Source organism: Methylobacterium sp. CM6244, from assembly GCF_054817885.1.
The window spans coordinates 5,010,001-5,066,496 of sequence record NZ_CM139247.1 but is presented as its reverse complement, the minus strand read 5'-3'; the positions used below and the strand labels follow the sequence as shown (position 1 = coordinate 5,066,496).

The 56,496-nt window shown below is 67.3% G+C and carries 52 protein-coding genes and 1 other RNA gene (1 of these 53 only partly in view); 33 read left to right on the top strand and 20 right to left on the bottom strand.

Translation table 11 applies throughout. The annotated features are described in order from the left end of the window. Positions 1–351: 351 nt before the first annotated feature. The 6 genes from ACYQML_RS23990 (at position 352) to ACYQML_RS23965 (ending at position 5,523) form a co-directional block, all read left to right on the top strand. Positions 352–2,265: a sensor histidine kinase gene (locus ACYQML_RS23990; RefSeq protein ID WP_461234264.1), complete on the top strand. Its 1,914-nt coding sequence runs from the start codon at positions 352–354 to the stop codon at positions 2,263–2,265. Positions 2,266–2,426: 161 nt separating this feature from the next. Further along, a complete protein-coding gene (locus ACYQML_RS23985; protein WP_461234263.1) occupies positions 2,427–3,167 on the top strand; it encodes a peptidoglycan-binding domain-containing protein in 741 nt (246 codons plus the stop codon). Positions 3,168–3,568: 401 nt separating this feature from the next. Then, positions 3,569–4,030 carry a hypothetical protein gene (locus ACYQML_RS23980; RefSeq protein ID WP_056426073.1) on the top strand — a complete coding sequence of 154 codons (462 nt, stop codon included), beginning with the start codon at positions 3,569–3,571 and terminating at the stop codon, positions 4,028–4,030. A gap of 71 nt (positions 4,031–4,101) precedes the next feature. Then, on the top strand, positions 4,102–4,482 hold the full coding sequence (locus ACYQML_RS23975) for a glycosyl hydrolase (RefSeq protein ID WP_207411696.1): 381 nt from the start codon (positions 4,102–4,104) through the stop codon (positions 4,480–4,482). Between the two features lie 13 nt (positions 4,483–4,495). Further along, positions 4,496–4,933 carry a hypothetical protein gene (locus ACYQML_RS23970; protein ID WP_246747880.1) on the top strand — a complete coding sequence of 146 codons (438 nt, stop codon included), beginning with the start codon at positions 4,496–4,498 and terminating at the stop codon, positions 4,931–4,933. Between the two features lie 248 nt (positions 4,934–5,181). Next, positions 5,182–5,523: a DUF1491 family protein gene (locus ACYQML_RS23965; RefSeq protein WP_056426063.1), complete on the top strand. Its 342-nt coding sequence runs from the start codon at positions 5,182–5,184 to the stop codon at positions 5,521–5,523. Between the two features lie 24 nt (positions 5,524–5,547). On the opposite strand, the gene ACYQML_RS23960 is transcribed toward ACYQML_RS23965, so the two are convergent. From ACYQML_RS23960 to ACYQML_RS23945, 4 genes are all read right to left on the bottom strand, one after another. Then, complete coding sequence (locus ACYQML_RS23960) at positions 5,548–6,675, bottom strand: DUF2336 domain-containing protein (RefSeq protein ID WP_056426060.1); 1,128 nt, start codon at positions 6,673–6,675, stop codon at positions 5,548–5,550. A 107-nt stretch (positions 6,676–6,782) separates the two neighbouring features. Further along, positions 6,783–8,363 carry a heme biosynthesis HemY N-terminal domain-containing protein gene (locus ACYQML_RS23955; protein WP_461228214.1) on the bottom strand — a complete coding sequence of 527 codons (1,581 nt, stop codon included), beginning with the start codon at positions 8,361–8,363 and terminating at the stop codon, positions 6,783–6,785. 129 nt (positions 8,364–8,492) lie between these two features. Beyond that, a complete protein-coding gene (locus ACYQML_RS23950) occupies positions 8,493–10,745 on the bottom strand; it encodes a COG4223 family protein (RefSeq protein ID WP_461234262.1) in 2,253 nt (750 codons plus the stop codon). A gap of 136 nt (positions 10,746–10,881) precedes the next feature. Beyond that, a complete protein-coding gene (locus ACYQML_RS23945; protein ID WP_461228212.1) occupies positions 10,882–11,598 on the bottom strand; it encodes a uroporphyrinogen-III synthase in 717 nt (238 codons plus the stop codon). 157 nt (positions 11,599–11,755) lie between these two features. Here ACYQML_RS23945 and tsaD point away from each other — a divergent pair, with 157 nt between their 5' ends. The 5 genes from tsaD to ACYQML_RS23920 are packed head-to-tail and all read left to right on the top strand — an operon-like array spanning position 11,756 to position 15,645. Then, a complete protein-coding gene (gene tsaD / locus ACYQML_RS23940) occupies positions 11,756–12,799 on the top strand; it encodes a tRNA (adenosine(37)-N6)-threonylcarbamoyltransferase complex transferase subunit TsaD (RefSeq protein ID WP_461228211.1) in 1,044 nt (347 codons plus the stop codon). Between the two features lie 19 nt (positions 12,800–12,818). Beyond that, positions 12,819–13,733: a GNAT family N-acetyltransferase gene (locus ACYQML_RS23935; protein WP_461234261.1), complete on the top strand. Its 915-nt coding sequence runs from the start codon at positions 12,819–12,821 to the stop codon at positions 13,731–13,733. Continuing rightward, positions 13,730–14,719 (top strand): NAD(P)H-dependent glycerol-3-phosphate dehydrogenase, encoded by a 990-nt coding sequence (locus ACYQML_RS23930; protein WP_461234260.1) that lies wholly within the window; start codon positions 13,730–13,732, stop codon positions 14,717–14,719. The genes ACYQML_RS23935 and ACYQML_RS23930 overlap by 4 nt, the downstream gene beginning before the upstream one ends. Further along, positions 14,716–15,180: an opioid growth factor receptor-related protein gene (locus ACYQML_RS23925; RefSeq protein WP_461234259.1), complete on the top strand. Its 465-nt coding sequence runs from the start codon at positions 14,716–14,718 to the stop codon at positions 15,178–15,180. Before ACYQML_RS23930 ends, ACYQML_RS23925 begins: the two co-directional genes overlap by 4 nt. Before the next feature lie 48 nt (positions 15,181–15,228). Then, entirely contained in the window at positions 15,229–15,645 is a 417-nt protein-coding gene (locus tag ACYQML_RS23920) for an EVE domain-containing protein (protein WP_461234258.1), read from the top strand. Positions 15,646–15,673: 28 nt separating this feature from the next. On the opposite strand, the gene ACYQML_RS23915 is transcribed toward ACYQML_RS23920, so the two are convergent. Next, positions 15,674–16,636 carry an alpha/beta fold hydrolase gene (locus tag ACYQML_RS23915; RefSeq protein WP_461234257.1) on the bottom strand — a complete coding sequence of 321 codons (963 nt, stop codon included), beginning with the start codon at positions 16,634–16,636 and terminating at the stop codon, positions 15,674–15,676. Between the two features lie 83 nt (positions 16,637–16,719). On the opposite strand from ACYQML_RS23915, the gene ACYQML_RS23910 reads away from it, so the two are divergent. Then, complete coding sequence (locus tag ACYQML_RS23910; protein ID WP_461234256.1) at positions 16,720–17,622, top strand: LysR family transcriptional regulator; 903 nt, start codon at positions 16,720–16,722, stop codon at positions 17,620–17,622. 16 nt (positions 17,623–17,638) lie between these two features. On the opposite strand, the gene ACYQML_RS23905 is transcribed toward ACYQML_RS23910, so the two are convergent. After that, on the bottom strand, positions 17,639–18,301 hold the full coding sequence (locus ACYQML_RS23905) for a response regulator (protein ID WP_056426034.1): 663 nt from the start codon (positions 18,299–18,301) through the stop codon (positions 17,639–17,641). Beyond that, positions 18,298–19,764: an ATP-binding protein gene (locus ACYQML_RS23900; RefSeq protein ID WP_461234254.1), complete on the bottom strand. Its 1,467-nt coding sequence runs from the start codon at positions 19,762–19,764 to the stop codon at positions 18,298–18,300. The genes ACYQML_RS23905 and ACYQML_RS23900 overlap by 4 nt, the downstream gene beginning before the upstream one ends. 334 nt (positions 19,765–20,098) lie before the next feature. On the opposite strand from ACYQML_RS23900, the gene ACYQML_RS23895 reads away from it, so the two are divergent. Further along, complete coding sequence (locus ACYQML_RS23895; RefSeq protein WP_461234253.1) at positions 20,099–21,136, top strand: hypothetical protein; 1,038 nt, start codon at positions 20,099–20,101, stop codon at positions 21,134–21,136. A gap of 47 nt (positions 21,137–21,183) precedes the next feature. On the opposite strand, the gene ACYQML_RS23890 is transcribed toward ACYQML_RS23895, so the two are convergent. Then, positions 21,184–22,059, bottom strand: a complete 876-nt coding sequence (locus ACYQML_RS23890; protein ID WP_461234252.1) for an AraC family transcriptional regulator — start codon at positions 22,057–22,059, stop codon at positions 21,184–21,186. Between the two features lie 164 nt (positions 22,060–22,223). Here ACYQML_RS23890 and ACYQML_RS23885 point away from each other — a divergent pair, with 164 nt between their 5' ends. Genes ACYQML_RS23885 through ACYQML_RS23875 form a run of 3 tightly spaced genes read left to right on the top strand, consistent with a single transcriptional unit; the run spans position 22,224 to position 23,643 of the window. Further along, positions 22,224–22,787, top strand: a complete 564-nt coding sequence (locus tag ACYQML_RS23885; RefSeq protein WP_461234251.1) for a DUF308 domain-containing protein — start codon at positions 22,224–22,226, stop codon at positions 22,785–22,787. Positions 22,788–22,804: 17 nt separating this feature from the next. After that, a complete protein-coding gene (locus tag ACYQML_RS23880) occupies positions 22,805–22,939 on the top strand; it encodes a hypothetical protein (protein WP_461234250.1) in 135 nt (44 codons plus the stop codon). Beyond that, positions 22,936–23,643 carry a hypothetical protein gene (locus ACYQML_RS23875; protein WP_461234249.1) on the top strand — a complete coding sequence of 236 codons (708 nt, stop codon included), beginning with the start codon at positions 22,936–22,938 and terminating at the stop codon, positions 23,641–23,643. The genes ACYQML_RS23880 and ACYQML_RS23875 overlap by 4 nt, the downstream gene beginning before the upstream one ends. Positions 23,644–23,843: 200 nt before the next feature. Here ACYQML_RS23875 and ACYQML_RS23870 read toward each other — a convergent pair whose 3' ends face one another. After that, positions 23,844–25,559: a DEAD/DEAH box helicase gene (locus ACYQML_RS23870; RefSeq protein WP_056426018.1), complete on the bottom strand. Its 1,716-nt coding sequence runs from the start codon at positions 25,557–25,559 to the stop codon at positions 23,844–23,846. A 435-nt stretch (positions 25,560–25,994) separates the two neighbouring features. Further along, on the bottom strand, positions 25,995–28,010 hold the full coding sequence (locus ACYQML_RS23865; RefSeq protein ID WP_461234248.1) for a right-handed parallel beta-helix repeat-containing protein: 2,016 nt from the start codon (positions 28,008–28,010) through the stop codon (positions 25,995–25,997). A gap of 79 nt (positions 28,011–28,089) precedes the next feature. Here ACYQML_RS23865 and ACYQML_RS23860 point away from each other — a divergent pair, with 79 nt between their 5' ends. From ACYQML_RS23860 to ACYQML_RS23850, 3 genes are all read left to right on the top strand, one after another. Then, a complete protein-coding gene (locus tag ACYQML_RS23860; RefSeq protein WP_280136548.1) occupies positions 28,090–28,218 on the top strand; it encodes a hypothetical protein in 129 nt (42 codons plus the stop codon). A 458-nt stretch (positions 28,219–28,676) separates the two neighbouring features. Then, complete coding sequence (locus ACYQML_RS23855) at positions 28,677–30,014, top strand: acyltransferase family protein (protein ID WP_461234247.1); 1,338 nt, start codon at positions 28,677–28,679, stop codon at positions 30,012–30,014. 144 nt (positions 30,015–30,158) lie between these two features. Further along, positions 30,159–31,253, top strand: coding sequence for an NAD(P)/FAD-dependent oxidoreductase (locus ACYQML_RS23850; RefSeq protein ID WP_461234246.1), 1,095 nt, complete (start codon positions 30,159–30,161; stop codon positions 31,251–31,253). A gap of 570 nt (positions 31,254–31,823) precedes the next feature. Here the strand turns inward: ACYQML_RS23850 and ACYQML_RS23845 are convergent. The 5 genes from ACYQML_RS23845 to ACYQML_RS23825 form a co-directional block, all read right to left on the bottom strand. Next, positions 31,824–32,546 (bottom strand): FAD-binding oxidoreductase, encoded by a 723-nt coding sequence (locus ACYQML_RS23845; RefSeq protein WP_461235777.1) that lies wholly within the window; start codon positions 32,544–32,546, stop codon positions 31,824–31,826. Beyond that, on the bottom strand, positions 32,539–33,144 hold the full coding sequence (locus tag ACYQML_RS23840) for a sulfite oxidase-like oxidoreductase (RefSeq protein ID WP_461234245.1): 606 nt from the start codon (positions 33,142–33,144) through the stop codon (positions 32,539–32,541). Before ACYQML_RS23840 ends, ACYQML_RS23845 begins: the two co-directional genes overlap by 8 nt. A gap of 58 nt (positions 33,145–33,202) precedes the next feature. Then, positions 33,203–34,696 carry an HWE histidine kinase domain-containing protein gene (locus tag ACYQML_RS23835; RefSeq protein ID WP_461234244.1) on the bottom strand — a complete coding sequence of 498 codons (1,494 nt, stop codon included), beginning with the start codon at positions 34,694–34,696 and terminating at the stop codon, positions 33,203–33,205. Between the two features lie 336 nt (positions 34,697–35,032). Further along, on the bottom strand, positions 35,033–35,332 hold the full coding sequence (locus ACYQML_RS23830) for a hypothetical protein (RefSeq protein WP_419951164.1): 300 nt from the start codon (positions 35,330–35,332) through the stop codon (positions 35,033–35,035). A gap of 220 nt (positions 35,333–35,552) precedes the next feature. Then, the gene (locus tag ACYQML_RS23825) at positions 35,553–36,455 is read right to left on the bottom strand and encodes a LysR substrate-binding domain-containing protein (protein WP_461234243.1); all 903 of its coding nucleotides are present in this window, start codon (positions 36,453–36,455) and stop codon (positions 35,553–35,555) included. Positions 36,456–36,570: 115 nt separating this feature from the next. Between ACYQML_RS23825 and ACYQML_RS23820 the strand changes: the two genes are divergently transcribed. The 4 genes from ACYQML_RS23820 (at position 36,571) to ACYQML_RS23805 (ending at position 40,457) form a co-directional block, all read left to right on the top strand. Next, entirely contained in the window at positions 36,571–36,957 is a 387-nt protein-coding gene (locus ACYQML_RS23820; protein ID WP_461234242.1) for a tautomerase family protein, read from the top strand. 209 nt (positions 36,958–37,166) lie between these two features. Beyond that, positions 37,167–38,276 carry a glycosyltransferase gene (locus tag ACYQML_RS23815; RefSeq protein WP_207411723.1) on the top strand — a complete coding sequence of 370 codons (1,110 nt, stop codon included), beginning with the start codon at positions 37,167–37,169 and terminating at the stop codon, positions 38,274–38,276. Further along, entirely contained in the window at positions 38,269–39,384 is a 1,116-nt protein-coding gene (locus ACYQML_RS23810) for a glycosyltransferase family 2 protein (RefSeq protein WP_461234241.1), read from the top strand. Before ACYQML_RS23815 ends, ACYQML_RS23810 begins: the two co-directional genes overlap by 8 nt. Next, entirely contained in the window at positions 39,381–40,457 is a 1,077-nt protein-coding gene (locus tag ACYQML_RS23805) for a glycosyltransferase (protein ID WP_461234240.1), read from the top strand. The genes ACYQML_RS23810 and ACYQML_RS23805 overlap by 4 nt, the downstream gene beginning before the upstream one ends. 208 nt (positions 40,458–40,665) lie before the next feature. Here the strand turns inward: ACYQML_RS23805 and ACYQML_RS23800 are convergent, their stop codons facing one another. The 3 genes from ACYQML_RS23800 to ACYQML_RS23790 form a co-directional block, all read right to left on the bottom strand. Beyond that, positions 40,666–41,514 (bottom strand): glycosyltransferase family 2 protein, encoded by an 849-nt coding sequence (locus tag ACYQML_RS23800; RefSeq protein WP_461234239.1) that lies wholly within the window; start codon positions 41,512–41,514, stop codon positions 40,666–40,668. Then, the gene (locus ACYQML_RS23795; protein WP_461234238.1) at positions 41,511–42,257 is read right to left on the bottom strand and encodes a PIG-L deacetylase family protein; all 747 of its coding nucleotides are present in this window, start codon (positions 42,255–42,257) and stop codon (positions 41,511–41,513) included. The genes ACYQML_RS23800 and ACYQML_RS23795 overlap by 4 nt, the downstream gene beginning before the upstream one ends. A gap of 248 nt (positions 42,258–42,505) precedes the next feature. After that, a complete protein-coding gene (locus ACYQML_RS23790) occupies positions 42,506–43,408 on the bottom strand; it encodes a LysR family transcriptional regulator (protein WP_419951172.1) in 903 nt (300 codons plus the stop codon). Between the two features lie 405 nt (positions 43,409–43,813). Here ACYQML_RS23790 and ACYQML_RS23785 point away from each other — a divergent pair, with 405 nt between their 5' ends. The 4 genes from ACYQML_RS23785 to ACYQML_RS23770 are packed head-to-tail and all read left to right on the top strand — an operon-like array spanning position 43,814 to position 47,220. Further along, positions 43,814–44,761 (top strand): ABC transporter substrate-binding protein, encoded by a 948-nt coding sequence (locus ACYQML_RS23785; protein WP_207411729.1) that lies wholly within the window; start codon positions 43,814–43,816, stop codon positions 44,759–44,761. Further along, complete coding sequence (locus tag ACYQML_RS23780) at positions 44,758–45,603, top strand: ABC transporter permease (protein ID WP_461234237.1); 846 nt, start codon at positions 44,758–44,760, stop codon at positions 45,601–45,603. Before ACYQML_RS23785 ends, ACYQML_RS23780 begins: the two co-directional genes overlap by 4 nt. Then, positions 45,596–46,375, top strand: coding sequence for an ABC transporter ATP-binding protein (locus tag ACYQML_RS23775; RefSeq protein ID WP_461234236.1), 780 nt, complete (start codon positions 45,596–45,598; stop codon positions 46,373–46,375). The genes ACYQML_RS23780 and ACYQML_RS23775 overlap by 8 nt, the downstream gene beginning before the upstream one ends. Beyond that, entirely contained in the window at positions 46,372–47,220 is an 849-nt protein-coding gene (locus ACYQML_RS23770; protein ID WP_461234235.1) for an alpha/beta hydrolase, read from the top strand. Before ACYQML_RS23775 ends, ACYQML_RS23770 begins: the two co-directional genes overlap by 4 nt. Before the next feature lie 30 nt (positions 47,221–47,250). Here ACYQML_RS23770 and ACYQML_RS23765 read toward each other — a convergent pair whose 3' ends face one another. Beyond that, positions 47,251–48,114, bottom strand: a complete 864-nt coding sequence (locus ACYQML_RS23765) for a DUF6925 family protein (protein ID WP_461235776.1) — start codon at positions 48,112–48,114, stop codon at positions 47,251–47,253. A 233-nt stretch (positions 48,115–48,347) separates the two neighbouring features. Between ACYQML_RS23765 and ACYQML_RS23760 the strand changes: the two genes are divergently transcribed. Then, a complete protein-coding gene (locus tag ACYQML_RS23760) occupies positions 48,348–49,175 on the top strand; it encodes an FAD binding domain-containing protein (RefSeq protein WP_461234234.1) in 828 nt (275 codons plus the stop codon). Then, on the top strand, positions 49,172–51,931 hold the full coding sequence (locus ACYQML_RS23755; protein WP_461234233.1) for a molybdopterin-dependent oxidoreductase: 2,760 nt from the start codon (positions 49,172–49,174) through the stop codon (positions 51,929–51,931). Before ACYQML_RS23760 ends, ACYQML_RS23755 begins: the two co-directional genes overlap by 4 nt. Before the next feature lie 133 nt (positions 51,932–52,064). Here the strand turns inward: ACYQML_RS23755 and ACYQML_RS23750 are convergent, their stop codons facing one another. Further along, entirely contained in the window at positions 52,065–52,634 is a 570-nt protein-coding gene (locus ACYQML_RS23750; protein WP_056425959.1) for a ClpP family protease, read from the bottom strand. A 153-nt stretch (positions 52,635–52,787) separates the two neighbouring features. On the opposite strand from ACYQML_RS23750, the gene ssrA reads away from it, so the two are divergent. From ssrA to paoC, 4 genes are all read left to right on the top strand, one after another. Then, positions 52,788–53,115, top strand: a transfer-messenger RNA (tmRNA) gene (ssrA, locus tag ACYQML_RS23745). 369 nt (positions 53,116–53,484) lie between these two features. Continuing rightward, positions 53,485–54,120: an aldehyde dehydrogenase iron-sulfur subunit PaoA gene (gene paoA, locus ACYQML_RS23740; protein WP_461234232.1), complete on the top strand. Its 636-nt coding sequence runs from the start codon at positions 53,485–53,487 to the stop codon at positions 54,118–54,120. Further along, positions 54,117–55,067 carry an FAD binding domain-containing protein gene (locus ACYQML_RS23735; protein ID WP_461234231.1) on the top strand — a complete coding sequence of 317 codons (951 nt, stop codon included), beginning with the start codon at positions 54,117–54,119 and terminating at the stop codon, positions 55,065–55,067. Before paoA ends, ACYQML_RS23735 begins: the two co-directional genes overlap by 4 nt. A 3-nt stretch (positions 55,068–55,070) precedes the next feature. Further along, positions 55,071–56,496, top strand: partial view of an aldehyde oxidoreductase molybdenum-binding subunit PaoC gene (gene paoC, locus ACYQML_RS23730; RefSeq protein ID WP_461234230.1) — the 5' portion only. Its footprint extends 782 nt past the window's final position; only the first 1,426 of its 2,208 coding nucleotides appear in the window; it begins with the start codon at positions 55,071–55,073; the stop codon falls past the right edge of the window.

The following is a 56,496-nucleotide window of genomic DNA, read 5'->3' as shown; positions in this document are numbered from 1 at the left end:
TGTCGGCCGTGAGCGGGCCCGTGCGACCGAGCCTCCGCGCAGAACGTAAAGCCCACATCACGCACGCCCTGAAATCCAGAACCATGGTGAACATGGCTTTGCCAGCACCCTTCAGCGAACCGGCATGTGGTGCCCGGCCCTGTGGATAGCGGGCGATGTGCCCCGAAAGGGACCTTCCGCCGAATAGGCTTGGTTACCGACCGGAAAGCATCCGCGAACAATCGGAGGGGTCTGCGCAACACTCGCTTAAGTCGGGTCTGCGAGGTTTGGCATCAGTCGAGTTCAAGTCGAACCCGAGTCAAAGTCGAGCAAGGGGCGACGAAGCGGCCTGTTTGGCACTTCGCGCTGTGCGTGTGCGTATTGCGTATCTACAGCGGCCTGGCTTCCCTGATCGATCTCCGGCTCGCCGGACTCGTGCATGAGTCGGTGATCGACGACGATGCCGTGCGGTTCCGGCACGAGCGGTTCCTGGTGTCGCGCCTCGCGACCGGGATCGTGATGATGGCCTGCCTCCCGCCTTATCTGCTCTGGCGGGGCGTCCCCAGCGGTCTCGAAGTGCTGGCCATCGCCAGCCTGATCCTGCCGATCTTCGCCGCCGTGTTCCTGTCGCGGACCGGGATCCTCTGGGTCGCCCATGCGATCTCGTCGGCGGGCCTCACTGGCCTCGTGGTCTGCCTCGCCCAGATGTCGGGCGGGGTGAATTCCGCCGCCGCGATCTGGTTGGTGGCGATCCCGTTGGAAGCCGTCGTGTCCGGCTCACGCCGCGCGACGCTGGCCGCCGCCTTCATCGCGATGATCGGCGCCCTGGTCGTCGCCTTCCTGCCGCCGGGCAGCATCTCGCTGCCCCTCCTCGACCTGTCCCGGTCCCTGGCGATGCCGGTCTTCGCCATCACGGCCATCGGTCACGTGGCCGCCCAGGCCCTGGAGCATCTGCGCCACGAGGACCGTTGGCTGGCCCGCATGCGCGACAACGAATTGCGCGACCGCATGCTGCTCTCGGCCATTGACGACCTCGTGACCTGGCATGACCGGAATGGCCGCGTCATCGATGCGAGCGCCTCCTCGACACGTTTCGTCGGCGTCGAACCGGGGCGCCTGCGCGGACACGGCCTGCTCGACCGCGTCCATGTGGGAGACCGTCCGGCCCTGCTGCAGACGATCAGCGACGTGGCCGCCAGCGGCAAGCCCGCCACCGTCCAGTTCCGGCTGCATCTCGACGCCGCCGCCCAGCGCGCCGAAGGCGAGCCGCGGGTGATCTTCGCCGAGATGCGAGCCCATTGCATCGTCGGCACCCTGTCGGGGATCGAGGGATCGAGTGTGGTTTCCGTGACCCGCGACGTCAGCGAGCATCGTCGCCACGCCGAGGAACTGGAGCGCGCCCGCGCCGAGGCCGAACGCGCCGACGACCTCAAGAGCCGGTTCCTCGCCACCGTCAGCCACGAATTGCGCACGCCCCTCAACGCCATCATCGGCTTCTCGGAGGTCCTCGCCGGGCAAAGCTCCATGACGCTCGGGCCCGAGCGCAGCCGCGAATATGCCGAGATCATCGGCAGTTCCGGTCGCCATCTCCTCGACGTGGTGAACGCGCTCCTCGACATGTCGCGCATCCAGAGCGGCAATTTCGATTACGTCCCCGAGGTGGTGAATGTCGGCGCGCTCGTGCGGACCTGCTGCGACCTGATGCAGCTGAGGGCCGACCAGGGCGGGATCACCCTGGTGCGCGGCACCGACGGGCTGGGGATCGACATCATGGCGGATCCGCGCGCCTGCCGTCAGGTGCTCATCAACCTCCTCTCCAACGCGGTGAAGTTCACCGCGCCCGGCGGGCGGATCGAGGTCTCCGTCCGGCGCAGCGCGGCGCATCTCGACATCGTCGTGGCCGATACCGGGATCGGGATCGGCGCGGACGACCTGCCGCGTATCGGCGCGCCGTTCTTCCAGGCGGGCAGCGGCTACGACCGGACGCATGAGGGGACCGGGCTCGGTCTTTCGGTGGTACAGGGCCTCGTCGGCCTGCATGGCGGCAGCATCTCCATCGAGAGCGCCGAACGCCAGGGCACCAGCGTGACCGTGACGCTTCCCCTCGATTGCCGGCGCGGGTCCAGCACCGCACCGCCGGCCCCGATCCGCACCGGCATCCGCCGTTCGGCGCCGCTGCCGAGCCTCGACGGGACGGTGGTGCCGGTGCGCCGACCGATGGGGCTGTTCGACCCCGCACCCGAGGCGGTGAGCGAACGCTACATACCGATGCAGCGCGCGGGATGAGAAATCTCCGCGACCTCCAAGGCCCCACGCGCGCCTCGTCCCGGCTTCGATGCCCCGGACGAGGCGCGCGCATTCCGTACCGGCACGGCGTTTCGCCGGGGCCGGTTTTCCGTTCCCGGCTCGATCTGTCGGGCCGTCGTCTGCGTTCGAGGGGATAGACCATGCGCGAACCGCTGCCGAAGCGCGACCAGCGCGAGATCATCGTGCCGACCAGGACGGCACAGGCCTCCGCGCCTCGCCGCAAACCCGCCTCCGGTCCCGCCCGGCGGCCCGCCTCCGGCTGGTTCCGGAACGTCGTGCAAGCCGTCGGCGGGTTCGGGCGGTTGTGCCTGCGCCGGCCGGGAGAAGTCCTCGGCTCGGTCGTTGCCATCGGCGCGGTGGCGGCCGTCGCCCTGAATGCGCTCGGCTACCAGGGTGGCCGCCACCCCGCGCCGCTCTTCCCCACCCTTGGCAAGGGTGCCGGCACCACCGCCGCCAAGCCGGCATCCGGCCAGACAGCTGAGCCGGCGAAACTGGCGGAAGCCGCGCCGCGCAAGATCGAGGTGCCGAAGCCCGAGACCGCTCCCGAGCCGAAAGCCGCGCTGGCCATCGAGGCGGCCAAACCCGCGCCCAAGCCCGCGCCGGCGGCGGCGTCGACCAAGCGCGATGTCATCGCCGACATCATCAAGGCCGGGGAAACCACGGCGTCGGTGACGCCGAAACCCGATCAGGCCGTGGCGCAGGCACAGCGCGCCTTGGTGAAACTCGGTTACGGACCGCTCGTCGCCGACGGCGTCCTCGGCCCCGGCACACGGGCGGCCATCGAGAAATTCGAGCGTGACCGCAAGCTCCCGGTCAAGGGCGTCGCCGCCGGCCGCACCTTGCGCGAACTCGCCTCCCGTGCCGGCTCGACCAAGGGATAAGGGTCGGATCCGGCGTTCGGCCTCTGACCTCGGTGTGTGAGGGACTGAGAGCGGCAAAGCCGCTTTCGGTGTCGACGGCGCGTGAACGCGCGAAGCCCCCGCGATGTCGGCGTGGAACGGTCAAACGGCAATCGTCGTTCCTGCCCGCTCGCGCCTCTCTCCTGACGGTTCAGGATTGGCGGAGATTCTGGCCGAACACCGTTTGGCAGTTCTGGCCAACCAGTCCTTTCTCGAGCAGGGCAAGTCCCTGAACGGTTGGCCACGCTCGGGATAAATAGAACGGCGCGTTAATCTGCCGTTCAGATAGGCGCTTTGCTCAAGTAAGCTGCATTTTGTTGGAACGGTATTTGGCAGGTCTCCGTTTATTGCTCCGTAAAGACTACAACAACTGGAGCAACCTTATGTTGAAGCAGATTCGCATCGTCGCCCTCACGACCACGTTCGTCCTTGGTGGCGCTGCCCTGGCGGTCGCGCAGTCGTCGTCCACCGTCGGAACCGGCGGCTCTTCCGCGGGCGGTGGCACCAGTTCTTCGACGGTCGGTACGGGTGGTTCGTCGGCTGGCTCCGGAAGCGGCTCGGGCACGTCCTCGACGCTGGGCACAGGCGGTTCGTCGGCCGGTGGCGGCAACAGCTCCTCGACCGTCGGCACGGGTGGTTCGTCCGCCGGCACGGGTAGCGGCTCGGGCTCGACGGTCGGTACCGGCGGTTCGTCGGCCGGCAAGGGCACCAGCGGCTCGACGGTCGGCACCGGTGGCTCGTCCGCCGGAACGTCCGGCGGCGCCGGCAAGTCCGGCAGCGCTGCTGGCCACGACAAGAGCGGTCCCGGCAATTCCGAGAACGCGCCCGGCCACAACAAGCGCTGAGCCGCAGGTCTGACCCCTCGGGCGCGGTTCCCCGGAGCCGCGCCCATCCCGCTTCCGAGGAGAGTTGCACCATGGCGCGTATGATCCTGCCGCTTCTCGGCGGCGCCCTCGCCATTGCCGGGGTCGCCGCGAGCCATGCCCAGACCAGCACCGTCACCGCGGGACCGAACGGCGTCTCGGGCGGCACGACGGTCACCACCGGGCCGAACGGAAAACCCTGTAAAATCGTCTCGTCCGATGCGGCGAAGAACACCGGAGCGGTGTCGAGTTCGGTCACGGCCGGTCCGGACGGCGTGAAGAGTTCCTCTACCGGGGGGCCGTCCGTCACCACCCGATCCGCCGATGGCACGACGAGCAGCTCGGCCTCGAGTTCGAGCTCCGGCAACGGCACCACGATGACAACCACCGGCGACGGCGACTGCGTGGTCACCGTTCCCAAGGACAAGAGGTGAGGCTGACATGACGATGACGAAGGTTCTTCCCGCGCTCGCGGCCCTCGGGCTCCTCCTCGCGCCCGCCATCGCCGATGCCCAGACTCGCGGCAGCGCGACGGGCGGCAGCGCCGGTTCCGCCGCCGCCGGCGGCACGTCCGCCTCGACGGTCGGGACGGGCGGCACCTCGACGGGCTCGGACGGCGCGACGGGCTCCTCGCTCGCGACCGGTGGCAGCGCCGCCGGCGGCAAGACCAAGGATCGCTCGCACGTGAACGAGACCGGTAACGGTGGCCTGAACGGACAGGCGAAGGCGATGTCCCATGACGGCGGCACCTTCTCGAAGTCACAGACCAAGACCAAGGTCCGCGATGGCGAGAGCGTCGAATCCCGCACCAAGACGATGTCGCACGAGCCGGGTTCGAAGCCGGTGAAATCGACCACCACGACCGGTTCGACCGTCGCCCAGTAGGTCTTCCGGGCAGACCCGATCCTGGCGTGCTAAAGCTGGACGCTTCTTTGGAAACCCAACGGGACCGCACCTCGCAAGGGTGGTCCCGTTTGTGTCTGATCCCGGCCGCAGGAGCCTCGTCGATCAACCCGGCACCGGTCGATTTATAGACCCGAGACGGGCGATCGCCATCGAGCGCTGGATCAGATCCGGGAATTGGTCCCCGGAGGCCGATGCTTGCGCCAATCCATCGGTGCTATAGGCGGGCCATGCCTCGCCTGCGCTCCGATTTCTGGGTCTCGGCCCATCTCCGCCGTCTCGCCGTCGAGGGGATCGACGCGGTGCAGCGACGGCGCGGTGCGCCCGAGGCGGGAGCCATCTTCGTGAAGGTCGACCGTCTGGATGGCCGGGCGGACCTTTATGGTCCGGCCCCGCAATCCCTCGTCGATACCGGGGACGGGGCGGACCGCAGCTTCGTCCGGCTGATGAGCGAAGCCTCGCCGCCCGATGTCGAACTCCGCATCGGCAAGGAACTACGCTTCGACGACGATCTCTGGATCATCGAGATCGACGACCGTGCAGGCCGCCACCATCTCGATCTTGCCGAATAGAACGACGCGGGCCCCGGTGGGCCGTCAGGCCGTTCCGGACTGCCGCACCCTGCCGGGCAGGGCCGGGCGTAGCGGGGCGCGCTCGGTGGCGGGCATGCGGGGACGCACCGCGTCGGGGGCCGCGTAGGGCTGGTGGGCGGAGCCGCCGTTGAGCCGCTCGGCCAGCGGCATGTCGAGAACCGCACAGAGAAGGTCTCGGGCCGCACCGCGCGGGATGGTGCGGAACAGCTTCACCAGATCGTAGACCCGGTCCACGGAGCGGGCCACGGTCTCGTTGAGGGTGAGGAAGACATACACCGCCTCTTCCTCGTGCAGCCCGACCGCGCGAAGCGCCAGGGTCAGGAGGTCGTAGCGGCGGCTCGGGTCGGGTGTCCCGGCGAGGAAATTGCGCTGCAGCCCGAGCATGTCCGACAGTGCACCGACGAAGCCGGCCACATCCTTGCGCCCGGAGAAACCGGTGAGGATGGCTCCGGCCTCGCGCGGCAGGGGAGGCGCTGGCCGAAGTGCGGCGCGCGAGCCCACCGCCCGGCCGATCGCCTCGCGGAGTTCCTCGTCGGAGTACAGAAACAGTGGTCCGAGATCGCCAGGAGCAAGGTCGGGACGGGCGAGCAGCGCCTGGGCCAGGTCCGGCCTGGTTCTAGCGCGACCGACCAGGAGCGCGACGGTGGTGCCCTGAAGGCTGAGCTGCCAGTTCTCGGCAAGGGCGAGATCGATGGCCGCGACGTCGCGGGAGGCCATCTCGTCGATGAGGCTGCGGCTCAGATCGGCCCGTCGGGCGATGGCGACGGCGATGTCCGACCCGTCCGCCAGTGCGGCCTCGATCACGAGCGCCGACAGGTCCGGCGCCTGCGCGATCACCAGATCCCTGATCTCGCCGCCGCGTGCGGCGAGTGCGGCGAGGACCGATTGCGGGGTCGCGGGGAAGGGCGCCAGCTTGCGCGCCACGATCTCGGCCGTCTCGTCGTCGACGGTCGGGATCAAGCCGCCGGCCAGGGATTCGAAGGCCTCCACCGTCTTCCTGTCCCGCGCGGTCGCGGTGAGGAAGAGATCGGTCTGCACCCGGAGGATGACAGGTTTCAGATCGAGGTCACCGAGACGCGACAGTTCGATCAGGCCGGAGAAGTCCGGCGCATCGTCGAGAGATGGGGACATGGCACTTCGTTTACGCAGAACTCGCTGGACACAGCTTTAGCGAGCTTGCGTGAACCGACCTTTAAAGGGCGACGCCGCCGCGCCGCCCTTCTTGCCCCATTGCGGGATCAGCCGACCAGACGCGCCTTGTTCTCAGACGTGGAATCGGAACCCTTCGGCGGGGGGAACACCACCGGTGTCACGGCGCCGGGCGCCATCGGACCCGTGGCCGGCGCGGAGGGTTTCGACACCATAGCGGCGCCGTTCACCGGCTGGGGTTCGGCGGGTTTCGCGGGTGCCGCGACGGGCGCAGTCACGGGCGCCGGCATCTCGTTGCCCTGCAGGGCTGGCGCGAGGGCCGGTTGGCTGCGATCGTCCTTGTCGACGAGGTCGCCGGTGACATCGTCGCTAGACGGCCCTTCGAGCAACTCGGTCGGCGCCTTCCAGACGAAGGCGTCGAGATGGCCGGTGACCGGCGAGACCGGCGCCCAGCGCTCCGAGGCGATCCCGTCCGCGATCCACATCGGGTCGCGCGGGGCGTGGGCGGCCTTGGCCAGCCATTCGCGTGCCCGCCCTGTTCCCGCACCGTGCTCGGCCTCTTCGATCTTCGCCATGGCGAGGCAGGTGCGGACGGTCGGACGCTCGGCGAGAAGGGGCGCCAGCGCTTCGCGGGCCTTGCCGAATTCCTGCGCCTCCAAGGCGGCCTGCGCCATGGCGAGCCGGGCTTCGGGGTGCCAGGTGGAAATCTTGGCGAGGGTTTCGGCCCGAGCGAGCCGGTCGCGCACGGAATCGCCCACGCGCAGGCCGAGATAGACCTTGGCGAGGTCCGGGTGGGGATTGGCGCGCCAGGCCGCTTCGACGATCTTGGCCGCTTTCCTCAGGTCGCCGCGCCGCGCGAGCAGGCGTCCGGCGATGCAGGCGGCCGGGACGAGGTCGGGCGCGAGCTTGACCGCATCGAGAGCGCGCTGCGTCGCCGCTTCGGGCTCGCCGGCCTCGCGGGTCTGTGCGGCGGCGGTGAGAAGGACCGCGCGCTGGCGACGGGCGAGCCCCTTCTCGATCAGGCCGAGGGAGGCACGGCGCTCCACCGTCTCGACGGCGCCGCTCCAATCGCCATCCGCGCATTGCGCCTCGAGCACGGCCTCGTTGGCCCAGGTGACGCTGGGTGCGAGGCGCGCGGCCTCGGACGCATAGGCACGGGCGGCCACGTCGTCCTCGCGACGGCGGGCCTCCACGAACAGCCCGCGCAGGCCGAGCACCCGCGTCTCGGGATCGTTGACCATGCGCTGGAACGCGTGTTCCGCCGCCTCGCGGTCACCGGAGATCTGCGCGGCCTGCGCCTTCAGGAGGAGCGCCAGCGGCTCGGCACCGAGCAGACGCTCGGCGTCGCTGGCATGGCGACGCGCCGCCAGGGGATCGCCCGAGCCGACCGCGACCATGCCCCGCGAGAGAGCGGAGAAACCCTTGGCCCGGCGACGCTCCTTGGAGCCACGGACCAGGGCCTCGGGAAGCGTGATGATTCCCCTCACCACAGCCCAGATGAACCCGATGACGATGGCGGCGATGAGCACCCCGATCAGGGCGATGGCGAGGCTCGTGGCGACCTCGTACCCGTTCCACACGATGGTGACCGTGCCGGGCCGGTCGGCGATCCATGTCGCCCCGAAGGCGGCAATGGCGAGGAGGGCTAGAAAGGCGAGGGCGCGCCACATGGGATCACGAACTCCGGAAGGTGGCGTCGGCCGAGGAGGGGACGCGAGTATCGGGAAAGGCGGGCAAGCTGCGCCCGCACACAATGATCGAGACGGCGCCGCCCGGCGATCCGCGCGGACGGACGGACCTCACCGGGCGGTACCGGTCGACGGCAATGCCTTGAACGCGTCCGCCAGCAGCATCCGCGCGGCGTCACCCGCCGCGGCCCGCGAGGCGAGCTTGGTGCCGAACTCGCCGGCCTGCCCGCGCACATCCTCGGGCAGGCCGGCAAAGGCCTTGGCCGCCTCGGCGATGGCACCGCGATCCAGCGCATCCTGCACCTTCGGCACGGCATCCTCGGTGACGGTTTCGCCGGGCTTTGCCGGCGCGTCGACCTTGCGGACCTGGACGATGGATTCGGCCATGCTCATCAGGCGCTGCTTGATGTCGCCTGTCTCGGCCACCGATTTCGCCTGGGCCGCCTTGCGGTTCGCGGCGATCCGCTCGGCGATGGGACGGAACTCGGCGGCGAGAGACGTGGCCGTCGGAGCGCCCTTGTCGGCGAAGGCCGCGACGGCGCTGAGTCGTGCCGGATCGCCGGGTTCGGAGCTGCGCAGGGCCGCCAGCGCATCGGCATAGGGCGAGCCGGTGTTCAGCGCGCCGACGATGCGGTCCGCTGCGACGACCCGCATGGCGGCCTGGACGGTGGAGGCCTCCGCGCGGCTGGCCAGGGCCTGATCGAGGCCGGCGATCTTCTCGGATTGGGCCTGGATGAGCCGCTCCACGCCCTTGGCCGCTTCGGCCGCCTGCGCCTTGTTGGCGTCGACCGCCTGCTGGCTGGCCTGCGTCGCGGTCTGGACCGCTTCCGTCGCGGCCTTGACGCGGCTCTCAAGGGTTTGCTGCAGGCTCGCGAGCTTCTGGTTCAGCGCTTCCCCGGCTTCGGCATTTGCCTTGGTGCGCGTCTCGAGTTCACCCTTCAGGGCGGTGACCTGGCTCGCAAGGCCGTCGTTGGCGGCGGGCTTGGCGGCGGTGTCGACCTTGCCCTCGACGGCCTTCAGCCTGTCCTCTAGACCGGTCAGCGTCTGGGGGGTGATGGCGGTGAGACCGGCATTGCCGGATTGGTCGCGTCCCGGCTCTTCCTGTAGAGCCGCCACGCGCTGGTCGAGCCCATCGAGCCGGGCCATGAGATCCGGCGGCAGGGTCGCGGCTGGCGCGGATCCGTCACCGGTCGGCACCGTGGTCGGTACCGCGGACACGGATCCCGCCTTCTGCAACGCCTCCTTGGCGGTGGCATCGGCTGAGCGGATGGACTCTTGCAGCGGCTTCAGGCCGGCCTCGTTGGCGCCGATGCGCTTGTCGAGGGCGGCGAGGGCCTCCTTCGGCGCAAGCGCGGCGATCTTCTGGTCGAGGGCGGCGATGCGACCGTCCTCCGCGACGCCCAGGGCACCGGAGCGCTCCACGGCGAAAAGCAGGCCGGCACCGATGACACCACCGAGGAGCCCGGCCGTGGCGACCGAGCCGAAGCCCGCGCCGCCGCGCCTGGGTTCGGGCACGGCAACGGCCGGACCGATCTTGGGCGTCGTCGAACCGGCGCTCTTCGTGTCGGAGGGCGCGGACGGCTTGTCCGGGCTGCCCGTGAAGGTGGTGGAGCCCGAGGGTTTCGTCGCGCTCGAAGCAGGACCGGTCTTGGTGGCCTCTGTCGGATCGGAAATCCGCTTCGCCTTCAGGTCGATGATCGGCCCGTCGGTGATCTCCGCCTTCTGCGGTGTGGATTGCGGTCCGCTGGCGGCCGCTCCGGTCTTCGGCGCATCGCTACGCATCGATGACGGATTGCTTGCCGCCGCACCCGCGCCGATGGGGCCGGAACCGGCGGGTTTCACGGGCTCCGACTTCGCGGGATCGGGCTTGGACAGATCGGGCTTGGGGCCACCGGCCTTGCCGGCGTCGAAACTCGATGCGGCAGATTTCGGCGGCTCGGATTTGACCGGCTCCACCTTCGGCGCATCCGCTTTCACGGGGCTGGACGGAGACGTGCCCGCCTTCGCGGCAACGGGCGTCAGGTCCGCTGGCTTCACGTCGGCCGGCTTGCCATCCGAAGGTTTGGCGACCGTCGATACCGGTGTCGTGCTGGCGACAGGCGTCTCGGCCTTGGCCGGCTGGGCCGGTGATCCTACGGGCGGCACGATGGGCTTTGCTTCGCCTGAACTTGCGGAGCCAGGATTCGAGGAGCCAGGATTCGTGGAGCCCGGCTTGGCGGCGGCAGGATTCGTGGAGGCAGCACTCGTGGAGCCGGGAATCGGCGTGCCGGGCTTGCCCACTTCAGGCTTGCCGGTCTCGGGTTTGGGGCCGTTCGCCCCGGTGGGCGTTCCCGGACCTTTTCCGTCGCTGTTGGGTGGATTCACGGGCTTCTTGCTCCCTTCCCGACTTTCGTCTGCCGCATTCCGCAACCTGGCGCGTTCCGCGCTCCGTTTGCCGCCCTGCGGTCACAGCTTGTCATTCGTCCTAGCACCGAGGCCGCCGCCTCGGCGAGACCGCTTGTCAGAATCCTGATGTCAGGCCCGCGAGAAGTGAATCCTCATTGGCCTGTCCGGCAACGAAATGGGGAGCGATCCCAGCCCGAGCCAGGGGAGCCGCCACGTCCGCCGACAAGCAGTAATGCCTGAGCGCCGCGAAAGCTCCGCCATATCCCGCCTTGATGGCGAGTTCGCAAGCCGTCGCGGCGCTTCTTCGTGAGTAGTGCAGCACGCCTGTCAGCGTGGACGGGGGCGCGAGCGCCGACGCCACCAATGCGGGCAGCGACGGCACGGCTCGTGCGCCATAGGCAATGTGGCTCGTCAGCCGGAAGCCTGCCCGTGTCAGGGATGCCTCCGGTTCCGCCTTGCGGTCCTCCCCCGCCACATGCAGCAGGGATGCTCCCGGCGAGACTTCCCGCTCCACGAGGCCGACGAGATCGGCGGCGTTGCCGTCGGCCGTCTTCACCAAGGCGAAACCGCATTCCCGTGCCAGCGCCGCCGTGCGCGCGCCCACCGCGAAGACGGGGACGCTATGAAGCGGGTGCCATCGCGAGGCTTGCCGAAGCGCGTTCGCGCTGGTGACGACGAGACCGTCGAAGGGGCCTTCCGGCAGGGGAGCATCCGTCGCCGCCACAACGAGGACCGGCGCCACCAGGGGCTCGAAGCCCAGGGCGGAGAGTCGCTCGGCCGTGCGCGTGGCGCCCGGCTCGGGCCGCGCGATCCAGATTCGTGTCGCCACCATGGCTTCGGATTCGCTCCTCGGCGGGCCGTTGGCAAGCCGGTTCGATGACACGTGGTTGCCGGTGGACGACCATCGCTGGCTCCGGCCGTCGTTGCCCTCCACCGTCATGCCCGGCTAGGGTGGGAAACCTTGTCTCCGTGAAATCCAAAGCATCGTCATGAACGTCCTCGGCATCGAAACGACCTGCGACGAGACGGCGGCCTCCGTCGTGATGCCGGGCGAGGACGGGCGCGGCCGCATCCTCTCCAACGAGGTTCTGAGCCAGATCGCCGAGCACGCGGCCTATGGCGGCGTCGTGCCCGAGATCGCGGCCCGCGCCCATGTGGAGGTGCTCGACCGCCTCGTCGCCCGTGCCCTCGACGGTGCCGGAATGACGCTGTCGCAGGTGGACGGCATCGCGGTCGCGGCCGGGCCGGGCCTGATCGGCGGGGTGCTGATCGGCCTCGTCACGGCCAAGACCCTGTCGCTGGTGGCGCGAAAGCCCCTCATCGCGGTGAACCATCTGGAGGCGCATGCGCTGACGGCCCGGCTCACCGACGGCATCGGCTTTCCCTACCTGCTCCTGCTGGCCTCCGGCGGGCACACGCAGCTCGTGGCGGTGAAGGGCGTGGGCGATTACGTCCGCCTCGGCACCACCGTGGACGATGCCATCGGCGAGGCGTTCGACAAGGTGGCGAAGCTCCTGGGCCTCGGCTATCCGGGCGGCCCCGAGGTCGAGCGCATGGCCGAGACCGGCAACGGGGAGCGTTTCGCCCTGCCGCGTCCGATGCTCGGTCGCCGCGAGCCGAACTTCTCCCTCTCCGGTCTCAAGACCGCCCTGCGGATCGAGGCCGAGCGGCTGGCCCCGCTGTCCAGCGCCGATGTGGCCGATCTCTGTGCCAGCTTCCAGGCGGCGGTGGTGGACGTGGTGGTGGACCGGGTCCGTGTCGCCCTGCGCGAGTTCGGCTCCATCGCGGGCCATCCGACCGCCCTCGTCGCCGCCGGCGGGGTCGCCGCCAACGGCGCGATCCGGCGTGCGCTGACGACACAGGCCAACGAGGCCGGTCTCGCTTTCGTGGCCCCACCCCTGTCCCTCTGTGGCGATAACGGCGCGATGATCGCCTGGGCGGGAATCGAGCGCCTGCGCCTCGGCCTCGTGGACGATCTCACCGCGCCGGCCCGCGCCCGCTGGCCCTTCGCCGAGGCGGCGGCGGTTGCCTGAGGGTCTTTTGAAAGGGACCGTGCCGCCCGTCGCCCTGCAGAGGCGCTGGCGCGACCTCGTCGACCGGCGTCTCCCCCAAGCGGCACGCGCCCGGCCGGAATGGCCGGTGCGCCTCGATCATTGTTTCGCGCGCATCCTCCTCGACAATGCCTGCGGCGGTCCCTGGCGCGAGAGCGTGGCCCCGCCCGCCTGGGCGAACATGCCGCCGGACCGGCTCTCCCTCGCCATCGATCTCGGCGAGGCGGTGCTGGCCGAGAAGGCCGATCTCGGGCTCCTCAACCGGCGTTCCCTCGCCTGGCGCGGTAAGATCCGGCGCAGCGTGCCGCCGCCGGTTCCCGCCTCGCTCAAGGGGCAAGGCTTCGTCCTCCGACGCTGGCTTCGTGCAGACGATCGGCGTTTCGCGGATCTCAATGCCGATGCGGAGGTGATGCGTCATTTCCCCTCCACCAAGAGCCGGGGCGAGAGCCTGATCGAGGCGCGCGCCATCGACCGGCGCTTCGAGTCCGACGGGTTCGGGCCCTGGGCGCTCGACGTGCCGGGGGAGGGGTTCGTCGGCTTCGTCGGCGCCATGCGGCTGGTCCGACCCATGCCGTTCGGGGGTGGGGAGACGGCGGGCGCGACGGTGGAGATCGGCTGGCGACTGGCCCGCTCCGCCTGGGGACGCGGCCTCGCCACGAGAGCCGCCAGGCTCGCCCTCGACGACCTGTTCGGGCGCTGCGGCGTGCCGGCCGTGGTGGCCTTCACTGCCGCGTACAACACCCCGTCGCTGCGGGTCATGCACCGGCTCGGCATGGTGTTCGCCGAGGATTTCCTGCATCCGGCCCTTCCGGCGGACGACCGTCTCCAGCCGCATCGGCTCTATCGGCTCTATCGGCTGAAGGCGGGCGGGACATCCTCGATCGGGGACCAAGCGCCAGAGGACCATCGATCATGAGCGAGCGGATTGCGGTGGTGGGCGGCGGCGCCTGGGGGACGGCGCTGGCCAACGCGGCGGCGGCCACGGGGCGGCCCGTGACCCTGTGGCTGCGCGACGGGGAGGCCGCCGCTCGGCTTCAGGCCAGCCGCGAGAACGCCCGCTACCTGCCCGGCGTGACGCTGCACGACGGCATCCGCGCCACCGGCGAATCCGGGGATCTCGCCGGCGCGAACATCGTCCTGATGGTCACCCCGGCCCAGACCTTGCGCGGCGTGCTTGGCGCCCTGCGCCCGTCCCTCGATCCGCATGCGGCCATCGTGCTCTGCGCCAAGGGAATCGAGCGGGGCAGCGACGCCTTCATGAGCGCGGTGGCGGCCGAGGCGATGCCCGGCACGCCCGTGGCCGTCCTGTCCGGCCCGAGCTTCGCGGCGGATGTCGCCCGCAACCTGCCCACCGCCGTCACCCTGGCCGCGGAAGATGGCGCCCTCGCCGGCCGCCTCGCCGCCGCTTTGTCCGGCCCGGCTCTGCGCGTCTATCACACCGACGACGTGCGCGGCGTCGAGATCGGCGGGGCGGGCAAGAACGTGCTCGCCATCGCCTCCGGCATCGTCGCGGGGCGCGGCCTCGGCGAGAGCGCCCGCGCCGCCCTGATCGCGCGGGCATTCGCCGAGCTGATGCGGTTTGCCCGCGCCTATGGCGGACGGCCCGAGACGCTGATGGGATTGTCCGGCCTCGGCGATCTCGTGCTGACCGCCTCCTCGGCGCAATCGCGCAACTTCGCCTTCGGCCAGCGCCTCGGCGCGGGGGCCACCCCGGAGGAGGCGGCGGGCGGCAAGCTCGCCGAGGGCGCCTTCACCGCCGCCGCGCTCATCGCCCTGGCGCGCCGCAACGCGGTGGAGATGCCGGTGGCCGAGGCCGTGGCCGCCATCGTCTCCGGGGGAGCGAGCGTCGATGCCGTGGTGGCGGGGCTCCTCGCCCGTCCCCTCAAGGGGGAGGCCGAATGAGCACGGGGCCGATCCACGCCTTTCTCTCCGGCACGGGTCGTGATGGCGCGCGGCGCAGCCTCGCCGATATTCTCGCCTTCGACGATGCGCGGATCGAGGGCGTGCACGACTATATCCAATGGTGCTTTCCCCTGGCCGAAGCCAGCCGCGCGGTGCCGGGCGCCCCGGTGCTGGGGCGCGACGAGGCCGAGGCGATCCGCGCCGACGAGACCGCGCGAGAAGGCCTGCGCTCGGCGCTCGCACGGATGCGGCTCTTCTATACCCGCACCGACGGCTGGCTGCGCCCCTACGACCACAACCACCTGCGCATCACCCGGATACTCAACGCGATCCGCAGCCTCCTCGGTCCGGACGAGGCGGAGGCGTTCCACGCCTTCGTGACCGCGCGCAACGCGCAAGCCGGCTCGCCCATCAACGATGACAGCCTGCGCTATTGGGGATCGGCCCTCCGCGACGCCTGACGGCCACGCTTTCCCGCGCTAAGGAGGGGCCGACAAGCGAGGCGAACGATGGCGTATTGGCTCTACAAATCCGAGCCGAAGACTTGGTCCTGGGACCAGCAGGTCGCGGCGGGGGAGCACGGCACGCCGTGGAACGGGGTACGCAACCACGTCGCCAAGCTCAACCTGATGGCGATGCAGGTGGGCGAGCGCGGCTTCTTCTACCATTCCAACGAGGGCAAGGCGGTGGTGGGGATCGTCGAGGTGATCCGCCCCTACTACCCCGACGACACCGACCCGACCGGTCGCTTCGGCATGGTGGATCTTCGTGCGGTCGAGCCTCTGAAGCGCCCCGTGACCTTGGAGGCGATCAAGGCCGAGCCGCGCCTGAAGGCGATGGTACTGGCCAACAATTCCCGCCTCTCGGTCCAGCCGGTGACGGAGGAGGAATGGGCGATCGTGCGCGGGATGGGTGGGCTCGTTTAGAGCTTCCCCACCCCGTCCGACCAAGCGATCAGCCCGTCATGAATTGCGCCACGGCACGCTGAAACGCCTCCGGCGCTTCCTCGGCGACGAAATGGCCGCTCTCCTCGACGATGACCGTCTCCACCCGATCGCTCTCGCGGTTCAGCGCTTCCGACAGGCGCGAGCCCACCCCGTAACGGCCCGTGATGGCCAGGACCGGCATTGCGAGACGGCGTCCGGCGAAGCTCGCCGCGAGAGCGGCGTCGTCCTTGAGGGCGCGATAGTAGTTGAACCCCGCTCTCATGCCGCCGGGGGATGCGTAGTGCCGCGCGTACTCCGCGATCGCCTCGTCCGTAACGGCCTCCTTGCTGTGGGACCACGCCCTGATCTGGTCGCGGATATAGCCACGCTCCCGACCGGCCGTGAGCTTTTCGGGGATGTCGGGGGCCATGTGGAATCCATAGTGCCACGCTCCGCCCCGGAGCGGGTCCATGTTCTCCGTGCCGGGAAGAAGGCAATCGGCGAGGACGAGTCGGGAGATCCGGTCGGGGTGCAGATGCGCCAGGACGTAGGCCGCCTTGCCGCCCATGTCGTGCCCGACCACGCCCGCACGGCCACCCGCCTCGTGGTCGATCAGAGCGCGGATATCCTCCGCGATGGTACGTTTGTCGTAGCCCGATACGGTGCGCTCCGAGAGACCGAGCCCCCTGAGATCGGGCGCGATGACGGTGAAGCGGTCGGACAAGGCGGCCATCGTGGCCCTCCAGGCCGCCCATGTCTGCGGCCAGCCATGCAGGAGGACCAGGGGCGGGCCGGACCCGGCGACGACGTAATGCATGAGGATGCCATTGAGCTGCGCGAAGCGGCTGGCCGCTCCCGGCGGCAGCACGCCCGCATCCAGCACGGAATCGGGCACCGCCCCGAGCGCGGGTGCGATCCCGAGCGCGAGGGAGGCGCATGCGGCGGAACGGAGGAGGTCTCGGCGCTGGATCGGCATGTCGGCATCCGTCATCGTTGCGATGCAGAATGGTTGTCCGATGCCGACGCAGCGTCTACGCGCTGGACAGCGCTCGTTGCCATAACCAGGGGTTATGCGTGGATCTCACCGTCGCCCTGCGCGCCTTCATTCGCACCGTGGAGCGCGGTTCGATGACGGCGGCCGCCGAGGATCTCGGGATCTCGCAGCCTGCGGTGAGCAAACTCCTGCGCAATCTCGAAGCGCATACCCGCGCCCGGCTGCTGGAGCGAAATTTCCGCGCCATCCGGCCGACACCCGTGGGGTTGCGTCTCTACGAAGCCTCCATTGGCGCCCTCGCCACCATCGACGCCGCAATCGACGAGGCTCGGAACGAAGCCGGGACGATCGGAGGTTCCCTGCGCGTGCACGGCCCGGTTTGCTTGGGAGAGAGCCGCCTCCACCGGATCGTCGCCGACTTTCAGGATCGGCACCCGGCCGTCTCGGTCCGCCTGACCCTCGAGAACCGCTCGGCCGATCTCATCCACGAAGGCTTCGATCTCGCCATCCGCATGGGCCGCCCGGTCGACCAGGAGGCGATCCTGCGTCGGATCGGGCTGGTCCAGCGCATCCTCGTCGCGGCACCGTCGTATCTCGAGACACGCGCTTCGGTCACCGAGCCGCACGATCTCCTCGACCACAGCCTCCTCGTCACCGACACGGTGTTGTCCCGGGCCGATACATTGCCCCTGTGCCGGAACGGTGAGACGGTCGAAGTCCCGGTGCGGCCGGTGCTGACGACCAACAACGCGCGCGTCCTCATCGACGCCATGTTGTCGGGGCGGGGGATCGGGACGGCGCAGGTCCAACTCGTCACGGAGGAACTGGCGAGCGGGCGTCTGGTCAGAGTCCTGGGTGATCACGAGATCCGGCCGACCGAGCTTTACCTCACCTACTCCTCGGCGAAGTTCCTACGGCCGACGGTGCGCGCCTTCGTCGATTTCGTCGTCCCGGCCCTGCGCCGGATCGACGGCATCGTCTGATTGCCGGGGGGCTATCTCACCCCTGCCGCTGCGCCTGCGTCACCGCGACATGGATGAGTTCGGCAAGCGTCCGAACGCCGAGCTTCTGGCGCATCTGCGAGCAGGCGTTGGTGACGGTCTTGTAGCTCACCGACAGGTCGCTCGCGATGACGCCATAGGACTTGCCCTGGGCCAGCCGGGTGAGGATCTGCTGCTCGCGCGGGGTCAATTGCGATTCCGGCGTACGGCGCGGGTCGGTGCGCAGCATGGCGACTTCGGTGGCGAGGCGACGGTCGAGATAGACCTGGCCGGAACGGACCTTCTCGAAGGCTTCGTACAATTCCACAGAGGCGTGGTCCTTGAGCACGTAGCCCAGCGCCCCAGCCTCCAGCGCTCGCGATACGATCACCGGATCGTTGTGCATGCTGAAGACCAGGATGCGAATGCCGGGCGAGGCGCTGCGCATCCGGCGAATGAGATCGAGACCCGCGAGCCCGCTGCCCTGGAAGGTCAGGTCGCAGATCACCATCGAGGGGCGCAGGCGGAAGAACAGGCGGTAGCCCGCCACCGTGCTGGTCGCCTCGGCGATCCGCTCGATACCGGCGTCTTCGAGGACGCGACGGCAGCCCTGGAGGACGATCGGATGATCGTCGATCACGAGGACGGGCGCTTGGGTCGATGTCGGTGTGAACGCGTTCATACGGAAACGATCGGGCTCGTGTCCTCGGTCCGCTCGGGATCGAGCGGTATCACTATCCGGACAACCGTCCCCGGCGCCGCGTTGTCAAGGTGAAATGTGCCGCTGAGCGCTTCCACGCGCTCGCGCATCCCCGACAAACCGATTCCGCCGCGGAAACCTCCGTCGAGATCGGACGTGCGTTTCTCCGCCAGCCCGGTGCCGTCGTCGCGGATCTCCACCCGCAACGCGTCGGAGGCGTGGCTCTCGCTCACCTCCGCCATCACACGGCGCGCCTCCCCATGCCGGACCGCGTTGGTCATGCTCTCCTGGATGCAGCGGAAGACGGTGAGGTCGACGAGGTCGCCGTAGCCGCGGGCGAGGTCGGTGAAGCGGCCTTCGAACACCGTCTCGGAATGGCGGCTGCGAAAATTCCGCAGGAGAAGCTGCAGGCACTCGGCCAGCGGCACCTGACCCAGGGCATGGGGACGCAGGCGATTCAGAAGGTCGCGGTTCAGCCCCTGCACCTGCCCGACGATGGCGCTGATCTCGTCGGCGCGGGCCGTGAGCTTGGCCCGGTCCGGCTGGCTCTCGGCCTGCGCCATCCGTGTCACCGAGGCGGCATTGGCCTCGAGCGCGAAGAGGCAGGGGCCGAACTCGTCGTGGAGTTCCAGCGCGGTGCGCCGCCGCTCGTCGTCCTGCGCCGTGAGAAGCTGGCGGTTGAGGCGGCCATTGGCGGCGCGGGCTTCGGAGAGCGCCTCCGCGACGCTGTTGAAGCGCTCGGCGATGATGGCGAGTTCGCGCGAGGCGGGCGGGTCGAGCCGCACCGTGTAATCGTGCCGTTCGAGCTGGGTCAGGCCGTCCGCCAGCTGCGTCAGGGGAGCGAGGACGCGGCCGAAGGCGATGTAGAGGGCGCCGAGAAGCCCGAGATTGAGGCACAGGCTCGCGAGCGAGAGGGAGACCGTATAGCCCCAGACCTCATCGATCTCGTCCAGGGGTTCGGTGGTGATGAGCGCGGTGCCGATCCGCTGGCCCTGCGCCACGATGGGCAACTCGTCGCGCTGTGGCGTCGGGGCGATCAGGGCGGCGAACCAGCGCGGAGCGAGATGGCTCTCGCGGCGCGCGCGCGGGTTGGCCAGGGCGACCTTACCGCCCTCGGCATCGAACACCGCGACGCGGACATGGCGGAGGTCCTGCACCCGCAATTCCAGCGTGCGCAGCAGGCTCGCGGGGGAGGCCGATTGCGCGAGGCCGATCGTGTCGGCCACGACCAGTTCGATATTGGCGAGGGTCGCCTGCATCTCGACCTGCACGGCCGAGCGGGCATTCACCACGATGAGGCTGAACGAGACCACGGCCGCCAGCAGATCGATGGCGAGGACGAGGACGACGAGGCGTGCCCGCGTCGGCAGGGAGGCCCAGCGCAGGCGCGGCGAGGCGCGCTTGGCCGGTTCCACAGGCGGAGGGCCGGAGGGAGACAGGGTCATCGTCGATCGTACCGGGATGGATCTAGTGCCGCGTTGTGCTTGTAGCGATAACCCATCCGCTGGGAATGCGCGCATGCGGGATGGGGCGCACAGCGCCCGTTTCACCCCGACGCCGCGACCATCTGAAAATGGCGCTCGGCCGCAAGTGCTCGACGGATACCGAGCGTTAAGCGCCAATGCTTTATCCAGATACATGTGAGCGACGACACGGGCGTGACTGGCACGATGTCCGAGGACATCTTTGTGCCCGAATGTCGGCATCACGTCCGTTCCGCGCCGTCGCGATTCCATGACGGTCAAACGTTTTTTCGACCATTGTTAGAGAACTCGCCCGATGATGCAGGTTGCCATCGACCCGAGCGAAAGGCGCGACGCTGGCTCCCGCAAGCCCGTCGCTGACAAGGTTGTTGCTGACAAGCCGGTCGCGGCCAGGCCGGTGAAGCCTGGGTCGAAGCCCGCCGCGCGCGGTCGCATGGTCGTTCTCGGAACGTTGGGCTGCGTCGCCGTGGCCGGCCTGTCCTACGCGGCCTATTCGGCGATGGGCAGTCTCGCTGGTCCGCAGGTGGCGCGGCCGAACCTCTACCAGATGCAGAAGGCGCAGGCCCTCCAGGCCAAAGCGGCCGATTGGCCCGACCTGCGCGACGGCGTGCCGGCCCTGGCCTCGGCCGCCGGATCACGCGCGCCGGTCCGGGAGACCGGTATTCAGCTCGTGGAGAGGCGTGCCCTCGTCGAGGAGCCGGTTACGGCCGAGGCGATGTCGAAGGTTCAAAGTCCCGCGCCGGTCGAAGCCACTGCCAAGGTCGAAGTACCCCCGAAGGTCGATACTCCCGTGACGCTGGCGGCGGCGACGCCCGCTCCCTCGATCGTCAAGGCCGAAGCGCCCCGTCCGAAGGCGCTGCCGCCGATCGAGCCGGTGAGCCTGGCGCTGCCGCCCAACGCACTCTCGCCCATCGTGCCGAACCGCGTCGCTTCGGTGATCGCCCCGAGTGCGGCCCAGACCATCCGCGCGCGCTCGGCCGCCACCAGCTTCGCGTCGCTTCCCCCCGAGCCGACCCGTACCGAGGCCGGTGCGGAAACGTCGAAGCCCAGCGCCAGCGTGGTCGTGAAGCCCGCCGCCAGCGTGGTCGTGAAGCCCGCCGCCAGCGTCGCCAAGCCGAGCGTGGCTGTTGCCAAGCCCAAGCCGGTCAAGCCCGTGAAGCCCGTGCAGGAAGCCAGCGCCGAACCCGCAGCGGCACCCGCAGCGGCACCGGAACCCGAACAAAGCGAAATCTTCGGCCTGAAAGTGCCGTCCCTCGCCCCGGCCGGTCGCAAGATCGCCGAGAGCGTGGAAGCCCTCGGCAACGCCGTGAAGAACCTGCCGAACCAGTTCTGACCCTCGACGATAACGGGGGTTGATGACCCGAATGGCCTGTCCGGAGCCTAGATCTCGTCCCGTGGCGGGTGCCCGAACAGGGCCTTGTAGGCGCGGCTGAAAGCGGCCTCCGACGTATAGCCGACCCGCAGCCCGATCTCGCCGACCCGTGCCTCCCGCCTCGCCAGCATGTCTCGCGCGAGGCTGAGCCGCCACTCGTTCTGGTATCGCAGCGGCGAGCGTCCCACGAGTTCGGTGAACCGCTCGGCGAAGCCCGAGCGGGACATGCCGGCGAGGCCTGCCAATTCGTCGATACGCCAGGGCTGCATCGGCCGCTCGTGCATGGCCTTGAGCACGCGGGCGATGCGGGCATCGGAGAGACCGCTCAGCCAGCCGGACGAATGCCCGAGATGGACCCAGGTCCGCAGGGTGCGAATCACGAGCAGATCGATGATCCGCGAGATCATCAGGGCCGCGCCGGGCTGCGGGTCGGTCGTCTCCCGCATCATGAAATGCACCATGCCGTCCAGCCATTCCGCCCCTTCGGCGTGTCGGATGTGGATGAGGTCCGGCAGGGCCGCGATCATGCCGCGAAGGCTGTAGGGGTCGAACCAGAACCGACAGACGATGACCGTCGCCGGCTCGGGTGATGCGACGAGCGGTGCAGCCCCGGGGCCGCGTGGCAGGAGCATGAGGTCGCCGGTATCCAGCACGAGCGGTTGTCCGGCGCTTCCGCCGACCTGAAGCACACCTGCGGCGACGACGAGAACATGGGCCGCATCGACGTCCAGTTTCAGCGGCTCGCCGTGCGAAACGGTGCGGGCCTGGACCCGGTCACCGTTCAGCCGAATCTGGGCCAACACCAGCGACAGCAGATCCGCGTTCTCCGCGCCGGCGGAAACGATCTCCGGACGATCGGTCAAGTCTTTCGGCGGATCCGTCATGGCCGATGCGGGGTCCAAAAATTACACATGCGGTCCTTGGAGACGTTTCCCCGCTGCGGTGATGGGCAAGGTCTCACGAGCACCGAGGATACCGCAAGGCCTTCAGCGCGCTGGCGCTACTTTGCCGATCCTCGGAGCGACGGGCACATGAGAAGGACATCGACATGCCAGTTCCCGCGTCGACACAATGGCTGACATCCTACTATTTCGTCCGTGCCGGCGTTGCCGCCGCCTGGGTCGCCGCAGCCGTGACCGTCGGACGAAGCGTATCCCCGGTCGCGGCGGCCCTTCTCGTGGCGTATCCCGCTTGGGATGCAGCGGCCAATCTCGTCGATGCGCAGCGCAGCGGTGGGTGGAGAGCCAATCCCAGCCAGATCGTCAACGCCGCGATCAGCACCGTCACCGCCCTCGCGGTCGCCGTCTCACTCGGCCTCAGCCCCCACGCGGTTCTCGCGGTGTTCGGCGTCTGGGCGGTTCTCTCCGGAATGTTGCAGCTCGCCACCGGCATCCGGCGCTGGAACAGCGGCGCTCAATGGGCGATGGTTCTCAGTGGGGCGCAATCGTCGCTCGCGGGCCTCTTTTTCCTCGCGAAGGCGAACGACGTCGCAACGCCCGGCATCATGGACGTCGCACCCTACGCCGGCTTCGGCGCTTTCTATTTCCTCGTCTCGGCCGTGTGGCTGGCGGTGGCACGGGCACGGCAAGCCTCGGTGGAGGGCACAGCGTGATGTCGGGATCGGCAATCATGGCCGGGTTCCATGCTCCGGCCTCCTCGCATCACGGTCGCGAGGCCGTGTTGCAGATGTGCGGGCTCGAAATCGGCGGGATCGAAACTGAAGGCGTTGGCGCGATCGTCGAAGAAGGGGCGACCGGAACATGACGCGAATCCTGCCGTGGCGTTTGGCATTCTGGGCGTGTCTTCTGGCGGCCGCCGCTGCGCTCGCCCATCCGATGGAGCGGGAAGGAGCGGTCATGAACGTCGACTGGCGAGTGGAGCCCCATGCCGGGATCGGCCGTCTGGTCTTCGGTCTCACGCCGGGGGAGGTCGCCTCCGCGGCGGTCGCGGTCTACGGCACCCCGACACCGCTCATCCGAGGAGCGGATGCAGCGGCCGATACCGAAGGCCTGATTGCCGCGTTGGGACCATCTCTGTCGGCGGCCGACATCTCCGCGATGAGGCGAGCCGCCACCGATCTGGCGAGCCTGGACCGGCAGAACCTCGAGAAGGACCGCACGCCCATCCTTCTGGAATATCGCAACGGCCGGTTGGATGGCGTCACGGTCGAAGCGCGTCATGCCGAGACGCATTTTCGGAACGAACGGATCTTCTCCCTCGATGCGCGGGAGGTGCTGCGCCTGTTCGAGCGGGCGAACGGCGCCCCCGGCCGATTCCGGTCAACCGAAGCCGCCTTCGACAACCTCGCGGTCTCGCTTTTCTCGTTCAGCCGGGTCTCACCGGACGGCAAGGTCCGGGTGGTGCGGGAGGACGACCCGGATTTCACCGAGCGCTCCGTCACCCTGCGCCGGACGCCTTACCGGCCCGCGAACGAGATGGATCAGTTCGTCACGGCGTCGTTCGAATGACGGAGCGGTGTTGGCAGCGCCCTGCTCCCTCCGCGAGCCGCTATTGGAGGCAATCATTTTGCCGGATGCGCGGCTCTCCTCCCCCTTGTGGGGAGGAGTTGGAGGTGGGGGTGGTTGGGCGACCCTCAAGCTGCGGAGGCAAGCGGCGCCACCCCCACTCCTAACCTCTCCCCACAAGGGGGAGAGGAACGCGGTTCCTTTTAGCGCGGACGGCGCTGCGGCGGCTTCTTTCCGGCTTCCCGCTCGTGGCGGGCGGCGCGGGGGCTCTTGAACCCCTTCGGGCCCTCGGCCTCACGCTCGGGCTCGCCGCCGAGAAGCGCCTCGACCTGGATTTCCGGCGAGCCGTTCTTGGCGAAGGTGGCGGCGAAGCGCGAGGCGGCGCCGCCACGGATCTCGAACTTGGTCTCCCGGTCGAAGATGCGGATGGCGCCGATCTCCTGGCGGCCGATATTGCCGCGACGGGTCAGCATCGGCAGGAGGCGGCGCGGATCGGCATTGTCGCGACGGCCGAGATTGAGCCGGAACCAGACCGAGGGGCCTTCCGCATCGATCCGTGCCGAATCGGCGGGGTCGTAGACCTTGCGTTCCTTGCGCTCGGGGCCGGCGCCCGGATCGGTCACGTCCTCGGGCTCGGGAAGGCGGGCGCGGTAAATCTTGGCCAGAGCGGCGGCCAGTTCCTGCGGCGTGCGCTGGGCGAGCAGAGCCTCGCCCATGGCGAGGTCTTCCTCGGAGGGCGTCTCGGTGAAGAGCGGGTCCTGCCACATGCGCTCGCCGTCGAGGCGGCGGATCTCGTCCGCCGTGGGCGGGGCGGCCCATTCGGCATTGACCTTGGCGATGGCCAGCATCTGCTCGGCGCGGCGGCGCTTGGAGGCCGGGATCAGCAGGACGCTGGTGCCCTTGCGGCCCGCGCGCCCCGTCCGGCCGGACCGGTGCTGCAGCACCTCGGCATCGTGGGGCAGATCGGCATGGATGACGAGGCTCACCGTCGGCAGGTCGATGCCGCGTGCGGCGACGTCGGTAGCGACGCAGACCTTGGCGCGGCCGTCACGCAGGGCCTGGAGCGCGGCGTTGCGCTCGCCCTGGCCGAGCTCGCCCGACAGGGCGACGGCCGAGAAGCCGCGCTCGGTGAGCACCGCCTGGAGATGGCGGACGGCGTTGCGGGTGTTGCAGAAGACGATGGCGGTGGGCGCATCGGTGTAGCGCAGGGTGTTGACCACCACGTGCTCGATCTCGCGCGGTACCACCCGCACGGCGCGGTAGGTGATGTCGGTATGGCCGCGCTCCTGGCCCTTCACGGCGATGCGCAGGGCGTCGTTCTGGTAGCGCTCGGCGAGACTGGCGATGGCCTTCGGCAGGGTCGCGGAGAAGAGCAGGGTGCGCCGCTCCTTCGGGGTCACCGAGAGGATGAATTCGAGGTCATCGCGAAAACCGAGATCGAGCATCTCGTCGGCCTCGTCGAGGACGGCGACGCGCAGGTTCTGGGTGGCGAGGTTGCGGCGCTCCAGATGGTCGCGCAGGCGGCCCGGCGTGCCGACGACGATATGGGCGCCCTCGGCGAGAGCCCGGCTCTCGCGGCGGGGGTCCATGCCGCCGACGCAGGCGATCACGCGCGCTCCGGTCTCGGCATAGAGCCATTCGAGCTCGCGCTGGACCTGAAGCGCGAGTTCGCGCGTCGGGGCGATGACGAGGGCCAGCGGCGGGCCGGGCGGATCGAGCCGCTCGGCATCGCCGAGGAGCGTGTCGGCGAAGGCGAGGCCATAGGCGACGGTCTTGCCGGAACCGGTCTGGGCCGAGACGAGGAGGTCGCGGCCCTGGGCCGCCGCCTCGATCACGGCACTCTGGACGGGGGTCGGGTCTTCGTAGTTGCGGGCCTCGAGCGCTCGGACGAGCGGGGCCGGCAGGGTAGGAAAGGGCACGGGGCAGAGGCCTTGCAGGCAGACAAGGCAAACCCTGCGGATTCGAGTCACCCTGAGTGGCGACGTCGCTGCATCCGGTCGTGGGTCCGGCCTCGTTCGGTTACGGAGCGTGTGCTTCTAGCCGCAATGCGGCGCCGACGCCACGCCCCATGCTGCAATGCTTCCAAGCGTGGTTTGCGTGCATCCCGTGGCGAGGGCACCGGGCGGGCCCTCCCATCCAAATCCTTACCGCGGCCAATGCGGGCACGATCGGTGAAGGCGGATCGCCCAAAACGACGTCCGACACGAAAGGGGGCCCCGACGGTTGCCCGTCGGGACCCCACATTGGTTTCGAGTTAAGCTGTGTAAGATCAGATGCTCGGTGCCCGTTCACACCGAGCATCGTTCATCATGCATGTCGAACAAGCCTGGGCCCGTCCGAAGACACGGATCGGATCAGCTCCAAGTAAACTCGTTGGTCAAATGGGCCATGGGCGTCTGGCCGTTCACTTCGGCTACGTCGATATTGGCGCCGATATTGCCCTCTCCCCAGACGATGTTGCCCGGATTTCCCGCATCTTGGTACGAGGAATTGGTCACCACCGTATTTTCGTTCACGCCCCAGAGCAGCGCGTTCGAGAGAGGATCTCCCCGTCCCTGATCCGACGCGATGTTGTCGAAGGAGCGCGTGAAGTCGAAGGTGTTGTTCTGGCCGTAATCCGCGAACGCGCCGTTGCCCATATGGATCGTATCGACGTTGCGGACGGTGCCGTTGTCCGACCCCTCGAAGATGACCCCCTGACCGCTCGGCGAATTGTTGCCGTCGATCACGCCGTTCGAGACGGTGACGTTGTCGCTGTAGTAGATCGAGATGTTGTCCTCGGTCCAAGCGACGTTCGGGTCGTTGTGGACGTAGAAGTTGTTGAGGCTGCTGTCCGGCGACTGGCCCATCTGCACGAGCTGTCCGCGGGGGAAGGGCCCGCGCATATCGTAGCCTTCGATGTTCTCCAGTTCCGCACCCGGCGAGTATTGGATGAGCACGCCCGTCGAGGTGTCGTGGAAGGTCGCGTTCGTTACGCTCAGGTCGTCGGCTTCGAAGGCCGAGATCCCGTAATGGTCCGGGGTCCGTTCGGCGCCCGTCTCGGGTGCGCCCTCGTTGAAGACCTCCACGTTCTGGATATCGACGTTGTCACCATCCATGACGCGGATGCCGGCGCCTTCCTCGGTGCCGCCGTTTCCATTGAAATGGATGCGGACATTCTCGACCGTGACATTGTCCACGCGATCGATGTCGATGCCGGGACCGCTATCGACGTAGATGTCCATGTCCCGAATGACATCGCCTTCCTGGGCGACGATCGTCCCGTCATGGCGCGTGAGAGGAGCGTTGCCGCCCTCGGTCGAGGGCTCGTCCACGGGTGCCGGCTCGGAGGGCTGCGCGACGACCGGGGGTTCTTCGGGCGAGGGCGTCGCTCCGATGTCGGGCACCACCACATCCGGCCCCTCGGGGATGGGAGCCGGAGTGTCGACCTCGGGCACCGAACCCGAGAAGCCTTCGCTGAACGCGTTCGTGTAATGGGCCATGGGCGTCTGGCCGTTCACTTCGGTGACGTCGATGCCGGCGCCGATATTGCCCTCTCCCCAGACGATGTTGCCCGGATTTCCCGCATTCTGGTACGAGGAATTGGTCACCACCGTATTCTCGTTCACGCCCCAGAGCAGCGCGTTCGAGAGAGGATTTCCCCGTCCCTGGTCCTCTGCGATGTTGTCGAAGGAGCGTGTGGAATCGAAGGTGTTGTTCTGGCCGTAATCCGCGAACGCGCCGTTGCCCATATGGATCGTATCGATGTTGCGGGCGGTGCCGTTGTTCGACCCCTCGAAGATGACTCCCTGACCGCTCGGCGAATTGTTGCCGTCGATCACGCCGTTCGAGACGGTGACGTTGTCGCTGTAGTAAACCGAGATGTTGTCCTCGGTCCAAGCGACCTTCGGATCGTTGTGGACGTAGAAGTTGTTGAGGCTGCTGTCCGGCGACTCGCCGAATTGTACGAGCTGTCCGCGAGGGAAGGGCCCGCGCATATCGTAGCCTTCGATGCCGTCGAGTGTGGCGCCCGGCGAATATTGCACGAGGACGCCCGTCGAGGTGTCGTGGAACGTCGCGTTCGTCACGCTCAGAGCCTCGGCCTCGAAGGCCGAAATCCCGTAATGGTCCGGGGTCCGCTCTGCGCCCGTCTCGGGTGCGCCTTCGTTGAAGACCTCCACGTTCTGGATATCGACGTTGTTGCCCCGCATGATGCGGATGCCGGCGCCTTCCTCGGTGCCGCCGTTTCCATTGATATGGATGCGGACGTTCTCGACCGTCACATTGTTTACGTTGTCGATATCGATGCCGGGACCGCTATCGACATAGATGTCGAGGTTGCGAATGACATCGCCTTCCTTGGCGACGATCGTCCCATCGTGGCGTGTCAACGGAGCCGCGCTGGCGCTGGATGCGGATGTCGCCCCGGCGTCTGACTCCACCACCACAGGGACGTCGGAGGCGGGTTCCGTGCTGTCGATGACCGGAACCGTGCTTGAGACGCTGCCGTCGGCAAGTCCCGAAACGACGTCGGATATCGGGCTCGACCCCAGGCCCGTGTCGGAGGCGGAACGCGCGTCGTCGCACGATGCGACGTGATGTTGCGAATGCTGCATTCAATTTCCAGTTGTGTCTGCGGCCGGTCCTGATGCCGACCCTCTCAATCCGCTGCTGTTTTGGCCACGGATCCCCATGAGCATCGGCGTTGTTTGCCGACACTATTCCCAAGATTATTGTCGCACTGATGAGCGAATAATCGGATCGTACGAATTACCAGCCGGCACTAAGAAGAACTTCCTCTGTGCCAATTGGCAAATGTACAGATCGGTACACTTCAGTATTCTAGTTCTTTATTGTCACAACAAATCTTAGTGAGCAGATCTTGTTCAAAATGTGTCACGGATGATTTTCGATCATCGGCGCGAGGTTCGCCGGTCCCGCCTGAAAAGCGGGTCGTATGACGGTGCGTGCACTGTGGCGGATCGTTACTACCGGACGGAAACGGGGCTCTCGCACAGCATGCCGCTTCCCATCCGCCGAGGTCCCGGAACCCCTTGGTGCGCGACCGCCTGAGCCCGGCCCTTCGCAATCGCGGCCATGGCGGCGGCTATGTGGCGTGGCGGATCTCGCCGAGGTGGCAGTGGCCGCGAATGCCAGTGACGGCGGGCTTTGCCGCCGTCCGCATTGGCGGATGCTACTTCGCTAAAGACCGAGATAGCCCCGATGCGCACTTTCTCGAAGAACGCGCGGCAGTGATGATGGTGGCGGTGCGCTTCCCATCGGAGCAGTCAAACGCAATCGCCTGGATAGCGTCGAACGATCGTTCATATCATCTCAGTGGAGACGATCCGATGATATACAATGTCCAGACATTGCGGGCGATCGCGGCCTATCTCGTTGTTGGCTTTCACTGCCAAATCTTGCTTTTCGGTGATCTGAAATATTCAATGGGGGCTTGGGGCGTCGATATATTCTTTGTGATAAGCGGGTTCGTGATGGCCTACACCACCGACGGCCGGAACGTGAGCCCACGTCAATTCATCGTCAAACGACTGGTTCGCGTCCTTCCCCTATACTGGTTCATGACAATCGCTGTCTTTCTCACGGCCCTATCGATGCCCTTTCTATTCCGCAGCGTCGATGCCGGGCCGGCGCAGCTGCTCATGTCGCTGGCGTTCATTCCGTTTGAGAAATCGAACGGTTTGATCCAGCCGGTATTGTTCCTCGGATGGACGCTCAATTACGAGATCTTCTTTTATTGCCTCTTTTGTCTGAGCCTGTACATTCAGACGGAATTAAATCGATACCTTTGTCTCAGCCTCACCATGGTCGCGCTTGTGATCCTCGGAGCGATGTTTCGCCCCGAGGATGCGCTCGGCCGGTTTTATACGGACCCGATCATACTCGAGTTCGTCGCAGGCATATGGATCTATTACATCGCGCGACACGTCGCGATTCTGACGAGCCTCTTCAACGTCCCGATGATCGGCACCTTGGGCCTCGCCAGTTTCGGTCTTTTATTGGCGGCAGAGTTTCTTTGGCCGACCGTTCCCCGCTTCATCGGCCTCGGTCTGCCTGCAGCTTCACTCGTCCTCGCCGCGATCTTGCTGGAGACCAAGGGCGTCGTCTCGAAAACCACCTTTGCCATAGAACAGGGCAACAGCAGCTACGCGCTATACCTGACGCATTTCCTGTCCTATCAACTCTGCGAGAAGATTGTCTTCAAAGCTTTCGATCCGGAGAGCCTCTATTTGAGATTGGCCGCATTCGTTAGTGCAGTGGCGCTCGCCGGAATTCTTGCCTGGATCGTGCATCGTCAGATCGAAATCCCTCTCACCCAAAGCGTCAGGGATGTGTTCACTGGCTTCTGGCGTCGATCTCCCGCCCGGCCGTAGCATCGGGTCGGCGGACCTGAATGGTCGGTGATTCGAACGGCCGGCTGGGGCCTTTCGAGAAGCCCCATCCCCGTCGTGACCCGGGACCTGCTAAGGGAGGCTCTGGTGCATGGGGCCAAAGAAGACTCTCAGGCAGGAACCTTGATGGACGTGCTCGTCATCGGCGCAGGAATCGTCGGCCTCGCGGTGGCGCGGGCCCTCGGCCGGCGCGGGCATTCCGTCATCGTCGCCGAGGCCGAAGGGGCCATCGGGACCGGCGTGTCGTCGCGCAGTTCCGAAGTCATCCATGGCGGCATGTACTATCCCGCGGGCTCCTTGCGGGCGCGTCACTGCACGCGTGGCCGCCGGATGCTCTACGAGTTCTGCCGGAGCCACGGCGTGCCCCATGCGCGTCCGGGCAAGCTCATCGTCGCCACCTCCGAGCCCGAGCGGGCCGCCCTGGAGGGAATCGCCGAACGCGGCCGGGCCAACGGCGTCGAGGGGCTCGCCTTCATCGAGGGCCGGGAGGCCCGCGCCCTGGAGCCGAACCTCGCCTGCGTCGCGGCATTGCATTCGCCCGAGACCGGCATCGTCGACAGTCATGCCCTGATGCTCGCCCTGCAGGGGGATATCGAGGATGCCGGCGGGGCCATCGCCTTCCATAGTCAGGTCGGCGCGATCCGGCGCGATTCCGGCGCCTGGCAGGTCGAGGTCTGCGGCGAGGACTTGTCCTTCGACGCCGTCGTCAATGCCGCCGGCCTCGGCGCGCAGGCCGTGGCGCGGGCGGTCGAGCCCTATCCGGGCGAGCGCATCCCGAGGCAGGTCCTCGCCAAGGGCAGCTATTTCGGATGCCTCGGCCGTCCGGCCTTCTCGCGGCTGATCTATCCCGCGCCCATGGAAGGCGGGCTCGGCATCCATCTCACCCTCGACCTCGCCGGTCGGATGCGCTTCGGGCCGGATGTGGAGTGGGTTGACGCGCCGGACTACGCAGTCGATCCGGCCCGCACCGAAATCTTCGCCCATGCCATCCGGCGCTATTGGCCGGGACTGGCTAAGGATGCGCTGACGCCGGATTACGCCGGTATCCGCCCTAAACTCACCGGGCGGGGCGAGGCGGCGGCGGATTTCCTCATCGACGGGCCGGCCGAGCACGGCCTGCCGCACCTCGTCCACCTGTTCGGAATCGAGAGCCCCGGCCTCACATCGAGCCTGTCGCTGGCCGAGGAGGTGGCGGATCGGCTGGTCGAGGCCGAGGCGTGAGGGCTACCGGATTCCCACATCTCCTCGACGGCTGTTCCTTCATCCGAGAGGGTTCAACCCGAAGCGCGACGTGCTCCCTCTCCTGGAAGGAGAGGGTGATCGCATATGGCACCACGCCGTCATTCCGGGTCGCCACAGGCGAGCCCGGACCCGGAGGGCCGCGCCGGAGGCGTGCAATCCAGAGCCGCCGACAGTGTAAAGTCCTGCACCACTTGTGTTTCCGGATCCCGGGCTCCGCTGCGCGGACCCGGGATGACGGGGTGGTGCCAGCGGGTTTCTGACAGGCAAATCGGCATATGCGATCGCCCTGCCTGGAAGGAGAGGGCTGGGGTGAGGTGCGGTCCATCTCCGGAAAGCTCACACACCTCACCCTGTCCCTCTCCTTCCAGGAGAGGGGACCCGCGTCTCCTGTGAGATGTGTGACTATCGTAGGCCTGAGGACGGGGCGTCGGCCCGTTGACACTTCTGCTGGGCGCGCAATCGTCCTGAGATGCAGCGTCCGGCTTCACGCCCTAGCGCGCATGGTCCTGAAAGACCTCAAGCCATGACCGATCTCCAATTCGTCGCCCATCAGCCGCCGAAACGTTCGGTCCTGATGCGTCCCGGTTCCAACCCGGCATCGAGGAGCAGGTCCGCCGCGTTGCCGACGAAGGCGTTTCCGCCGCAGATATAGACGTGGCGCGGAGCCCCGAGCTTGCCCAACGCTTCGCCGATCATCGCCCCATCGATCCGGCGGCCACCGGCGCGCGTCAGATTGAGCATCAGGTCGAAATGCGCCTCGTCACGGGCGCGGACAGCCAGTTCCTCCGCGGCGATCGCCTCATCCGCCTCTCGCACCGAGTAGAGTAGCAGGGCGGGCACGTGAGGCGCCGCCGCCGCGCGGTGGCGCAGCATCGCCAGCAGCGGCACCACGCCGGACCCGCCGCCGACGAGAAGCAGGGGGCCGCCATCCTCCGGGCGCCAGACGAACGAGCCGCCGATGGGGCCGCGCAGCTCGATCGTGTCGCCGATCTCCGCCACGGAATCGAAGAAGCCCGAGACCTCGCCTTCGGGCAGGCCCTCGATCATCAGTTCGATGGTTCCGTCCGTGCCCGGCGCCGAGGCGATGGAGTAGCTGCGCTGGGCCTGGTAGCCGTCGGGAGCCGTCAGGCGCACGTCCACATGCTGTCCGGCCAGCATCGGCCGGTCGAAAGCGGTCCGGAACCGGTAGCTCTTCACCCGCCGCGTCACCGGCTTGATGGCGAGGAGGGTGGCTTGTTGCCAGGGGAGGGGCCGCGCGGCGGGCTCAATCACCGGTGAAGCGCTGCTCACGCCAGGGATCGCCGTACATGTGGTAGCCGCGCAGCTCCCAGAAGCCGCCCTCGTCCTTCTTGGTGAAGCGCAGGCCCTTCACCCATTTGGCGCTCTTCCAGAAATACAGGTGCGGCACCAAGAGCCGGGCCGGGCCGCCATGGTCGGGCTCGATCGGCTGCCCCTCGTAATGAGTCGCCACCATGGCCTTGGGGCCGGTGAGGTCGGCCACCGGCACGTTGGTGGTGTAATCGTCGTAGCCCTCGGCGAGCAGATAGTCCGTCGGTGCCGAGATCCCCGCCGCCGCGAGGATGTCGTCGATGCTGACGCCCTCCCAGCCGGTGTCGAACTTCGACCATTTCGTCACGCAGTGGATGTCGCCGCGCCAGGAGGTCCGGGGCAGGGCGGAGAATTCCTCCCAATTCCAGCTCTTGATGGGTCGCGAGCCCTCACGCAGGGTGAAGCTCCAGCTGTCCATGTCGATGCGCGGGTTCGGACCGATCTGCAGGACGGGAAAGTCCTGTTCGAGATACTGGCCCGGCGGAAGCCGCTCCTGCGTCGCCTCCGGTGGCCGTCGTCCCGTGAAACCGCGTGTGGCCATGCTCGTCTCCGTCGTCGCGCTTGCCGTGCGACTTCCTTCGAGCTTCAGAACCAGCGGGTCAAGCGGAGCCCGGAGACTCGCCCTCATCCTGCGCATGTCCCGGCAGGATGCCTTCGGCCACGAAGAGAATACCCTCCGGCCGGTACGAGATCTTCGCCGTGCCGTCGATCTCCTGTGCCAGAGCCCGCTCGATCAGCCGCGATCCGAAGCCCTTTCGTGTCGGCACGGCCACCGGAGGACCGCCTGTCTCCTGCCAGAGAACGCGGAAGGAGAAGGACGCCGTGTCGTCGAGGAGGCTCCAAGACAGCCGGACCAGGCCGGTATCGTTGGACAGGGCCCCGTATTTCACCGCGTTGGTGGCGAGTTCGTGCAGCGCCATGGCGAGCGCCAGGGCACCGCGCGGCGGCAGCCTGATCTCGCCGCCCTCGACATGCACGCGCTCCCGCCCCTTGCTCTGGAACGGGGCGAGGGCGCGTTCGGCGATGTCGGCGATGGAGGCGCTGTCCCAGGCCTCCTCGGTCAGCACATCGTTCGCCGCGGCAAGCGACACCACCCGGGCTTCGAGGGACCGGCCCGCCTCCTCCAGGGTGGGAGCGGTTCGCAGGGTCTGGCGGATGATCGACTGGATCAGGGTGAGGGTGTTCTTCACCCGATGGGTCAATTCGCCGGCGAGGAGCGAGCGATGCTCTTCCGCGTGTTTGCGCGCGGTGATGTCGAGGGAGACCCCGGCCATGCTGACGGGCGTTCCATCGGGACGGTAGACGGTCTGCCCGCGGATATGGACCCAGCGCAGGTCACCGGACGGCGTGACGACCCGGTACTCGATATCGTAATCGATGTTCTGCTCGATGGATCGGCGCATCTGCGCCTTCATCCGTTCGCGGTCGCCGGGATGGATCGCGGCGCTCATCTCGCCGTAGCTGAACGGCTCATCGGGATCCCGGCCGAAATTCGCCCGGAAGTGGTCGGACGTCTCGAGCGTCATCGCGACGAGATCGAGGCTCCATGAGCCGATCTGGCCGGCGGTGAGCGCGAAGCGCAGATTCGTCTCGCTGCGGCGAAGCGCGACGGTGCGGCGCTCCACCTCGGCCTCCAGCGCGTCGTGGTCGTTCTGCAACCGGACCAGACGGTCCTTCTCCAAAGTCACATCGTATTGCGAGGCGAAGAAATACGCGACCTTGCGTTGCGAATCGAAGACCGGTGCGATGAGGAGGCGGTTCCAGAAAACCTCTCCGCTCTTGCGATGGTTGAGCAGGTCGATCTCGATCGGAACGGCTCTGTCGATGGCGTCACGAATGCGGGCAACGGCCGCCGGATCGGTCTTCGGGCCCTGAAGGAACCGGCAGTTCCGGCCGAGGATTTCGTCGCGGGAGTAGCCGGTGGCGCGCTCGAAAGCGGCATTCACGAAGACGATGGGGATGTCCGGCAGGTTCGGGTCGGCGATGACCATCGGCATCCGCGTGGCCCGGAGGGCCGCGGCGAAAGGGTCCGGTCCGTCGACGGTGCGGGCGATCTCCGAGGCGATCCGCTCCTGTTCGGAAAACCGGATCACGATACGGCGCCCAGGATGGTCCAATGTCTCACGCGTTGCCTCGACCTAGAATCCGACCCGTGCGCGATGAAGCGATTCGGACATTATTCGTTGTACGCGTGAGCTAAGCTTAAGCAAGGCTTCATCTCGACTTATCTGACAGCTCTCTCGTGAAGAGTTCCCTGGCCGTTATTTTGCCTTGATTTGTGTATGTTTACATACAGAACACCGGTCCTTTGGCTGAAGCGGTGCTGTTTGACGCGATCGACGCTTTCAGACGCCGGGACGCTGCCCAGAACGCGGAACGCCCGCCGCGGTCGAACCGGGCGGGCGTCCTGACGATCGGGGAAGGGGCGTTCAGCAGCCTTTGGCGGCATCCGCCGCGGTGGGCTTGCCGTCCTGCTGCTTCGCGACGTCCGAGGCCGAGGTCGCGGTGTTGGCACCGACATTGTTCATGGCGCCGACCGTACCGGGCGACTCGGCCTTTGCGCCGGGGCTGACATTGCCGGTCGCGCCGGGATCGACCTTCGAGCTCTTGTCGTTCATGGCCGCCTTCCCATCCGCCGTGGAGCCGGGGGCACAGGGAGCGGCGAGAGCCATGGCGGAGCTGAGCATCACGATGGCGCCGGCGCCGATGAGCTTGGAAATCTGTCGCATCTGTTCCTCCAGGAAGTATTTCTCATGTCGTAATGGATGGCATGCGTCATTCGTTCCAATATTTTTCCGGATTGCCCCGCATCTATAAGGACAAAATTGCAGGTCATGCGTAACGTCAGCCACCATTTCCTGCAGCGCTCTGACGGTTGTTTCGAGAATTGTTTTGCGCCGCACAAAAGCCGGTTCCGTTAATGCTTTAGGGCTCGAAACCATAGTCGAATCATGCTGTTATCTGGTGATTCTTGACATCTATCGTATCGGTCAGAACCTCGCGGAGAAGACTTGCCAGGCGTTCTACCGCTGGATTTTTCACCGCCGGCGCCATGAGCAGGCGCAACGAGAGGGAAGGCAGAGGCGGCAGGCCCGCGTCCAAGGGATCGAGCGCCTCGAGGGACACAGGCAGGCCATGGGGCGTGCGCACGGTCAGGCCGAGCCCGGCCGAGACAGCCGCCCACAGGCCCGCGAGCCCCGGACTGCTGAACGAGATCCGCCAGGGAATGCAGGCCGCGTCGAGCGCTTCGAGGGCCGCGTGCCGGAAGATGCAGGGCGATCCGAACAGGATCAGCGGGAGTGGACGGTCCGCGCTCTGTACGATGCCGTGGCGTGGCCCGATCCAGGCCATCGGCAGGGTTCCGATGACGGTGCCATCCCGCTCGACGCCATCCTCGTCCCAGAGGAGCGCGAGGTCGAGCTCCCCGGCCTCCAGGCAGGGTCGCAGGATGGCGTTTCGATCCACATGGGCGTCGATCCTGACGCCGGGATGCAGGCGCGCGAAACGGCCGAGCGTCTCCGGCAGCCAGGTCTCGGCGAAATCCTGGGGCAGGCCGATGCGAACGCTCCCCGTGAGGGCCGGCGAGCCGAGGGCGCTCACGGCGGCATCGTTCAGGTCGAGCAATCTGCGGGCATAGCCCAGCATCATCTCGCCCGCCTCGGTGAGGACGAGCCCGCGCCCGTGCTTCTGCACGAGTTGCTGGCCGACCTGATCTTCGAGCTTGCGCAATTGCAGGCTGATCGCGGAAGGCGAACGGCCGAGACGCGAGGCGGCCTTGGCGAAGCTGCCGAGATCGATCCCGACCACGAAGGACCGCAACACATCCATATCGAGGTTGACCGGTAGGACCATTGAGTTTTTCCGAACGGATGCTTCAGAATTACGAGATTTTCCAAACTATTAAGAAGGGTCATCATTCGACCGTCAATCGCGGAGCGTCCGCGATCCGAAGGGGAGGGAAGACCCGATGCCGTTCGTGAATGTGAAGATCGCCGGTCCGGCCATCGCTGCGGAGCAGTTCGACAGCCTGCATCGCGGCGTGACGGAGCTGATGGCCGGGGTGCTCGGCAAGAACGCCGACCTGACGTCGGTGCTGGTCGAGGAGGTGCCGTTGCAGGCATGGCAGGTGGGAGCCCGGCCGCTGGGCTGCGCGGCCCATATTCAGGCAGCCGTGACGGCGGGCACCAACGATGCCGAACAGAAGGCCCGCTTCATCGCGGAGGCCAATGCCCTGCTGCATCGGGTGCTGGGGGATGGGTTGCCGCTGGCGACCTACGTGGTGGTCCAGGAGATCGCGGCCGAGTCTTGGGGCTATGACGGCCTGACCCAGGAGCACCGGCGGCTGGCGCGCTGAGATTCTGCGGGCCGGATGGTACGGGTTCGGACAATCGGCATATTGCCGAGGTCGTTCGGGCGACGTTCACCTGTGTCATCCTAGATGAGCACGGTAGAGGCCTTTGCCGGCCTTACTGTCGCGTCGAACGGGACCGTGGGGGCATTCCAGTGTCCGTCGGCCGCGTCACTCGCGGCGTAGGACACTCGAGAAGTGATGTCTGCAGCCCCGTGAAGATCGCCCTGCTCGCCCACCTCAAATATCCCATCGCCCAGCCCTTCTCGGGAGGGCTCGAGATGCACACGCATCTGCTCGCGAGCACCCTGCGTGCCCGCGGGCACAGCGTGACGCTCTACGCCTCCGAAGGGTCGGATGCGCGCGGATGCCTGAAGGCGGTCTGCCCGCCCACCGGCAGCGCCGTCGACGACGAATCCGCCCTGCGGATCGACCGCGCCGAGCTCGCCGCCTACGAGGCGATGGTGGCGGATGTGGCGCGCGGCGACTTCGACATCATCCACAACAACAGCCTGCATTACCTGCCGTTGCTGCGCGCCCGCGACCTCGGCGCGCCGATGGTGACGGCGTTGCACACGCCGCCCTTCGAACCCTTCGTGCGCGGCGTGAAGGCGCGGGCGGACGACATGACCTTCGCCGCCGTCTCGGAATCCCTGGCGCGCGAGTGGCTGCCGCTCATCGACGAGCCGCTGGTGATCGGCAACGGCATCGATCTCGACGCCTTCGCCTATTCGCCCATCCCCAAGGGCGAGCCCCATGCGATCTGGATGGGACGCCTCGTCCCCGAGAAGGGGCCGCATCTGGCCATCGATGCCGCCCGTGTCGCCGGCATCCCCCTGAAATTCGCCGGCCCGCAGAGCAACCGCGCCTATTGGGACGCCGAGATCGCACCCCGCCTCGGCCCGGACATCACTTATCTCGGCCATCTCGGCCATGCCGAACTCGCCCGCCGCGTCGGCGAGGCCCATGTGGCCCTGTGTACGCCGCGCTGGGAGGAGCCGTTCGGCCTCGTGCTGGCGGAGTTCCTGGCTTGCGGCACGCCGGTCGCGGCCTTCGCGCGCGGCGCCATCCCCGACATCCTGGACGAGACGTCGGGCGTTCTCGCCGTCGCCGACGATCCGGTGGATCTCGGCCGTGCACTCGCCCGTGCCATCCGCCTCGACCGGCACGATTGCCGCCGCCGGGCCGAGCACCTTTTCGACGCCGACACCATGACCGACCGCTACGAGGCGATGTACCATGCCGAAATCCGCCGCTGGTCGACCCCCGTCTCCGTCCGTCCGGTCCCGGCCGGCGCTCGCGCATCGCTTCTCGACAATGCGTAACGACCCGCTCTCCCTCGGCCGGGCCGTCGTCTGCGTTCCCGCCCGCAACGAGGCCGAGGTGATGCCGCGCCTCGTGCGCTCCCTCGACCGGCAGATCGGTTCGGGAGACGGCGCGCTGCTGCGGGTCGTGATCCTGGCCAATAACTGCACCGACGCGACGGTGTCGCTGATCCGCGAGATGGAGCGCAACGGCGAGACGCGCCATCTCGATCTCCGGGTGATCGAAGCCGTGGTGCCGCGTGAGGTGGCCCATGTGGGCACCGCGCGCCGGATGGCGCTGGATGCGGGGGCCGACTGGCTGGATTCTGACGGCGTCGAGGATGCCGTTCTTCTCAGCACCGATGCCGACGCCGTCGCCGCGCCCGGCTGGGCCCGCGCCAATCTGGTGGCCCTGGAACATTCCGAACTCGTGGGCGGCCGTCTCGTCATCGAGACGGAGGAGAGCGAGAACCGGGACCCGGAGATCCACGCGCTCCATCGCCGGATCGAACAATACTGGGTCGCGGTGCGCGCCCTCGAAGAGGCCATCGATCCCCCCGCCCACGATCCGGCGCCCCGCCACGGCGACCATGTTGCGGCGAGCCTCGCACTGCGTGCCGCGCTCTACCGCGAGGTCGGCGGGTTGCCCGCGATTCCCTGCGGTGAGGACAACGCCCTGGTCGCCAAGGTCCGCCTCGCGGGCGGCCGCGTGCGCCATTGCCCCCATGTCTCGATCTCGGTGTCCGATCGTGGCACCGGCCGGGTCACCGGCGGGATGGCCACCGAGATGGCTCGCCGCGCCCGCGTCGTCGCCGGTGAGGAAGAGTATCGCCTTCCGCCCGCCAGCCACTGGCTCGCCGTGATCGAGCGCCAGCGCGCGTTCCGCCTCGCCTGGAGCGCCAAGGGCGGCCCGGAAGCCGGCTTACGCGCGCTCGGCGTCTCGGCGGAGGACATCGCCGCGATCCTACCGGCAACCTGCGTCAACGCCATCGCCTTCGCCGAACGCGTGGGGGAGAGGGTCGGCGAGATCGGGCCGGAGCCGGCCCATGTCCCCCTCGACGAGGCCATCGCGGGGCTCGATGCCCTGCTCGCCCGGCTGATCGACAGGCGCACGGCTCGCGTCGCGTGAGCGAGGCGGCGGCGAGCCGGCGCCCTGTCGGCTACTACGTCCACCATCAGGGCGCCGGTCACTGGCAGCGCGCGAATCTCATCGCCGCCCGCCTGGACCGGCCGGTGACCCTCATTGGCACCTTCGCCGAGATCGACACCTCGCGCGCCAACGGGGCGATCCTCGACCTGCCCGACGACCGCCTCACCGGCTTCGACGGCCAGGACGGCGAGGCGATCCGGCCGGACTGCTTTCATTATGTCCCGGTGGGGATCGACCGCATCCGCGCCCGGATGGGGATGCTCGCCGCCTGGATGGCCGAGCACGATCCCGCCCTGCTCATCGTCGACGTGTCGGTGGAGGTGACGCTCCTCGCGCGTCTCCTATCGGTGCCGACCCTGGTGGTTCGCCTCGCTGGGAACCGCACCGACATTCCGCATCTCGAAGGCTTCCGCTCGGCGGAGCACCTCCTCGCCTTCAACCCGCCCGAGATCGAGACGGCCGGAACGCCGGACTGGGTGAGGGCAAAGACCCTCTATGCCGGCTTCCTGGCCGATGCCCCCAAGGCGGGCGCGTCGGAAGACGGCTCCATCGCGGTGATCTACGGGCGAGGCGGGGCCGGCGGCTCGGTCTCCGACCTCGCGGCCGCCGCGCGTGCCGTGCCCGACCGGCACTGGCACGTTCTCGGCCCGGTGGAGTCACCAACCGCCGATCTCCCGCCGAACCTGCATCTCCATGGCTGGGTCGCCGAGACCGGCCCCTATCTCGACCGCGCCGCCCTCGTGGTCGGCGGCGGCGGCGACGGCGTCGTCGCGACGGTTGCGACGCGGGCCAAGCGCTTCCTCTGCCTGCCGGAACCCCGCGCCTTCGACGAACAGACGGCGAAAGCGGAGGCTTTGGCGAAACTCGGCGCGGCCATCGTCCGCACGGAATGGCCCGACGCTTCGGACTGGCCGGCCCTCGTCCGCGCGACCCTCGCGCTCGATCCGGAGGTGATCGGCGGGTTTGTCCAGGCCGACGCCATCGGCCGCACGGTCGCGATCATCGAGGATGTGATTCAGGGAATCGAGCAGCGTCGCACGCCTCGGATTTAATGCCTGTTTGAGGTGTTGGTCCAATCCTCCGCCTCATCCTGAGGCGCCGCGGATCGGCCTCGAAGGAGGGCTCCAGGGATCGCATCGGCCTCTGGAGGGCTCCCTCGAAGCCTCCGCTACGCTCCGGCGCCTTAGGATGAGGTGAAGGGTGGGATGAACCAGCCCTCGACGTCTGAAAGCAAAGCCGCCAGCGCTTCTACACCAATACCTAAAACGGCCGGTCCAGCGGCACCCGCGCGGCTTCCATCTCGTCCGCGGTCGGCATGCGCAGGATCGTCGGCGCCTCGCGCCAGGTCGGCGGCAGCAATCCCAACCGCGCGAAGGCATCGAGCCAGCCGTCCATGGGCCAGAGTCCGTGCCGGGCATGGAAGCGGGTGGCGTTGGCGATGATGTCGGCGAAATGCTGCAGCGGCGGGTCGAAGGCCCCGTGATACTGGTGGAAGGCGTGGCCGCCCGCGCTGAATAGGATCGGGATGCCGGCGGCATCGGCCCGGAAGGCGAGGTCGGTATCCTCGGCGCCGTAGCCGTCGAAGGCTTCGTCGAACCCGCCGATCCGGTCGAAGGTCGTGGCCCGGACACCGAAGGCGAGGGACCAGAACAGGCCGGGATTGTCGGTGCGGGACAAGCCCGTCGCCGGGAAGCTCCGTACCGGATGGGTATGGCCCAACGCGCGCAACCCCGCCTCGGTCCAGCCATCGTCGACGGCCCGCGCCGGCAGGTAGCTCACCTCGCAGCAGATCAGCCCGTCGGCTTGGCCGAGATCCGCGTCGAGGCTCGCGACGAGATCGGCCGAGGGAATGCAATCCACATCGAGGAAAATCAGATGATCGCCCGAAGCCACGCGGCGTCCGGCGTTGCGGGCGCTGGCGAGCGGCAGTCCTGTGCTCGGAAGGTCGATACGACGAATCGGAAATCCGTGATCGAGGAGGGGGGCGGGGTTCGCCCCCATCTCCACCACGATGCATTCGGCCGGATGCGTGCCCCGGCCGAGGCCTTCGAGAAGGCGCGCCAGATGCGCGTCGCGGCCCTTGTTCAGGGTGATGACAGTCGCGCTCACGCGGCGTCCGCCGGCATGGAGACGAAGATCTCGTAGGGGCCAAGGAAGCGCGCGATCATCTCCGGCGCGAGGCGAAAACCCGTCGGGTCGTCGGAGATGAGGTCGGTGGTCTGCGAACGATGCGCCGCCACGGCCCTCGCCTTCGCCGCCACATGCGCGCTGACATCGACGCGGTAGCCCGACGGAGGACCGCCGACTTCCGTGCCCTGCGGCAGGGTCCAGCCCCAGACCGGATAGGCGAAGGCCTTCGTCGCGCCGAGCTTCGGCTGGGCGAGCCTCACGATGGCGGCCGCCGCCTGATGATCGCAATGGGGATCGTGCGCCCAGGTCACGCAGACCGCGCCGGCCCCGCTCTCTTTGGCCACGGACGCCACGACATCCGCCGCCGCCTGCGCTTCGGGGCCGCTGCTCGGCACTCCCGCATCGGGCAGGCGCAGGAACGTGACGTTGGCGGGAGCGAGGCCGAGCGCCGCCACCGCTTCCAGCGTCTCCTCCTCGCGCAGCGCCCGGAGGCGGAGCGGCGGATAGAGGGCGGAATGGGTGTGCGAGCCGCAGCCGTCACTGACGATGACGAGCCGCACCTCGCGCCCCCGCGCGCAGGCCGTGGCGATCAGGCCGCCGCATCCGAGGCTCTCGTCATCCGGATGCGGGGCGACGACGACGAGCCCGCCACCATCGGTGAGGGCATCGAGATCCGCCACGGGGAGATTCTCGGCGGCGGTGAGAAAGGCGTCGGCATGCATGGTAGCGATTAGTCCCTGTGAAAGGATGGCAGCGCCATCGCCATGATTGTCCCAACCCGTTCCCTGTCCCCACGGCATTCACCGATTTCGCGGGCAGCGCGGCTCTCCTCCCCACAAGGGGGAGAGGGACGCGGTCATCCTGAAACATCAGATGGGTGAATGCCGCAGCTATGAGGGGGATTGGGCGGGACCTCGGTAGCGAAGATCAGTGGAGTGTATCGACCGAACCGGAATGCCGCCTGAACAAGTCACGCCGCGCCGTAGCGGTCGTTGAGGCTCGCGGCGAGGCCGTCGGCGAATTTCGCGGCGGCCACGGGTAGCATCCGCCCACGCAGCTGGCCGAGAATCAGGGTCATGGGGGAGAGGTCGCGTTCGTCGATGGGCCGGCTGACGAGGCGCTGGTCGTTGGGGATGCCGCTCGGCACCTGCAGGCTCACCACATCCTCGCGCAGGGCGAGGTTGCGCAGGAATTCCAGCGAGCTCGATTCGACGGCGGGGCGAAACGGCGTGCCCCGCCGCGCCAGCGCATCGTCGAGATGATGGCGGATCGCCAGCGACCGGTCGGGCAGGGCGAGGGGATGAGTGAGGCATTCGCGCAGCCGCACCGGCCCTCCCTCCTGGGCCAGGGGATGCGAGGCGCGCATCACCACGCAGAGCGTCTGCCGGCAGGTGAACAGGGCGTGGAGATCGACCGACGGCGGCGGCTGCAGCACGAGGGCGAGGTCGGCCTCGAAGGAGACGAGGGCCGCCACCGCCTGGGCATGGTCGCGCACCTGGACCGTGAACGAGACGAGGGGAAAGCGCGCCCGGTAGGCCCGGACCTCGTCCGGCACGATCTGGTTCACGAAGGCCTGGCTGCAGGCCAGTGCCACATGTCCACGCCGCACGCCGGACAGGTCGGCGATCTGCGAGCGGACCCGCTCCATGTCCGACACCTGATCCCGGATATGGCGCACCAGTAATTCGCCGGCCGCGTTCAGCCGCATGCCCTGCGCCAGCCGCTCGAAGATCGGCGTCCCCAGCTCGTATTCGAGGTCCTGGATCTGCCGCGTGAGCGCCGAAGGCGCGATGTTCAGGGCCTCCGCCGCCCGGCGGATCGAGCCCCGCCGCGCTACCTCGGAAACGTAGGTCAGGGTGCGCAGATGCTTCATGGCAAAAGCTTTATGGCAAGCACCTCAAGAGGACATAGGGCTTCGGTTTCCCCTGTACGTGAACACGCCTCCGTCATTCCGGGGCTGCGTAGCGGCGCCCGGACCCGAAGGGCGCGCGCAAGCGTGAAATCCAGAGCCGCTACGCGTGCTCGACGTAGCAGCCGCGGCGATTCTGGATTCCGGGCTCGCCTTCGGCGACCCGGAATGACGGTGGGGGCCAAACTTCCTGGGCTGTGCCGAGCGAGACTTTGCCAAAAACCGAAGTCTTGCGGCGCATAAGATGAGAGCTCCGCCCTACGCCAGGTGTTGCGAAATCCGCAACACCATCGTCGATAACCAGCACTCGTTTGCAACGGCCTCCCGACATACCCTGTCCGGGTTCACATCATGTCGGAGCCGGCTCAGATGATTCGTCGTCGCACCTTCCTCGCCGGCCTCGGCGCCGGCCTCGTCGCCGCACCGTCGGTGCTGCGGGCCGAGACGCCCATCGTGATCCGGATGGGATCGCTGAAGCTGATCCATTCCATTGCGCCGTATTTCTACGCCCAGTTCGCGCCGCCCGGCGTCACCGTGGAGGTGATCCCGTTCGAGAGTCCCACCGAGTGCAAGAACGCGGTCGTGACGAAATCGGTGGATTTTGGAACGTTCGGCATCGCCGCCGGCACCCTTGGGGCGGCGGCGGGCGAGCCCATCGTCGTCATCGCCTCCACTTGCAATCGCGGCATGGCCATCATCGCCAAGACCGGGTCTGGCATCCAGAAGGTCGCCGATCTCAAGGGCAAGCGCGTGGCGATCTGGCCCGGCTCGACCCAGGAGGTCTTCGCCCTGGAGCGCATGCGGATGGAGGGGGTGAGCGTGAAGGACATCACGCCGGTCCGCATCTCCTTCAGCGAGATGCACATCGCCCTCGCACGCGGTGACGTCGACGCCTATGTCGGCGCGGAGCCCGCCCCCGGCGTCAGCCTCTCCACGGGAATCGGCACACTGGTCGAGTATCCCTACGGGACCGAGATGGGCTCCCTCAACATGGTGTTCGGCGCTCATCGCGACACGCTGGCCGAGCGGCCGGAGGTGGTGAAGACCATGCTGGAGATCCACCGCAAGGGGTCGGATTTCGCGCAAAGCAACCGCGACGCCACGGTGGCGATGGCGGTGCAGAAGCTCGGCCAGAAGCGGGAGGCCATCGAGCTCTCCGTGCCCAATGTCGAGTTCAAGTGGAAGCTCGGAGAAACGGAAGTCAAACAGGCCAAGGCCTATTCCGAACACATGCTGGCGGCGCGGCAGATCAAGCGCCTGCCCGACTTCTCCAGCTTCATCGATACCCGCTTCGTCGATGCGATGAGGGATTCGTGAGCGCGCCGGCGGTTTCCGCCCCGGCGGTGCAGGAGGTCGCGACGCGCCGCGCGCTTCCGAGCTTCGCGAGCCTAAAGCAGGCGCTGCTCGCCCTCGCCCTGCCGGTGGCGATGGGCATTGCCTGGCATCTGCTCACGGTCGGCAAACCCTACAGCCTGATCCCGCCGCCCGCGGAAGTCTGGATGGCGATGGTGGATCTCGCCATCGGCGGACCGGAGGGGGATGCCTTCAGCGGCACGCTGCTAACGCATCTCACCGCCTCGCTCACCCGCGTCTTCGGCGGGTTCGGTCTCGCTGCCCTGGCGGCGGTGCCCCTCGGCCTGCTCATCGGCCGGGTGCCGCTCATGCGCCAGATCCTCGACCCGACCCTGCAGATCCTGCGCCCGGTGCCGGTGACCGCCTGGCTTCCGCTGGCGATGATCCTGTTCGGCCTGGGCCCGCGCTCGGCCTATTTCCTCGTCTTCCTCGGCGCGTTCTACCCGATCCTGGTCAACACCATCTTCGGGGTCCGTTCGGTGGAGCCGCGCCTGTTCGAGGCCGCCGCCATGCTCGGCTGCCGGGGGTCGGCGCAGTTCGCCCGCGTGGTGCTGCCGGCGGCACTTCCCTCGATCTTCACCGGTCTGCGCCTCGGCCTCGGCTTCGCCTGGGTGGTGATCGTCGTCGGCGAGATGACCGGCGTTCCCACCGGCCTCGGCGCGATCATCATGGAGGCCCGGCAACTCTCGCGCACCGAGATCGTGATCTGCGGCATGATCGTGATCGGCGTCGCCGGCTTCGTCTGCGACCGGGCCGTGATGCTGGTCGGCCAGCGTCTCCTCGCCTGGAGCCCTTCACATGGCTGAGCCCACCGTGCCGATCCTCGACATTCGCGGCGTGTCGAAATCTTTCGCCGTCCAGGGCCGCACGGTCCAGGCGCTCAGCGGCGCCAACCTCACCGTGGCCAAGGGCGAGTTCATCTGCCTGCTCGGCGCTTCGGGCTGCGGCAAGTCCACCCTGCTCCGCATCGTGGCCGGTTTCGAGACGGCGACCGGCGGCGAGGCGCTGATGTGGGGCAAGCCCATCGAGGGGCCCGGCCCGAGCCGGGGCATGGTGTTCCAGGATTACGGCCTGTTCCCCTGGCTCACCGTGCGGGACAATATCGGCTTCGGCCCGAAATCGCGCGGACGGCCGGCGGCGGAGATCCGCGATACGGTGGAGCGCTACATCGCCCTCGTCGGGCTGCAGCGCTTCGCCGACGCCTATCCGCACCAGCTCTCCGGCGGCATGAAGCAGCGGGTCGCCATCGCGCGGGTGCTGGCGAACGATGCCGAGATCGTCCTCATGGACGAGCCGTTCGGGGCGCTGGACGCCATGACCCGCGAGCGGCTGCAGGACGAGCTCCTCGGCCTGTGGAGCCGCACCGGCCTGACGGTGCTGTTCGTCACCCATGCCATCGAGGAGGCGATCTTCCTCGCCGACCGGGTGGTGGTCATGTCCCCGAGCCCCGGCCGGATCGACGCGATCCACGGAATCGACCTCGCCCGCCGCCGGGACGTGTCGAGCCCGGCCTTCAACGACGTGCGCCGGATGCTCTCGGCCCAGCTCCACAGCCACCACGCCCCCGTGGCCGCATGATCGGGGCCGCGTCGCGATCCGGCGATTGGCGCCGGATGGACCGCGAGACCCTGAGCCGCGCCTACGACAACACCCGCGCCGTCGCCGATTCTGCCGCGCGACTGTCCGGTTGGCGTGCCCGGAGCGCCGCGTTTCGCGCGCTCCACCCCCACACGCTCGACCTTGCCTATGGGCCGGCCGAGCGGAACCGGATCGACCTGTTCCGGAGCGGGGCGGAGGATGCGCCGCTCCTCGTCTTCATCCATGGCGGCTACTGGATCAGGAATACGCGCCAGGATTTCGCCTGCATGGCCGAAGGACCGTCGCGTCACGGTCTCGATGTGGGATTGGTGGGATATACCCTGGCGCCGGAGGCCAGCCTCACCGAGATCGCCGCCGAGATCCGGGCGGCGCTGGTGTTCCTGCGCGGTCTGCAGGAGGGGAGGGGGCGCCGTCGCCTCGTCGTCTCGGGCTGGTCGGCGGGCGGGCATCTCGCGGCGCTTGCCATGGCGTGGCCCGAGGTCGATGCGGGCCTCGCCATCAGCGGCGTGTTCGATCTGGAACCGATCCGGCACACCGAGCTCGACGACCGCCTGCACCTCACCGATGCGGAAATCGAGGCGCTCTCGCCGATCCGGCAGGTGCCGCATTCGGACAAGCCCCTCGCCATCGTGTGCGGATCGAACGAATTGCCCGAATTGCGACGGCATTCCGCTGATTACGACCGTGCGTGGCGGTGCGCAGGGAACGCCTCGACTTTCGCCGAACTGCCCGGCCACGACCATTTCTCGATTCTCGACGAGCTGATCCGCCCCGACGGCGCGCTGACGGCCCTCGCCGTGGAGCTCGCCGGGAAGGGCCCGTAGCGCTCCTCTCGCCGTGCCGAAGCCGGCCCGTCACTCCGAATTTTCGCCGCGCAGGCACGCCTCCTGAGCCTCGCCCGCTCGCCGCGCGCTCCTCGCATGGCGTCCGATGACGGCTTCCCCCTTCTTCGCTACGAGCAGGTCAGGGTCGCCCCAGCGCGCCAGCATGGCTTGAAAAGCCTCATGCCGCTCGCGCCGAAAGGGAATTCTCCCCCCGGCACTGTCCCTGCACGGATGAGGTGGGTGGATTGCGCCGCAGGGCACCCAGCCGGGCGGGATCGGAGCCGTGGCGGGATGGGTTCGGCCGAGACGCAGGATGTTCGGCAGGAGATGGGTCCTCGGGCCGACCGGGGCCGATCCCGCTTCGATGCGGATGGGCGAAAACACCTCGATCCGCCCGATTCGGGTGACGAAGACGCGATGAGGACCGGCGGCGACGAGCTGAGCGGCGATGGGATCGCCGGGTCCGAATAGGTTCTCTCCGGCGGCCATTCTAAGCAGTGCGATCGTCCCGGGATCGTTCGTCCGAATACAGGCATCGACAGCGAGTAGGTTCAGACCGAGATCGAACACTATACCGTCGCGGTCCTCGGGTTTTGCTGCATGGTGATCGGGGCCGAGTTCGGTGATGACCGACCGTCTATTCATGGCGCAGGCATCATCGGGCAGGCATAGGGCGACGGCATGACTCCAGCCGAACGCGAATCCTGTTTCGTAAGCAACTGGTCGACAGTCGGCGTCTGGGTCGAGGGCGATGGCTCCCCGTGTCGTGGTCAGACCCATCCGCGCGTCCGGCAGGGACCGCGCTTCTTCAGCCGGGTCCCGGAGAAAGCTCGCAACCGCGCCGAAACTGCCGAAACTCCAAGTCGTAGAGGGATCTTCGAGCGCCTTCGCCATCAGATCCACGACAGGGCTCCCGAAGGTTGCGCCCGGTGAGCGCCTTGTCGTGAGAAACGCATCGATGAGTAGCTCCATCGCAGCAGATTACCGGGGCGGAGCGTCGTGCGCGAGACGCGATCACAGGCGGCACTGAAATTGCTGCGGACCCGACGCGTTCGCCCTCGCCGGGCGCTTCCCATTGTCGTCTCGACCGGGCAGTCTCTCGGCCTGATCATTCATGGATTTCGAGGATGGACCTGAATTCAGTCGGCGCCGTCGCCACGCCGAGGACTCGCCTCGACTTGGCCAATTGGCAGGACGGCGATGCGTGGCTGGCCGGTGGGACGTGGCTGTTCTCCGAGCCCCAGCCGCATACGCGCCGGCTCGTCGATCTTTCCCGGCTCGGCTGGCAAGCACTTGAGGTGAGTGAGCGTGGCCTTTCCATCGCCGCGACTTGCACCATCGCCGACTTGTTTCGTCTCGATCTGCCGGTCTCCTGGCGCGCGTCGCCGCTCTTCGCGCAATGCTGCCGGGCGCTGCTCGGATCGTTCAAGATCTGGAACATGGCCACCGTGGGAGGCAACATCTGCCTCGCGCTGCCGGCCGCGCCGATGATCGCGCTCGCCACGGCCCTGGAGGGCACATGCCTCGTCTGGACGCCCGAGGGGGCGGACCGTGAGGTCGCCATCGTCGACCTCATCATCGGCGCGCAATGCAATGTCCTGGCGCCCGGAGAAATTCTTCGGCGCGTCGATCTCCCCGTGGCCGCGCTGGAACGCCGGACTGCCTTCCGCCAGATCTCCCTGAGCCCCAATGGACGTTCCGGTGCCCTGTTGATCGGTACCCTGGACCGAGGAGGTTCTTTCGCTCTGACCATCACGGCCTCGACGCGTCGCCCGCTGCGCCTGGTCTTCCCCGCGCTGCCGGATGAGGCAGCGCTTACCGCTGCCATCACCGAGGCGGTGCCAATGGCGATGTATCATGACGACGTTCACGGCGCGCCGGATTGGCGGCGGCACATGACCTTCAGCCTCGCCGAAGAGATCAGGCGCGAATTCGAGAATGAGACTCCGGCATGATCCTGCACGTCAACGACCAGGAGCAGGATGCATCGCCACGGCCCGGCCAATGTCTGCGCACGATGTTGCGCGAACTCGGCTGGTTCGGGGTCAAGAAAGGTTGTGATGCCGGGGATTGCGGCGCCTGTACGGTCCATCTCGACGGCGAGCCGGTCCATAGCTGCCTGCTGCCCGCCTTCCGCGCCGAGGGGCGCCGCGTCACCACGATCGAAGGGCTGGCTGGGTCCTGCGCGCCGGAGCTCGGTGAGACGGCGGGATTACACCCGATGCAGCAGGCTTTCCTCCACGCCCAGGGGTACCAGTGCGGCTTCTGTACCCCCGGCATGATCATGACCGCATCGGTCTTGGATCAGGGGCAAAGGAGCGATCTCGCCACCGCGTTGAAGGGCAATCTCTGCCGCTGCACCGGATATGGCGCCATCGCCGACGCCGTCGCGGGGGTGGCGCGCGTCGAACGCCTCGCGGATGGTGACGGCGAGCCGTGCGGGCGCAGCATCCCGGCCCCGGCGGGGAGGGGGATCGTCACGGGCGATGGCGCCTTTACCTTCGATCTGGCCGTGCCCGACCTGCTCCATCTCAAGGTGCTGCGCTCGCCCCATGCCCATGCGCGAATCTCACGGATCGACAGGGCGGCTGCTCTGGCCGTGCCGGGTGTCGTGGCCATCTTCACGCATGAGGATGTGCCGGCGAAGAGCTTCTCCACCGGGCGGCATGAAAATCCCCTCGACGACGCAGCGGATACGCGGATTCTCGATCCGATTCTGCGCTTCATCGGCCAGCGGGTCGCGGCCGTCGTGGCCATTAGCGAGGAAGCGGCGGAGGCTGGTTGTGCGGCGCTCCTCGTCGATTACGAGATCCGCGATGCGGTGCTCGATCCAGACGAGGCCATGCGACCCGGCTCCCCCCTGGTCCATGACAGTGCCGACCGGGCGGGTGAGGATGCGCCGCCTCGCCTCTCTCATCCTAATCTCGCTGCAGAGGTACATGGCGAGGTCGGCGACGTCACGGCGGGGTTCGCAGAGGCGGACCTGATCCATGAGGCGACCTATCACTCCCAGCGCGTGCAGCACGCCCATCTCGAGACCCACGGAGCCCTCGGCTGGCGCGATGAGGACGGCCGCCTCGTCATCCGCTCCAGCACCCAGACGCCGTTCCTCACCCGCGATGCGCTGACCGACCTCCTCGAGCTTGAGCGCGATTCGGTGCGGGTGCTCTGTGGCCGGGTCGGCGGCGGCTTCGGCGGCAAGCAGGAGATGTTGACTGAAGATCTCGTGGCGCTCGCCGTTCTCGCCACCGGTCGCCCCGTCAAATGGGAGCTGACACGTCAGGAGCAGTTCAGCGCCACCACGACACGCCACCCGATGCGAGTGGCCGTAAAGTTGGGTGCCCGCCGGGACGGCACTCTGACGGCGATCGCGCTGAATGTGGTCTCCAATACCGGCGCCTACGGCAACCATGCCGGCGGCGTGATCCATCATGGCTGCAACGAGGTGATCGGCGTCTATCGCTGCCCCAACAAGCGTGTCGACGGATATGCGGTCTATACGCATACTCTGCCGAGCGGCGCGTTCCGGGGCTATGGCTTGAGCCAGACCATCTTCGCGGTGGAATCGGCCATGGACGAACTGGCGCGCGGCCTTGGCCTCGACCCGTTCGAGATGCGCCGCCGCAACGTCGTGCGCCCCGGCGATCCGATGGTGTCGAACAGCCTCGAACCGCACGACGTGGAATACGGAAGCTACGGCCTCGATCAGTGCCTCGATCTCGTTGCAGCCGCCATGCGCGAGCTCGCCTCGGCGGACATTCCTTCCGCTGATTGGCTCGTCGGCACAGGGATGGCCCTGGCGATGATCGACACGATCCCGCCGCGCGGGCATTTCGCCGAAGCGCGAATCGCGGTTCGAGCGGACGGGACCTACGCTCTAGATGTCGGTACCGCCGAGTTCGGCAACGGGACGACCACGGTTCATGCGCAGATTGCGGCCTCCGCCCTCGGCACGATCCCGGACCGCATCTCCCTTTGCCACGGTGACACCGACCGCATCGGCCACGACACCGGTGCTTATGGATCGACCGGTATCGTGGTGGCCGGGCAGGCGACGTTGAAAGCCGCACTTGCGCTGGCGCAGGGCCTCCGCGAGGCTGCCGCCGAGAGGGGAGGGGGGGCTCCCGATCAATACCGTGTACACCGCGACGGCGTCTCGAGCCCGTCGGGGGATATTGGCTTCTCGGACCTCCTTTCGGATGGCCCCATCGTGCGCAGGGGCAAGGCAGATGGCTCGCCGCGCTCCGTCGCCTTCAACGTCCAGGGTTTCCGGGTCGCAGTGCACCGGTCGAGCGGCGAAGTGCGCATCCTCGATAGCTTGCATGCCGCCGATGCCGGCCGGGTCATGAACCCGATGCAATGCCGTGGGCAGATCGAGGGTGGCGTAGCCCAAGCGATCGGTGCGGCCTTGTACGAGGCTGTGCGCATCGATGACGAGGGGCGTGTGGTCACGCAGACGTTCCGCAACTATCACATCCCAGCCTTCGCCGATGTACCCCGCACCAAGGTCTTTTTTGCCGACACCTACGACCGCATTGGCCCGCTCGGCGCGAAATCCATGAGCGAGAGCCCGTTCAACCCGGTTGCTCCGGCACTTGCCAATGCCATCCGCGACGCGACGGGTGCACGGCTCACCGCGACCCCGTTTGCGCCGGACCGTGTCTACCTGTCGGTGATGGAGGCGGTAGAGCACCGGGACAGCCCGGTATGACATCGGCCATTTGCCGACGATTTCGTACCGGTGAAGAGAGCTGCGCCCAACCACGTTTGGTCGAGTGCAGCTGTTGAATGGTTTTTGCTACGCTCTTCTTCGCCGAAGCGACTTATACTTCGGCGGGAAGTTTTCAGAGAACCGTTTCGATCAGCCCGAGACGCTTGGCTTCGTCAGCTTCGATGTACCAATTGTACGGCGCTTTCTCGATGACCTCGTCGAGGGTGACATTCGAGCCGGCTACGAGGTTGGCGAAACCCTCGTTCTGAATCTCGATGGAGGTCTCGATCTCGTGCAACGTCGCTTTTAGGCTGGCGATGCATGTGGTCAGCGGGCCGTGGATCTCGAGAGTTTTCGCCATCTTGCGTTCATGAATCATGAGCCGCGTCCCCCGCGTGAGATAGCGGTTGGGGCGGGCGAAGAAGCTCATGAGGGTCGTGCCGGCGGAGTAGATCGCGGCCTTTCCGAGGAAGACAAGGCGACGGTGAGGCGTGACCTCGCTAGCGAAGCGGATATCCTCGCCCATCATACGGGCTACTTCGGGGTCGCCGCCGAGGGTCGTGAGTTCGACCACCACAAGATCGCGCTCGCAGGCGGCGTCGAACTGGCGACGGAAGTCCTTGTACATCGCATTGTCGACCGGGCCCGACAGCAGGATGGCGGGGGCCTTGAAATCCGGGGCGGAAAGAGGCGAAGTGTCCATTGTCGATCCTTGGCCGGGCTGCGCGGGGAGCGGTCTCCCGCAGGACTCATGCCCGGCTCTTGTCCGATCAGAATCCCCAATCCCGCCGGCAGTTGCGGTGACGGCGAAAAATCGCGGGTGGGGCGGTGAGGCCATCCGCACGTCCCGGCGACGGATCTGGACTTTTCAGCCCACCAAGCCTATATCGAGCCTGCGTTTGATGACCGGTTCGTAATAACGTTTCAGGACCCGGAGGGCAGTACTCCGGCGCCTCCACCAAAAGCGCATCGTGATGCGTTTCTGATGGGGGCGAAATAGGATCGACTGGGCGGTAAAGGGATCGCGAGAGCGTCGGTAAGGACTCGACCGGTTTGGCGCAGGTAACCCCTGTTCCAAATATTTGGCCAAAACTCTAAATGCCAACGATAACGTTGTCATGGATGCCCGCCTCGCGGCGTAAGCATCTTGCGGTAGGGTAACCGTCGAAACAGAACCCGGGGCTTCGGCCCCGGGACCCACTTTTTCTCACTCATTTGATGAATATCAGTCAGCCGCGGCACTGCCGTTTTCGGCTCTATTGTCGTATGTTTGTCGCATAGATCTCCCATGCAAGATTTCAGCGTCAGACCGTCCGGCACGTCACAACAATTCCTGCTGAGTGATCGTGCCAGCAGGTCATGTGTGCGTACGCACATTCGTGCTCTAGAACTTTTCCAAAGCGTTGCTGTCTGGTGTGCCTGCGCTAATTCGCATCATCAGGGAAAGCTGTTGACCATTGAGCGTTTGCCGGAGGCTAGTCGAAGCTTCGCGAAGACTTCCGCGACATGGCTCAACGGAATTTTATGTCTATGGCTCAGGCTCGGAGAACGCCATGCATGGCACTGAAGACCTCGAACTCAACCGGCGCGATCTGATGGCAGGAGCATCAGCCTGTGCCGTCGCCGTTGCCTGTCCCTCCGCCGCGTGGGCTGCTTCTCGCGATGCGTCAGGCCCCGTCATGTCCAAGGTTTCGCTGACCGTGAACGGAACGGCCCACGAAATCGACCTCGATACTCGTACGACCCTCCTCGACGCCGTGCGCGAGCACCTTCACCTGACGGGTGCAAAGAAAGGGTGCGACCACGGCCAATGCGGGGCGTGCACGATGATCGTCGACAGCCGACGCATCAATTCCTGCCTGACCCTGGCGGTGATGCACCAGGGCGATACCGTCACCACCATCGAAGGATTGGGGAAGCCTGACGAGTTACATCCGATGCAGGCAGCCTTCATCAAGCATGACGGCTACCAATGCGGGTTCTGTACGCCGGGCCAGATCTGCTCGGGCATTGCGGTCCTCGATGAGATCAAGGCTGGCATCCCAAGTCATATCGCCGCTGATCTCACCGCGACCGCTTCATTCACCACTGACGAGATCCGCGAGCGTATGAGCGGCAACATCTGCCGCTGCGGTGCTTACTCCAACATCGTCGATGCCATGTCCGAAGTTGCGGGGAGGCAGGCATGAAGTCTTTTACGTATGAGCGGGCAACATCACCGGCCGAAGCCGCTGCGTCCATCACGCGCGTCCCCGGCGCGAAGTTCATCGCCGGCGGCACCAACCTCCTGGACTTGATGAAATTACAGGTGGAGACGCCCACCCACCTCGTCGACGTCAACGGCTTGGCTCTCGATACGATCGAGCCGACGGAGGAGGGGGGCTTACGGATCGGCGCCTTGGTGCGCAACACCGATCTGGCGGCCGACATGCGGGTGCGGCGCGGTTACGCCGTGCTGAGCCGGGCTCTTCTGTCCGGTGCCTCGGGCCAATTACGGAACAAGGCGACCACGGCCGGCAATCTGCTTCAGCGAACCCGCTGCCCCTACTTTTATGACACTGCGCAGCCCTGCAACAAGCGCCAGCCTGCAAGCGGTTGCTCCGCCATCGGCGGTATCAGCCGCCAGCTGGCAGTGGTCGGTGCCAGTGAAGCCTGTATCGCCACGCATCCCGGCGACATGGCCGTGGCCATGCGGGTCCTCGACGCTCATGTCGAGACGGTGAACGGTGAGGGAGTTACCCGGACGATCCCCATCGCCGCGTTTCATCGCAATCCGGGAGACACGCCGCAGATCGAGACGAGCCTGCAGCCCGGCGAACTCATCACCGCTGTCACGCTCCCCAAGCCGGTGGCGGGGACGCATATCTACCGCAAGGTCAGGGACCGCGCCTCATACGCGTTCGCTTTGGTCTCCGTGGCGGCCGTTATCCAGCGCGACGGAAGCGGGCGCGTGGCAATCGGTGGTGTCGCTCCGAAGCCCTGGCGTGACGAGGCCGCCGAAGCGGAGCTTCCGAAGGGAGCGAAGGCCGTGACGGACCGTCTGTTCGCGGATGCGAGGCCGACTGACGACAATGCCTACAAACTGAAGCTGACCGAGCGCGCACTTGGCGCCGTCCTGACCGAAGCGAGGGCCTGAACCATGAAGTTCGACACTCCCGCGGGTCGGAACCCGATTGACGAACTGAAGGTGGTGGGCAAGCCCACGGACCGGATCGACGGTCCGTTCAAGACGACGGGCAGGGCGCAATACGCCTACGATTGGTACGATCCGAAGTCGAAGGCAGCCTATGGCTATGTCATCGGCGCGACCATCGCAAAAGGGCGGATCAATGCGATGGATCTGAGCGCTGCCAAGGCGGCACCCGGTATCCTGGCTATCGTTACCGCTGAGAATGCCGGCCCCCTCGACAAGGGCAAGCTCAACGCCGCCAAGCTTCTGGGTGGCCCGGAGATCGAGCATTACCATCAAGCCGTAGCACTGGTGGTGGCCGAAACCTTCGAGCAGGCGCGCGCAGCCGCAGCGCTCGTGCGGGTGGACTACACCGAGACCGAGGGCGCCTTCGATCTTGCGGCGGTGAAGGACACCGGGAAGCCGGAGAAGCTCGCGAGCGCGCCCTCTGATACATCGATCGGTGATTTCGAGGGGGCTTTCTCGGCGGCGCCCATCCAGCTCGATGCTACTTACACGACACCCGACCATGCTCATGCGATGATGGAACCGCATGCCTCCATCGCCTCCTGGGACGGCGACAGCCTCACCGTCTGGACCTCGAACCAGATGATCGATTGGGGGACGCGGGACCTCGCTCTGACCCTGCGTATGCCGAAGGAGAAGGTCCGCCTCATCTCCCCCTTCGTGGGCGGCGGGTTCGGCGGCAAGCTATTCCTGCGTTCGGAGGCTGTGATGGCCGCCTTGGGCGCGCGAGCCGCCAAGCGACCGGTGAAGGTCGCCCTGACGCGGCCGCTTACGTTCAACAACACGGTTCACCGCCCCGCTACGATTCAGCGTATCCGGCTCGGCGCGACGCCGGACGGGACGATCACGGCGATCGGCCACGAAAGCTGGTCCGGCAACTTGCCCGGCGGCAAGCCGGAGGCTGCGGTGCAGCAGACCCGCCTGCTCTATGGCGGCGCCAACCGCATGACCCAGACCCGCCTCGCCATGCTCGATTTGCCGGAGGGCAATTCCATGCGCGCGCCCGGTGAGGCTCCAGGCCTGATGGTGCTCGAGATCGCCATGGACGAGATGGCCGAGCGCATCGGGATCGATCCGGTGGAGTTCCGTATTCGCAACGACACGCAGGTCGATCCCGAGAAGCCCGAGCGCCGGTTCTCCCAGCGCAGCCTCGTCGAATGCCTGCGCCAGGGTGCTGCAAAGTTCGGGTGGGACAAGCGGATCGCGAAGCCAGGTCAGGTCCACGAAGGACGCTGGCTCGTCGGGCTGGGTGTCGCTTCCGCATTCCGCAACAACATCAACGTCAAGTCCGGCGCGCGTGTTCGCCTCGACGATCGAGGCGTCGTGACTGTCGAGACCGATATGACCGATATCGGCACCGGCAGTTACA

Coding starts and splice junctions, on each gene's coding strand:
- ACYQML_RS23985 (WP_461234263.1), top strand. CDS start 2,427: ATGCGCGAACCGCTGCCGAAGCGCGACCAGCGCGAGATCATCGTGCCG.
- ACYQML_RS23980 (WP_056426073.1), top strand. CDS start 3,569: ATGTTGAAGCAGATTCGCATCGTCGCCCTCACGACCACGTTCGTCCTT.
- ACYQML_RS23975 (WP_207411696.1), top strand. CDS start 4,102: ATGGCGCGTATGATCCTGCCGCTTCTCGGCGGCGCCCTCGCCATTGCC.
- ACYQML_RS23970 (WP_246747880.1), top strand. CDS start 4,496: ATGACGAAGGTTCTTCCCGCGCTCGCGGCCCTCGGGCTCCTCCTCGCG.
- ACYQML_RS23965 (WP_056426063.1), top strand. CDS start 5,182: ATGCCTCGCCTGCGCTCCGATTTCTGGGTCTCGGCCCATCTCCGCCGT.
- ACYQML_RS23960 (WP_056426060.1), bottom strand. CDS start 6,675: ATGTCCCCATCTCTCGACGATGCGCCGGACTTCTCCGGCCTGATCGAA.
- ACYQML_RS23955 (WP_461228214.1), bottom strand. CDS start 8,363: ATGTGGCGCGCCCTCGCCTTTCTAGCCCTCCTCGCCATTGCCGCCTTC.
- ACYQML_RS23945 (WP_461228212.1), bottom strand. CDS start 11,598: ATGGTGGCGACACGAATCTGGATCGCGCGGCCCGAGCCGGGCGCCACG.
- tsaD (WP_461228211.1), top strand. CDS start 11,756: ATGAACGTCCTCGGCATCGAAACGACCTGCGACGAGACGGCGGCCTCC.
- ACYQML_RS23930 (WP_461234260.1), top strand. CDS start 13,730: ATGAGCGAGCGGATTGCGGTGGTGGGCGGCGGCGCCTGGGGGACGGCG.
- ACYQML_RS23925 (WP_461234259.1), top strand. CDS start 14,716: ATGAGCACGGGGCCGATCCACGCCTTTCTCTCCGGCACGGGTCGTGAT.
- ACYQML_RS23920 (WP_461234258.1), top strand. CDS start 15,229: ATGGCGTATTGGCTCTACAAATCCGAGCCGAAGACTTGGTCCTGGGAC.
- ACYQML_RS23915 (WP_461234257.1), bottom strand. CDS start 16,636: ATGACGGATGCCGACATGCCGATCCAGCGCCGAGACCTCCTCCGTTCC.
- ACYQML_RS23905 (WP_056426034.1), bottom strand. CDS start 18,301: ATGAACGCGTTCACACCGACATCGACCCAAGCGCCCGTCCTCGTGATC.
- ACYQML_RS23900 (WP_461234254.1), bottom strand. CDS start 19,764: ATGACCCTGTCTCCCTCCGGCCCTCCGCCTGTGGAACCGGCCAAGCGC.
- ACYQML_RS23895 (WP_461234253.1), top strand. CDS start 20,099: ATGATGCAGGTTGCCATCGACCCGAGCGAAAGGCGCGACGCTGGCTCC.
- ACYQML_RS23890 (WP_461234252.1), bottom strand. CDS start 22,059: ATGACGGATCCGCCGAAAGACTTGACCGATCGTCCGGAGATCGTTTCC.
- ACYQML_RS23885 (WP_461234251.1), top strand. CDS start 22,224: ATGCCAGTTCCCGCGTCGACACAATGGCTGACATCCTACTATTTCGTC.
- ACYQML_RS23880 (WP_461234250.1), top strand. CDS start 22,805: ATGGCCGGGTTCCATGCTCCGGCCTCCTCGCATCACGGTCGCGAGGCC.
- ACYQML_RS23875 (WP_461234249.1), top strand. CDS start 22,936: ATGACGCGAATCCTGCCGTGGCGTTTGGCATTCTGGGCGTGTCTTCTG.
- ACYQML_RS23850 (WP_461234246.1), top strand. CDS start 30,159: ATGGACGTGCTCGTCATCGGCGCAGGAATCGTCGGCCTCGCGGTGGCG.
- ACYQML_RS23840 (WP_461234245.1), bottom strand. CDS start 33,144: ATGGCCACACGCGGTTTCACGGGACGACGGCCACCGGAGGCGACGCAG.
- ACYQML_RS23830 (WP_419951164.1), bottom strand. CDS start 35,332: ATGCGACAGATTTCCAAGCTCATCGGCGCCGGCGCCATCGTGATGCTC.
- ACYQML_RS23825 (WP_461234243.1), bottom strand. CDS start 36,455: ATGGTCCTACCGGTCAACCTCGATATGGATGTGTTGCGGTCCTTCGTG.
- ACYQML_RS23820 (WP_461234242.1), top strand. CDS start 36,571: ATGCCGTTCGTGAATGTGAAGATCGCCGGTCCGGCCATCGCTGCGGAG.
- ACYQML_RS23810 (WP_461234241.1), top strand. CDS start 38,269: ATGCGTAACGACCCGCTCTCCCTCGGCCGGGCCGTCGTCTGCGTTCCC.
- ACYQML_RS23795 (WP_461234238.1), bottom strand. CDS start 42,257: ATGCATGCCGACGCCTTTCTCACCGCCGCCGAGAATCTCCCCGTGGCG.
- ACYQML_RS23790 (WP_419951172.1), bottom strand. CDS start 43,408: ATGAAGCATCTGCGCACCCTGACCTACGTTTCCGAGGTAGCGCGGCGG.
- ACYQML_RS23785 (WP_207411729.1), top strand. CDS start 43,814: ATGATTCGTCGTCGCACCTTCCTCGCCGGCCTCGGCGCCGGCCTCGTC.
- ACYQML_RS23775 (WP_461234236.1), top strand. CDS start 45,596: ATGGCTGAGCCCACCGTGCCGATCCTCGACATTCGCGGCGTGTCGAAA.
- ACYQML_RS23770 (WP_461234235.1), top strand. CDS start 46,372: ATGATCGGGGCCGCGTCGCGATCCGGCGATTGGCGCCGGATGGACCGC.
- ACYQML_RS23765 (WP_461235776.1), bottom strand. CDS start 48,114: ATGGCGAAGGCGCTCGAAGATCCCTCTACGACTTGGAGTTTCGGCAGT.
- ACYQML_RS23760 (WP_461234234.1), top strand. CDS start 48,348: ATGGACCTGAATTCAGTCGGCGCCGTCGCCACGCCGAGGACTCGCCTC.
- ACYQML_RS23755 (WP_461234233.1), top strand. CDS start 49,172: ATGATCCTGCACGTCAACGACCAGGAGCAGGATGCATCGCCACGGCCC.
- ACYQML_RS23750 (WP_056425959.1), bottom strand. CDS start 52,634: ATGGACACTTCGCCTCTTTCCGCCCCGGATTTCAAGGCCCCCGCCATC.
- paoA (WP_461234232.1), top strand. CDS start 53,485: ATGCATGGCACTGAAGACCTCGAACTCAACCGGCGCGATCTGATGGCA.
- ACYQML_RS23735 (WP_461234231.1), top strand. CDS start 54,117: ATGAAGTCTTTTACGTATGAGCGGGCAACATCACCGGCCGAAGCCGCT.